This is a genomic window from Limnohabitans lacus (assembly GCF_030053395.1).
GTDB lineage: Bacteria > Pseudomonadota > Gammaproteobacteria > Burkholderiales > Burkholderiaceae_C > Limnohabitans_A > Limnohabitans_A lacus.
Genome location: NZ_JASGBH010000003.1, coordinates 1 through 55,837, shown reverse-complemented (window position 1 = coordinate 55,837; position 55,837 = coordinate 1). Strand labels below are relative to the sequence as shown.

Annotated in this window: 57 protein-coding genes and 2 pseudogenes (1 of these 59 cut by a window edge); 33 read left to right on the top strand and 26 right to left on the bottom strand. The window is 57.8% G+C overall.

Annotated elements, in window-relative coordinates; all coding sequences use genetic code 11:
* Both ettA and QLQ16_RS04810 read right to left on the bottom strand, forming a co-directional pair.
* Positions 1-528 carry the start of an energy-dependent translational throttle protein EttA gene (gene ettA, locus QLQ16_RS04815; protein ID WP_283223560.1) on the bottom strand. It extends 1,134 nt beyond the left edge of the window, so the window shows 528 of its 1,662 coding nt (coding positions 1-528); the start codon lies at positions 526-528; the stop codon falls past the left edge of the window.
* A gap of 199 nt (positions 529-727) precedes the next feature.
* Positions 728-1,411 (bottom strand): YggS family pyridoxal phosphate-dependent enzyme, encoded by a 684-nt coding sequence (locus QLQ16_RS04810; protein ID WP_283223559.1) that lies wholly within the window; start codon positions 1,409-1,411, stop codon positions 728-730.
* Between the two features lie 120 nt (positions 1,412-1,531).
* Between QLQ16_RS04810 and QLQ16_RS04805 the strand changes: the two genes are divergently transcribed.
* Positions 1,532-2,437, top strand: coding sequence for an NAD(P)-dependent oxidoreductase (locus QLQ16_RS04805; RefSeq protein WP_283223558.1), 906 nt, complete (start codon positions 1,532-1,534; stop codon positions 2,435-2,437).
* 75 nt (positions 2,438-2,512) lie between these two features.
* Here QLQ16_RS04805 and QLQ16_RS04800 read toward each other — a convergent pair whose 3' ends face one another.
* The 3 genes from QLQ16_RS04800 to QLQ16_RS04790 all read right to left on the bottom strand — a co-directional run bounded on the left by QLQ16_RS04800 (position 2,513) and on the right by QLQ16_RS04790 (position 4,189).
* Positions 2,513-3,139 carry a BON domain-containing protein gene (locus tag QLQ16_RS04800; protein WP_283223557.1) on the bottom strand — a complete coding sequence of 209 codons (627 nt, stop codon included), beginning with the start codon at positions 3,137-3,139 and terminating at the stop codon, positions 2,513-2,515.
* Positions 3,140-3,724: an SIS domain-containing protein gene (locus QLQ16_RS04795; protein ID WP_283223556.1), complete on the bottom strand. Its 585-nt coding sequence runs from the start codon at positions 3,722-3,724 to the stop codon at positions 3,140-3,142.
* A 75-nt stretch (positions 3,725-3,799) separates the two neighbouring features.
* Complete coding sequence (locus tag QLQ16_RS04790; RefSeq protein WP_283223555.1) at positions 3,800-4,189, bottom strand: YraN family protein; 390 nt, start codon at positions 4,187-4,189, stop codon at positions 3,800-3,802.
* A 14-nt stretch (positions 4,190-4,203) separates the two neighbouring features.
* On the opposite strand from QLQ16_RS04790, the gene rsmI reads away from it, so the two are divergent.
* A complete protein-coding gene (gene rsmI, locus QLQ16_RS04785; protein WP_283223554.1) occupies positions 4,204-5,103 on the top strand; it encodes a 16S rRNA (cytidine(1402)-2'-O)-methyltransferase in 900 nt (299 codons plus the stop codon).
* A gap of 12 nt (positions 5,104-5,115) precedes the next feature.
* On the opposite strand, the gene QLQ16_RS04780 is transcribed toward rsmI, so the two are convergent.
* From QLQ16_RS04780 to hpaR, 13 genes are all read right to left on the bottom strand, one after another.
* Positions 5,116-6,021, bottom strand: coding sequence for a DMT family transporter (locus QLQ16_RS04780; protein ID WP_283223553.1), 906 nt, complete (start codon positions 6,019-6,021; stop codon positions 5,116-5,118).
* Between the two features lie 4 nt (positions 6,022-6,025).
* Complete coding sequence (locus tag QLQ16_RS04775) at positions 6,026-7,027, bottom strand: 2-dehydropantoate 2-reductase (RefSeq protein WP_283223552.1); 1,002 nt, start codon at positions 7,025-7,027, stop codon at positions 6,026-6,028.
* Positions 7,024-7,818: a class II aldolase/adducin family protein gene (locus tag QLQ16_RS04770; protein WP_283223551.1), complete on the bottom strand. Its 795-nt coding sequence runs from the start codon at positions 7,816-7,818 to the stop codon at positions 7,024-7,026. Before QLQ16_RS04770 ends, QLQ16_RS04775 begins: the two co-directional genes overlap by 4 nt.
* Before the next feature lie 28 nt (positions 7,819-7,846).
* The gene (locus tag QLQ16_RS04765) at positions 7,847-8,836 is read right to left on the bottom strand and encodes a Bug family tripartite tricarboxylate transporter substrate binding protein (RefSeq protein WP_283223550.1); all 990 of its coding nucleotides are present in this window, start codon (positions 8,834-8,836) and stop codon (positions 7,847-7,849) included.
* A 56-nt stretch (positions 8,837-8,892) separates the two neighbouring features.
* Positions 8,893-9,705 (bottom strand): HpcH/HpaI aldolase family protein, encoded by an 813-nt coding sequence (locus QLQ16_RS04760; protein ID WP_283223549.1) that lies wholly within the window; start codon positions 9,703-9,705, stop codon positions 8,893-8,895.
* Positions 9,706-9,720: 15 nt separating this feature from the next.
* Positions 9,721-10,536: a 2-oxo-hept-4-ene-1,7-dioate hydratase gene (hpaH, locus tag QLQ16_RS04755; RefSeq protein ID WP_283223548.1), complete on the bottom strand. Its 816-nt coding sequence runs from the start codon at positions 10,534-10,536 to the stop codon at positions 9,721-9,723.
* 78 nt (positions 10,537-10,614) lie between these two features.
* Entirely contained in the window at positions 10,615-11,046 is a 432-nt protein-coding gene (locus QLQ16_RS04750) for a 5-carboxymethyl-2-hydroxymuconate isomerase (RefSeq protein WP_283223547.1), read from the bottom strand.
* A gap of 12 nt (positions 11,047-11,058) precedes the next feature.
* Positions 11,059-11,985, bottom strand: coding sequence for a 3,4-dihydroxyphenylacetate 2,3-dioxygenase (hpaD, locus tag QLQ16_RS04745; RefSeq protein ID WP_283223546.1), 927 nt, complete (start codon positions 11,983-11,985; stop codon positions 11,059-11,061).
* A gap of 26 nt (positions 11,986-12,011) precedes the next feature.
* Positions 12,012-12,443: an MAPEG family protein gene (locus QLQ16_RS04740; protein WP_283223545.1), complete on the bottom strand. Its 432-nt coding sequence runs from the start codon at positions 12,441-12,443 to the stop codon at positions 12,012-12,014.
* 29 nt (positions 12,444-12,472) lie between these two features.
* A complete protein-coding gene (gene hpaE / locus QLQ16_RS04735) occupies positions 12,473-13,942 on the bottom strand; it encodes a 5-carboxymethyl-2-hydroxymuconate semialdehyde dehydrogenase (RefSeq protein WP_283223544.1) in 1,470 nt (489 codons plus the stop codon).
* Positions 13,939-14,709: a fumarylacetoacetate hydrolase family protein gene (locus QLQ16_RS04730; protein ID WP_283223543.1), complete on the bottom strand. Its 771-nt coding sequence runs from the start codon at positions 14,707-14,709 to the stop codon at positions 13,939-13,941. The genes hpaE and QLQ16_RS04730 overlap by 4 nt, the downstream gene beginning before the upstream one ends.
* Positions 14,706-15,350, bottom strand: a complete 645-nt coding sequence (locus QLQ16_RS04725) for a fumarylacetoacetate hydrolase family protein (protein WP_283223542.1) — start codon at positions 15,348-15,350, stop codon at positions 14,706-14,708. Before QLQ16_RS04725 ends, QLQ16_RS04730 begins: the two co-directional genes overlap by 4 nt.
* Positions 15,347-15,838: a homoprotocatechuate degradation operon regulator HpaR gene (gene hpaR, locus QLQ16_RS04720; RefSeq protein ID WP_283223541.1), complete on the bottom strand. Its 492-nt coding sequence runs from the start codon at positions 15,836-15,838 to the stop codon at positions 15,347-15,349. Before hpaR ends, QLQ16_RS04725 begins: the two co-directional genes overlap by 4 nt.
* Before the next feature lie 64 nt (positions 15,839-15,902).
* On the opposite strand from hpaR, the gene QLQ16_RS04715 reads away from it, so the two are divergent.
* From QLQ16_RS04715 to QLQ16_RS04680, 8 genes are all read left to right on the top strand, one after another.
* Complete coding sequence (locus QLQ16_RS04715) at positions 15,903-16,949, top strand: NAD(P)H-dependent flavin oxidoreductase (RefSeq protein WP_283223540.1); 1,047 nt, start codon at positions 15,903-15,905, stop codon at positions 16,947-16,949.
* 39 nt (positions 16,950-16,988) lie between these two features.
* Positions 16,989-18,374 carry a DNA repair protein RadA gene (radA, locus tag QLQ16_RS04710; protein ID WP_283223539.1) on the top strand — a complete coding sequence of 462 codons (1,386 nt, stop codon included), beginning with the start codon at positions 16,989-16,991 and terminating at the stop codon, positions 18,372-18,374.
* A gap of 26 nt (positions 18,375-18,400) precedes the next feature.
* Positions 18,401-18,790, top strand: a complete 390-nt coding sequence (locus QLQ16_RS04705; protein ID WP_283223538.1) for a glycerate kinase — start codon at positions 18,401-18,403, stop codon at positions 18,788-18,790.
* Between the two features lie 71 nt (positions 18,791-18,861).
* A complete protein-coding gene (locus tag QLQ16_RS04700; RefSeq protein ID WP_283223537.1) occupies positions 18,862-19,800 on the top strand; it encodes a branched-chain amino acid transaminase in 939 nt (312 codons plus the stop codon).
* Positions 19,801-19,811: 11 nt separating this feature from the next.
* The gene (locus tag QLQ16_RS04695; protein WP_283223536.1) at positions 19,812-20,015 is read left to right on the top strand and encodes a zinc-finger domain-containing protein; all 204 of its coding nucleotides are present in this window, start codon (positions 19,812-19,814) and stop codon (positions 20,013-20,015) included.
* A gap of 7 nt (positions 20,016-20,022) precedes the next feature.
* A complete protein-coding gene (locus tag QLQ16_RS04690; RefSeq protein WP_283223535.1) occupies positions 20,023-20,880 on the top strand; it encodes a glycosyltransferase in 858 nt (285 codons plus the stop codon).
* The gene (locus QLQ16_RS04685; RefSeq protein WP_283223534.1) at positions 20,880-21,671 is read left to right on the top strand and encodes a glycosyltransferase family 2 protein; all 792 of its coding nucleotides are present in this window, start codon (positions 20,880-20,882) and stop codon (positions 21,669-21,671) included. Before QLQ16_RS04690 ends, QLQ16_RS04685 begins: the two co-directional genes overlap by 1 nt.
* 39 nt (positions 21,672-21,710) lie before the next feature.
* Positions 21,711-22,391 carry a hypothetical protein gene (locus QLQ16_RS04680; RefSeq protein WP_283223533.1) on the top strand — a complete coding sequence of 227 codons (681 nt, stop codon included), beginning with the start codon at positions 21,711-21,713 and terminating at the stop codon, positions 22,389-22,391.
* 61 nt (positions 22,392-22,452) lie between these two features.
* Here QLQ16_RS04680 and QLQ16_RS04675 read toward each other — a convergent pair whose 3' ends face one another.
* From QLQ16_RS04675 to QLQ16_RS04665, 3 genes are read right to left on the bottom strand one after another with little or no spacing between them, the layout of a single operon-like run.
* On the bottom strand, positions 22,453-23,679 hold the full coding sequence (locus QLQ16_RS04675) for a sensor histidine kinase (RefSeq protein WP_283223867.1): 1,227 nt from the start codon (positions 23,677-23,679) through the stop codon (positions 22,453-22,455).
* Positions 23,680-23,682: 3 nt separating this feature from the next.
* Positions 23,683-24,384, bottom strand: coding sequence for a response regulator (locus tag QLQ16_RS04670; protein ID WP_283223532.1), 702 nt, complete (start codon positions 24,382-24,384; stop codon positions 23,683-23,685).
* Positions 24,385-24,443: 59 nt separating this feature from the next.
* Positions 24,444-25,778 (bottom strand): AmpG family muropeptide MFS transporter, encoded by a 1,335-nt coding sequence (locus QLQ16_RS04665; protein ID WP_283223531.1) that lies wholly within the window; start codon positions 25,776-25,778, stop codon positions 24,444-24,446.
* Between the two features lie 54 nt (positions 25,779-25,832).
* Between QLQ16_RS04665 and QLQ16_RS04660 the strand changes: the two genes are divergently transcribed.
* Complete coding sequence (locus QLQ16_RS04660) at positions 25,833-26,696, top strand: M48 family metallopeptidase (RefSeq protein ID WP_283223530.1); 864 nt, start codon at positions 25,833-25,835, stop codon at positions 26,694-26,696.
* Positions 26,697-27,121: 425 nt separating this feature from the next.
* On the opposite strand, the pseudogene QLQ16_RS04655 reads toward QLQ16_RS04660, so the two are convergent.
* Positions 27,122-27,461 (bottom strand): annotated as a pseudogene (locus tag QLQ16_RS04655) (IS3 family transposase); the annotation flags it as partial.
* Between the two features lie 174 nt (positions 27,462-27,635).
* Here QLQ16_RS04655 and QLQ16_RS04650 point away from each other — a divergent pair.
* Entirely contained in the window at positions 27,636-30,083 is a 2,448-nt protein-coding gene (locus tag QLQ16_RS04650; protein ID WP_283223529.1) for an ATP-binding protein, read from the top strand.
* Between the two features lie 187 nt (positions 30,084-30,270).
* On the opposite strand, the gene QLQ16_RS04645 is transcribed toward QLQ16_RS04650, so the two are convergent.
* Positions 30,271-31,680 (bottom strand): sigma-54-dependent transcriptional regulator, encoded by a 1,410-nt coding sequence (locus QLQ16_RS04645; protein WP_283223528.1) that lies wholly within the window; start codon positions 31,678-31,680, stop codon positions 30,271-30,273.
* Between the two features lie 123 nt (positions 31,681-31,803).
* Between QLQ16_RS04645 and QLQ16_RS04640 the strand changes: the two genes are divergently transcribed.
* The 6 genes from QLQ16_RS04640 to QLQ16_RS04615 all read left to right on the top strand — a co-directional run bounded on the left by QLQ16_RS04640 (position 31,804) and on the right by QLQ16_RS04615 (position 38,108).
* Positions 31,804-32,151 carry an Hpt domain-containing protein gene (locus QLQ16_RS04640; protein WP_283223527.1) on the top strand — a complete coding sequence of 116 codons (348 nt, stop codon included), beginning with the start codon at positions 31,804-31,806 and terminating at the stop codon, positions 32,149-32,151.
* Between the two features lie 363 nt (positions 32,152-32,514).
* Positions 32,515-32,982, top strand: coding sequence for a hypothetical protein (locus QLQ16_RS04635; protein WP_283223526.1), 468 nt, complete (start codon positions 32,515-32,517; stop codon positions 32,980-32,982).
* A gap of 98 nt (positions 32,983-33,080) precedes the next feature.
* Positions 33,081-33,806, top strand: a complete 726-nt coding sequence (locus QLQ16_RS04630; RefSeq protein WP_283223525.1) for a fimbrial biogenesis chaperone — start codon at positions 33,081-33,083, stop codon at positions 33,804-33,806.
* 83 nt (positions 33,807-33,889) lie between these two features.
* A complete protein-coding gene (locus tag QLQ16_RS04625) occupies positions 33,890-36,475 on the top strand; it encodes a fimbria/pilus outer membrane usher protein (RefSeq protein ID WP_283223524.1) in 2,586 nt (861 codons plus the stop codon).
* Positions 36,472-37,362, top strand: coding sequence for a hypothetical protein (locus QLQ16_RS04620; RefSeq protein ID WP_283223523.1), 891 nt, complete (start codon positions 36,472-36,474; stop codon positions 37,360-37,362). Before QLQ16_RS04625 ends, QLQ16_RS04620 begins: the two co-directional genes overlap by 4 nt.
* Positions 37,363-37,640: 278 nt before the next feature.
* Positions 37,641-38,108 (top strand): hypothetical protein, encoded by a 468-nt coding sequence (locus tag QLQ16_RS04615; protein ID WP_283223522.1) that lies wholly within the window; start codon positions 37,641-37,643, stop codon positions 38,106-38,108.
* A 123-nt stretch (positions 38,109-38,231) separates the two neighbouring features.
* Here QLQ16_RS04615 and QLQ16_RS04610 read toward each other — a convergent pair whose 3' ends face one another.
* Positions 38,232-40,544, bottom strand: coding sequence for a response regulator (locus QLQ16_RS04610; protein WP_283223521.1), 2,313 nt, complete (start codon positions 40,542-40,544; stop codon positions 38,232-38,234).
* Between the two features lie 275 nt (positions 40,545-40,819).
* Between QLQ16_RS04610 and QLQ16_RS04605 the strand changes: the two genes are divergently transcribed.
* From QLQ16_RS04605 to QLQ16_RS04590, 4 genes are all read left to right on the top strand, one after another.
* Entirely contained in the window at positions 40,820-41,365 is a 546-nt protein-coding gene (locus QLQ16_RS04605) for a heme NO-binding domain-containing protein (RefSeq protein WP_283223520.1), read from the top strand.
* Between the two features lie 3 nt (positions 41,366-41,368).
* Entirely contained in the window at positions 41,369-42,718 is a 1,350-nt protein-coding gene (locus tag QLQ16_RS04600; RefSeq protein ID WP_283223519.1) for an ATP-binding protein, read from the top strand.
* An 80-nt stretch (positions 42,719-42,798) separates the two neighbouring features.
* Positions 42,799-43,413, top strand: a complete 615-nt coding sequence (locus tag QLQ16_RS04595) for a response regulator transcription factor (protein ID WP_283223518.1) — start codon at positions 42,799-42,801, stop codon at positions 43,411-43,413.
* On the top strand, positions 43,406-44,143 hold the full coding sequence (locus QLQ16_RS04590) for a response regulator (RefSeq protein WP_283223517.1): 738 nt from the start codon (positions 43,406-43,408) through the stop codon (positions 44,141-44,143). The genes QLQ16_RS04595 and QLQ16_RS04590 overlap by 8 nt, the downstream gene beginning before the upstream one ends.
* Before the next feature lie 89 nt (positions 44,144-44,232).
* On the opposite strand, the gene QLQ16_RS04585 is transcribed toward QLQ16_RS04590, so the two are convergent.
* Positions 44,233-44,688, bottom strand: a complete 456-nt coding sequence (locus tag QLQ16_RS04585; RefSeq protein ID WP_283223516.1) for a type II secretion system protein N — start codon at positions 44,686-44,688, stop codon at positions 44,233-44,235.
* A gap of 21 nt (positions 44,689-44,709) precedes the next feature.
* On the opposite strand from QLQ16_RS04585, the gene gspG reads away from it, so the two are divergent.
* From gspG to gspF, 11 genes are all read left to right on the top strand, one after another.
* On the top strand, positions 44,710-45,147 hold the full coding sequence (gene gspG / locus QLQ16_RS04580; protein WP_283223515.1) for a type II secretion system major pseudopilin GspG: 438 nt from the start codon (positions 44,710-44,712) through the stop codon (positions 45,145-45,147).
* Positions 45,068-45,598, top strand: a complete 531-nt coding sequence (locus QLQ16_RS04575) for a prepilin-type N-terminal cleavage/methylation domain-containing protein (protein WP_348534168.1) — start codon at positions 45,068-45,070, stop codon at positions 45,596-45,598. Before gspG ends, QLQ16_RS04575 begins: the two co-directional genes overlap by 80 nt.
* Positions 45,595-45,948 (top strand): type II secretion system minor pseudopilin GspI, encoded by a 354-nt coding sequence (gspI, locus tag QLQ16_RS04570; protein ID WP_283223513.1) that lies wholly within the window; start codon positions 45,595-45,597, stop codon positions 45,946-45,948. Before QLQ16_RS04575 ends, gspI begins: the two co-directional genes overlap by 4 nt.
* A 23-nt stretch (positions 45,949-45,971) precedes the next feature.
* The gene (locus QLQ16_RS04565; protein ID WP_283223512.1) at positions 45,972-46,766 is read left to right on the top strand and encodes a PulJ/GspJ family protein; all 795 of its coding nucleotides are present in this window, start codon (positions 45,972-45,974) and stop codon (positions 46,764-46,766) included.
* A complete protein-coding gene (gene gspK, locus QLQ16_RS04560; RefSeq protein ID WP_283223511.1) occupies positions 46,763-47,761 on the top strand; it encodes a type II secretion system minor pseudopilin GspK in 999 nt (332 codons plus the stop codon). Before QLQ16_RS04565 ends, gspK begins: the two co-directional genes overlap by 4 nt.
* A 7-nt stretch (positions 47,762-47,768) precedes the next feature.
* Positions 47,769-49,031 (top strand): type II secretion system protein GspL, encoded by a 1,263-nt coding sequence (gene gspL, locus QLQ16_RS04555; RefSeq protein WP_283223510.1) that lies wholly within the window; start codon positions 47,769-47,771, stop codon positions 49,029-49,031.
* Entirely contained in the window at positions 49,028-49,588 is a 561-nt protein-coding gene (locus QLQ16_RS04550) for a type II secretion system protein M (RefSeq protein WP_283223509.1), read from the top strand. The genes gspL and QLQ16_RS04550 overlap by 4 nt, the downstream gene beginning before the upstream one ends.
* The gene (gspN, locus tag QLQ16_RS04545; RefSeq protein ID WP_283223508.1) at positions 49,585-50,382 is read left to right on the top strand and encodes a type II secretion system protein N; all 798 of its coding nucleotides are present in this window, start codon (positions 49,585-49,587) and stop codon (positions 50,380-50,382) included. The genes QLQ16_RS04550 and gspN overlap by 4 nt, the downstream gene beginning before the upstream one ends.
* Before the next feature lie 234 nt (positions 50,383-50,616).
* The gene (gene gspD / locus QLQ16_RS04540; protein WP_283223507.1) at positions 50,617-52,551 is read left to right on the top strand and encodes a type II secretion system secretin GspD; all 1,935 of its coding nucleotides are present in this window, start codon (positions 50,617-50,619) and stop codon (positions 52,549-52,551) included.
* Between the two features lie 11 nt (positions 52,552-52,562).
* Positions 52,563-53,969, top strand: coding sequence for a GspE/PulE family protein (locus tag QLQ16_RS04535; RefSeq protein WP_283223506.1), 1,407 nt, complete (start codon positions 52,563-52,565; stop codon positions 53,967-53,969).
* Between the two features lie 4 nt (positions 53,970-53,973).
* Entirely contained in the window at positions 53,974-55,206 is a 1,233-nt protein-coding gene (gene gspF / locus QLQ16_RS04530) for a type II secretion system inner membrane protein GspF (protein WP_283223505.1), read from the top strand.
* Positions 55,207-55,262: 56 nt separating this feature from the next.
* Here gspF and QLQ16_RS04525 read toward each other — a convergent pair.
* Positions 55,263-55,709: pseudogene (locus QLQ16_RS04525) on the bottom strand (transposase); the annotation flags it as partial.
* Between the last annotated feature and the right edge of the window lie 128 nt (positions 55,710-55,837).

Sequence of the window (55,837 nt, the reverse complement as noted above, 5' to 3'; positions counted from 1 at the left end):
CAGCAAGCGGCACAGGGCCACGCGGCGTTTTTCACCGCCCGACAGGTTGCCGATCACGGCGTCCCATGGGGGCAGGCGCAGCGCGTCGGCCGCGATTTCAAGTTGGTGGTCAGAAGCATCGCCTGCGGTGGCGATGATCGCTTCGAGCTTGGCCTGCTCGGCGGCCAAGGCGTCAAAGTCGGCGTCTTCTTCGGCGTAGGCGGCATAGACCTCTTCAAGGCGGGCTTGCGCGGCCTTGATCTCGCCCATGCCGTTTTCCACCGACTGGCGCACGGTTTCGGTGGGGTCCAACTGGGGCTCTTGTGGCAGATACCCGATCTTCAGGCCCGACATGGGAATGGCTTCGCCTTCGATCTCCTTGTCGATGCCGGCCATGATCTTGAGCAAAGTGGACTTGCCCGAGCCGTTGGTGCCCAGCACGCCGATCTTGGCGCCAGGAAAGAAGGACAGCGAAATGTCTTTGAGGATCTGACGCTTGGGCGGCACGATCTTGCCGACCCGGTTCATTGAGAAAACGTATTGAGCCATGGTGTAACCTGAGTGAAGTAGCGCGGGCTTGCCTTTGCGGGGTCAAGCGCCAAGTCCGCCGATCTGAACACCAGATCGGGGCTGTGCAACCCGACATTATCCCAGCAGAAGCGCCCAAGCGGCCCACCCCAGCCAAGACAAGGCAGCACGGCCTCAAAATAGGCCCCGAAATCGGCCCCTAAACAGGCCATTCAGACTCTCAACGCTTTCCGAAAATCGCCGTGCCCACCCGCACCATGGTGCTGCCTTCGGCAATGGCGGGGGCCATGTCGGCCGACATGCCCATGGACAAGGTGTCCAGCGCCAGCCCCTCTTGGACCAAGCCTTCCAGCAACAAGCGCGCTTGCCGATGCACTGAGCGGGCAGCCGCCTCGGATTGGGCTGGCTCAGGTATGGTCATCAGGCCGCGCAGCTGCATATGGGGCAATGCGGCCACGGCACGGGCCAATTCGGGCAGGTCCTGAGGCGACACGCCCGATTTGGTCTCACCGCCATCCACATTGACCTGAATGCACACCTGCAAAGGCGGCAAAGTGGCTGGCCGCTGCTCAGACAGGCGCTGGGCGATCTTGAGGCGGTCGATGGTGTGCACCCAGTCGAAGTGCTCGGCCACCAGGCGGGTCTTGTTGCTTTGGATCGGACCGATGCAGTGCCACTCCAGCGGCAGCGCTTTGAGCTCGGTGATCTTGTCCACCGCTTCTTGGATGTAGTTTTCGCCAAAAGCGGTTTGCCCAGCGGCATGGGCCTGGCGCACCGCGTCGGCCCCCCAGGTTTTGGAGACGGCCAACAAGCGAACGCTGGACGCCGGGCGGCCAGCAGCCTGGCAAGCGGCCTGGATTTGCGCATGCACCTGCGCCAAATTCTCTGCAATCGAAGCGTTCATGCCCCTGAGCGTACCAAATGCCTTGTCGCGCAATACACAGACACGCCGCTCGGTTTTGCGGGGGACTGCTAAATTAGCGCCTTCTTTCACCCCTGCCTTCACCCACACAGAGACACCGCCATGAGCCAAATCGCCAGCAAAACCTACGAACCCACCCCCGCCCGCCGCGTGGCCTTTTTGGGCCTGGGGGTGATGGGCTACCCCATGGCCGGCCACCTGGCCCGCGCCGGTCACCACGTCACTGTGTACAACCGCAGCGCCGCCAAAGCCGCTGCTTGGCTGGCCGAGTGCCCTGGCAACGCCAGCGCCCCCACCCCCCGTGAAGCCGCCGCCAACGCCGACATCGTGTTCGCCTGCGTGGGCAACGACGCCGATTTGCGCAGCGTGGTCTTGGGACCTGACGGCGCCTTTGCCGGCATGAAGCCCGGCGCCACGTTTGTGGACCACACCACCGCCTCGGCCGAAGTGGCCCGCGAGTTGTATGCCCAAGCCCAAAAGCTGGGCCTGAACTTTGTGGACGCGCCGGTCTCAGGGGGGCAAGGTGGCGCGCAAAACGGCGTTCTCACCGTCATGTGCGGTGGCGATCAAGCCGCCTTTGACGATGCGCGTCCTGCCGCCATGGCTTTCTCCCGCGCCTTCACTTTGCTCGGCGAATCCGGTGCGGGCCAGTTGGCCAAGATGGTCAACCAGATCTGCATCGCAGGTTTGGTGCAAGGTCTGTCGGAGGCCGTGGCCTTTGGTCAGGCTGCGGGTCTGGACATGCACCAGGTGCTGGACGTGATTGGCAAAGGCGCCGCACAAAGTTGGCAAATGGACAACCGTGGCAAAACCATGGCCGACGATAAGTTCGATTTTGGCTTTGCCGTGGATTGGATGCGCAAGGACCTGGGCTTGGTGCTCGATGAAGCCAAACGCAATGGCGCACGCCTGCCGGTGACCGCTCTGGTGGACCAGTTCTATGCCGATGTGCAAAAAATGGGCGGCGGCCGCTGGGACACCTCCAGCCTGATCCGCCGTTTGCGCTGAACCCTCAGCGCTGATGCGCTTTTAGCCACAAAAAAACCGCTCACATGGAGCGGTTTTTTCATGCCAGGGCCAACATCACTTGGACAAGGGCGGCTGGCTCAGGCGCTGCAATTCAGCTTCCGAAATCTCTTCAAACACACGCACCACCTTGGCTACGCCGCCAACGCCACGGGTGATGTCGGTGGCCCGCTTGGCTTCACGGGCGGTCACGCGGCCCATCAGGTAGACGATGCCGCGCTCGGTCACCACCTTGATGCTGTTGACCTGCAGGTCTTTGGCATCCAGAAATGCCGCTTTGACCTGGCCAGTGATCACCGTGTCTTTGGAGCGCTGCGTGAGGCTGCTGGGCAGCGTCACGGCCAAGTCGTTGACGACCGAGCGGACGTTTTCCTGACTCTGCGCCAATTTTTCAGCGCGCTCTTTCAAGGCCTGGGTGCGGACTTCACCCGTCAGCAAGGCCTGTTTGTTGTAGCTGGTCACGTTCAAATGAACACTGTCGCCCAACTCATTGCGGATGGCACTGCCGACCTTGATCTCAATGCCTTCGTCTTCGACTTGTGAGCCCGTGGTGCGGCGGTCGGTGGCCACCACGCCGGTCATCACCGCGCTGCCCACCAACAAAGGCGCACAAGCCGACAGACTCGACAAAGCGACGACAGCCAAAGTGCTGGTCAAGACCAGCGATTGCAAATTGCGTTTCATTTACACAGGCTCCTGTTCACCCAACAACTGGGTGTCTATTGCATCACACAAACTGTGCAGCACCAGGTGCTGCACCTCTCGAATTCTGGCGGCCCGCTCATGGGGCACGCTCACATGGACATCGGTCTCGCGCAACTGCCGCGCCAGTGCCCCGCCATGTTGGCCGGTCAGGGCCAACACCGACATCTCACGCTCATGCGCCGCCTGAACCGCCTGTACCAAGGCATTGTCTTCACCATCGGCACTGAACAGCACCAACACATCACCCGTTTGACCGAGCGCGCGCACCTGATGTGATAAAGCTTGTCCATCTGGCCAGGCGGTCGCCATCAAGCCCTCGGAGGCCAGGCACAAGGCCGCCAAGCCTGGCCTTTCACGCTCAAAGCCGCCCACCAACAACAACGCCAAGTACTGGGCCAGGGCCGAGGATGCCCCCATGCCCGCCGTCAGCACTTTGCCGCCCCCGGTCACACAGGCCAAGACCATTTGCAAGGCGGCATCCACCGGCTTGGCCAAAGCTTCGGCCACCTGGTAATGCAGGTCTGCACTGTCGATGAAATGCTGTTGAATGCGCTGCTCTAACATGGCGGGGATGATAACCGCCTGCTGAGGCGGCTTCAGGGCATTTCCCTTGTTTTCTTGTGCCTTGGCGTACTTCTTTCATCCCGCATCAAAAGCCGCTGGCAACCACTGAGGTCCTTGGGCCTCAATAATGACCACATCAAAGCGCGTGGGCGGCAAGCGCCGCCAGCGCAAGAGGTAGTGCTGCGCGGCCACCACGATGCGCCTTTGCTTGTGAAAACCCACGCTGGCCGCAGCCCCGCCAAAGTCGCTGCGGCTGCGTTGGCGCACCTCCACGAACACCACCGTGCCTTCTGGCGCTTGCATGATCAAATCGATTTCGCCGCCGCCGCGCCCAGGGGTCCGATAATTGCGCTGCAGCAGGCGCAAACCGCGCTCTTGCAAATAGGCCAGCGCCTCGTCTTCGCCCGCATCCCCTCGGGCTTTGGTCGTGGCTTTGCCGACACCGTCTTTTTTGAGGAATTGCATTGACTCCGTCTCCCATGTCTGCGTCGTTCGCCCCAGCCCTTGCCGCCGCCAACGACGCTGCCGGTCAGCAAAACCACCCGGCCAGCACACTGTATGTCGTGGCCACCCCGATTGGCAACCTGGCCGACATCAGCCTGCGCGCCTTGCATGTGCTGCAAAAAGTGGACGTCATCGCCTGCGAAGACACCCGCCACACCCAGCAGATGCTGCGGGCCTACGGCATCGACCGCCCCGGCAGCCAATTGCTGGCCGTGCACCAGCACAACGAGGCCGAAGCCGCGCAAACTGTGATCACCCGCCTGGCCCAAGGCGAGCGCGTGGCCTATGTCAGCGATGCGGGCACCCCCGCGATCAGCGACCCCGGGGCGCGCCTGGCCGCTGCCGTGCGCCAAGCGGGCTTGCGCGTGCTGCCCTTGCCTGGTGCCAGCAGCGTCATCACCGTGCTCAGCGCCTCGGGCATGACGGGTGAAAACGGTTTTGTCTTCACCGGCTTTTTGCCCAGCAAAGCGGGCGAGCGCCAACACGCCGTGCAGGCGCTGGTGCAAGAAAGCCGCGCGGTGGTCCTGCTGGAGGCCCCCCACCGCATCGAAGCGCTGGCGCAAGCCCTGGGCGTGTTGGGCGAGCGGCGCATCACCGTGGGCAGGGAGCTGACCAAACAGTTTGAACAAATTGAGACGGTGGCCGCCCAAGACTTGGCCGCTTGGCTGGCCGAAAAGCCCGAGCGCCAACGCGGCGAGTTCGCCTTGGTGGTGCACGACAGCCCAGTGGCCGAAACATCGGGCGAAGGCCTGCGGGTGCTGCAGCTGCTGCTGCCCGAGCTGCCCCTGAAAACCGCGGTAAAACTGGCCGCCGAGATCACGGGCGAGTCGAAAAACGTGCTCTACGACCAAGCACTGATGCTCAAAAACGCCTGAAGCGGACTCCGCTCAGCGTTTGCGCAGGCCCAGCCACATGACGGTGGAGACCACCACCAAGGCGCCCAACAGCTGCATGGGTGCGATCGATTGACCCAGCAGCGCCCAGGCCAGCACCAGGGCGAACACGGGCTCGACGTTCATGATGGCCGAATTGCCCACCACGCCCAACTTGGGCAAGACCATGAACATGATGGTGAAGGCCGTGCCGTACAACAAGCTGAGCAGGGCCAAGCCCCACCAACCGGGCTGGGCCGTGGGCAGGTGAAAGCCGCCTTGACTCATGGCGGCGGTGATCGAAAAGAGGGCCACCAAGCCCATGGTCGAGAAGGTTCGCAAGCGGCCATCCAGTCCGCCCGCTTCGTGCTCCATGAGCACCATGGCCAGCCCAAAGGTGGCTGAGGCCGCCAAGGCAAAGGCAATGCCCACACCGATCTGGCTCCAATGCGCCGCCGCACCCAAGCCCGATGCAGCACCGAACACATCGAGGGCCAGCGACAGTCCGATCAACATGAGCGGCATGGCCAAAATCACCGCGCGTTCGGCTTTGTGGCCATACAAAACGCGGGCCCAAAAAGCCGTGGTCAGCGGATAGGTGTTGAAGGCCAGCAAAGCCAGTGCCACCGGCAAGCGCGCCACCGACGAGTACAGGCAAACGCTTTGCACCGCGATCAAGCCGCCAATGGTCAGCAGGAATTTCTTTTGCCGCAGCGTGGTGGTCAAAGAGACTTTTTGCTGCCAGAGCACAAAGCCCACGACCAAGGCCGTGACGCTGCTGCGCGCGCTGACGGCGGTGACCACGTCCACGCCGTTGTTGAAGGCAAATCGGGCCGCCACATGGTTGGCCCCCATCATGAAAGCGATCAAGAGCAGGGTGGCAAAAGCGGTGCCCGTCAGGGCCTTGCGTGTGGCGGTCATGGCTTCATTGTGCGGGGTACAAACCCAGACCCCTGGCATGCAGGCGACTGAGACCCAGCAGCGCATCGGTGAAGGGCGTCGCCACCTGCGTGAGTTGACCCAGCTCGCGCACCGCGCTGACCAGGGCATCGAGCTCCACCGGCTTGCCCGCCTGAACGTCTTGCAGCATCGAAGTCTTGAACGCGCCCAGCTTGCGCGTCATGGCGTGGCGGTCTTCCGGGGCTTGCGCAATCGGAATGCCAATGCGCTCGCCGATCGTTTTGGCCTCCAGCATGACGTTCGAGATGAAGCCGCGCACCAGCTCGTCATCCAGGATGCGGTCGGTGGTCGCGCCGGTGATGGCACTGACCGGGTTGACGGTCATGTTGCCCCAGAGCTTGTACCAAATGTCTTTTTGAATCTGGGGCGATAGCGTCGCATTGAAGCCGGCCTTTTGCAGCAAGGCATGCAGGGCTTGCACGCGGGGCGTGGCTTGGCCCGAAGGCTCGCCCACGATCAGGCCATCGCCAAAGTGGTGGCGGATCACGCCCGGCGCATCGACCGAGCAGCTGGCATGCACCACGCAGCCGATGATGTGCGCGGCAGGCAAGGCACGGGCAATGCTGCCGTCCGGGTCCACCGAGCTGAGCGAGCGGCCTTCAACCGGACCGCCAAAGCCCTGCAAGAACCACCAAGGCACACCGTTCATGGCCGTCAGCACAACGGTGTGCGGACCGATCAACGGTCCCACCTGCGCCGCCACCGAGGCCAGCGCGGGGGCCTTGACCGAGATCACCACCAAATCTTGCACGCCCAGTGCTGCCGCATCCTGACTGGCCTGAACAGGCACGGTGTGAAGTTCGCTGCCTTGGTGCATTTGCAAACCATTTTTTTGCAAGGCTTGCAAAGTGTCGCCTCGCGCCAGCACGCTCACCTGCGCTCCGGCTCGCGCCAAATGCACGCCCATCCAGCCGCCGATGGCGCCAGCGCCCACGATGGCGACTTTGTGAAAGTTGACCGCGCTCATGAACGCCACCCGATGTCGATGCGGTCCACCTGACGCACCAGCGCGTCGAACACGTCTTGGCCCGCGCCATGGTGGGGGTTGAATTGCAGCGCATCGCGTGTGCATTTGGCGGCGATGTCTTCGCTGACCGGAATGGGTTGGCCCATGCTCAGCGTGGCCATCTGGATTTCGCAGGCGCGCTGCAGTGTCCAGAGGATGGCAAAGGTCTGGGGCAGGGTCTGCCCCCAGGTCAGCAAGCCATGGTTTCGCAAGATCACCGCTGGCTTGTTGCCAATGCTTTGCAAGACCCGTGGGCCTTCCTCGGCATGGATGGTGATGCCCTCGAAGTCGTGATAAGCCACCATGTCGTGCAATTGGGCCGAGTAGAAGTTGCTTTGCGAGAGGCCGCCCTTCAGGCAAGCCACCGCCACACCCGCTGTGGTGTGGGTGTGCATCACGCAGTGCGCGCCCTCGATGCCGCCGTGCAGCGTGGCGTGCACCACAAAGCCGGCCGGGTTGACCTTGTGGCTGGAGCCGTCCAGCACCTCGCCTTGCATGTTGATCTTGACCAGGTTGCTGGCCGTGACCTCGCTGTAGTGCAGCCCAAAGGGGTTGATCAAGAAGTGCTTCTCACCCCCCGTGGCACTGTCGGGCAGGCGCAGCGTGATGTGGTTGTAGATCATCTCGGTCCAGCCGAGCATGGCGAACACGCGGTAGCAACTGGCCAGCTGGAGCCGCGCCTGCCATTCATCGGGGTGCATGTGTGCAGGTGCAGGGACATCGGTAGGCACGGGTTTCAAAACGGCATTCATGGCACGAACTCCATACAGGATCAAAAAATCAAGCCTCGGCGGTGAAGCCGATGGTCTTGACGATGGGCGCCCACTTGGCGGTGTCCTTGCGGATCAGCTCCGTCAACTCGGCAGGCGAGCAGGACATGGCCTCCAGACCAAAAGTGGCCAAGCCGTCCACCACGTCTTTGGATGCCAGTGCGGCCTTGACCGCCGCGTTCAGGCGTGACACCACATCGGGCGCAGCCTTGGCGGGCAAGAAGAAGGCAAACCACTCGCTGTGCACCATGTCCTTGAGGCCTTGCTCGGCGTAGGTCGGCACATCGGGCGCGAAACGGTTGCGCTTGGCACCGGACGTGGCCAGGATGCGGATCTTGCCCGTGGGCAGGTGCTGGGTGATGTCGCCGATGGGGCCGCTGACGGCCGCAATTTGGCCACCCAGCAAGTCCAGCATGGCGGGCTGGGTGCCTCGGTAAGCCACGTGTTTGATCTCGACGCCTGCGTGGCGGCCCAGCAAGGCGCCCACAAAGTGCGGTGTCGAGCCTGCGGCGGGCGAGCCAAAGTTGGCCTGGGCCGGGTTGGCCTTGGCCCAAGCCATGAAGTCGTTGATGTTCTTGACGCTCTCAGGCACGGCGGGGCCGACGGCAAAGCCAAAGTCGAACACGCAAGCGAGCGACACAGGGCTCAAATCGGTCGCGGGGTCGTAGCTGAGCTTTTTGTAGATGTGCGGGTAGATCGTCAGCATCGAGGTGGGCGTTTGCAGCATGGTTGCGCCGTCGGCCGGCTGGCTCTTGACGTACTGGATGGCGATCTGGCCGCCCGCGCCGGTTTTGTTTTCGACCACTGCAGCCTTGGCATAGCTGCCCGTCAGGCGCGTGGCCACGCGGCGGCAAGTGGTGTCGGAAGTGCCGCCTGCCGCAAAGCCGGTGACAATCTTCAGGTTCTCAATCTGGGCCTGGGCCATGACCTGCTGGCCCAAGGTGGCCAGCACAGCACCTGCGCTGGCGGATTGAACGAATTGACGACGGGAAATGCTCATGGAAGTCTCCTGGGGTTGGAAAAGAACGAACAAAACGTGTGAAAGAACCGGTGTCTTCAGTAGGTCTGGCCGGAGGTGGCCGCAGGTGCTACCACTTGCTTGAAGTGCGCGGCCAAGTCGGCGGTCTGGCGCATCAGGATTTGCGTGTCCAGACCCACGGCCACAAACACGGCGCCCCACTCTAGGTACTGCGCGGCGAGTTGCCGATCCGGGGTGAGGATGCCAGGGGCCTTGCCCGCTTTGAGGATGCGGGCAATCGCATCGGCAATCGCGGCCTGCACATCGGGGTGAGCCGCATTGCCCACATGGCCCATCGAGGCCGAGAGGTCGGCCGGGCCGATGAACACACCGTCCACACCAGGGGTGGCGACGATCGCGTCCAGGTTTTTGAGGGCTTGGAGTGACTCGACCTGCACGATGAGACACACCTCTTCGTTGGCACGCTTGAAGTAATCGGTGTAGTGGCCCCAGCGCGATGCTCGGGCACCGGCCATGCCGCGCACACCGCCCTGCCCGTCGTCCTGCGGGTAGCGCATGGCCTGCACCAGTTGCGCCGCTTGCTCGGCGGTGTCGACCATGGGCACCAAAATGTTTTGCGCGCCCAAATCGAGGTACTGCTTGATGAGCGCCGTGTCGCCCACCGGCACTCGGGCCACCGCATGGCTGGTTGGGTAAGCGGCAATGGTTTGCAGCTGGGACTGGATGGACTGCAAATCGTTGGGCGCGTGCTCGCCGTCGATCACCAGCCAATCGAACCCGGCCAAGGCGCAGATTTCGGCGGTGTAAGCATTGGCCAGTCCCAGCCAGAGGCCGATCTGGGGTCGCTTGTCTTTGAGGGCTTGTTTGAAAAGATTGCTGGGGGTTTGCATGTCTGCTCCTTGGACTTAAACGAATCGAAATTCCAGTTTGCCCAGTGGGCCGTAGTCCGCATCGAACACATCCCCCACTTTGGCGAGCGCAGGTTTGGTGAAAGAACCTGCCAACACGATCTCACCCGCCTGCAAGTGTTCCCCCCAGGGCGCCAGCTTGTTGGCCAGCCAGGCGATGCCCACGGCCGGGTGCCCTTGCACGCCCGCAGCCAGGCCCGTTTCTTCGACCACGCCGTTTTGGCGCAGCACCGCGCCGCACCACGGCAGGTCGGTGGTCAGCGGGTCAACCCGTTTGGCCCCGAGCACAATGCCTGCGTTGGCCGCGTTGTCGCTGATGGTGTCGTACACCTTGCGCATGACTTTGGTGTGGCGGTCGAACTGTTCGATGCGCGAGTCGATGATCTCAATCGCAGGGGTCACGTAGTCGGTCGCCTCCAGCACCTGCTGCACCGTCACGTGGGGGCCGCGCAGTTCTTTTTTGAGGATGAAGGCCAGCTCCACTTCCACACGGGGCGCGATGAAATCGGTGAAGGGGATGTCCAGCACCTGACCGGGCGTGCAGGTGTAGCGCATGTCATCCAGCAGCGTGCCGTAGTCGGGCTCGTCGATCTGACTGGAGACCTGCATGGCGCGGCTGGTGAGGCCGATCTTGTGGCCGATCATGGTGCGCCCCTCGGCGAACTTGATCTGCATCCAGGCGCGGTTGATGCGGTAGCCGTCTTCGATCGTCATGCCCGGAAAACGCTTGGAAAAGTGCTCGATCTGCAAGCGGGATTTTTCGGACTGGTTGAGCTCGTGGGCGAGCTGCTGGATCAATGCGTCGTCAAACATGGTTTTCTTTTCCCGTAAGAGCCAGCCCTGCTGGCGATCAATTCTTGTGGTTTCTAAAATCGCCAGCAGGGCTGGCTCCTACATCTTGTTGAACAGCGGATGCAGGTTGCTGTGCTTGGCGTCAAACACCTCGGGGCCAACGTCGATCTGCAGGGTGATGCCGATGTGGCGCTGCGCCATGACGGGCGCGAAAAAGGCTTTGGCCACTTCGAGCAAGGTTTGCCCGGCGCGTTGCTGCGTGGCGTCTGTGCGACCACGGCCCATGCGCACGTTCAGGTAAACAAAGGCGTAGTCGCCCGAACCGCCTGCATCAAGACCCGCAGCCCCGCCATCGGCCACCGCGTAGTGCGGTGCAGGGTAGGCCAGCACGCGTGTGCCGCCTGTAGGGAAAACCTGTTTGCCCTCTTCGTCTTTCGCAGTCAGCATGGCGTCGGCCATTTGGCGGCACAGGGTGGTCATGTGGACTTCAGCGTCCAGCTGACCGGTGTAGAGAATCACAAGATGGGGCATGGGTCGCTCTCCTCAAAGGCGGGTGCTGATGGCCGTGTAGCCCTCGGCACGGCTGGCCACGGCGGCGGGCACTTGGCTGCCGTCTTGCGGCGTCACGTCAAAAATCGCATTGAGCTGGCCCGTGCCACTCGCGCCGAAGTACGGCGTCACCATGTCCACGCCGCCGTCGTACCCCGTCCAGCCCAAAGCGCCCATCAGCATGGCGGTGTCGTGCATGAAGCCTTCGCCGTGGCCTTTGCTGGCGTACTCGGGCAGCATCTCGCAAAAGGCTTTCCACTCGCGGTTGCCCCACATCTGCAAAACCTGCTTGTCGAGCTGCTCCAAAAACGGGCTCCAGATCTTGTGCGCGAATTCGGGGGCCAAACCGTTTTGCGCAAAACGGTGTGAGAGCGATCCGCTGGCCAGAAAGGCCACTTTGCCGTCGTAATGCCTTTCCACCGCCTCGCGCATGGCCCAGCCCAGGCGGGCGCTGTCGTTGAGATAATGCACCATGCACAGCGCCGACACCGAGACCACCTTGAAGTGCTGGTCTTCGTTCATGTAGCGCAGTGGCACCAGCGTGCCGTATTCCGGGTCCAGCGTGGTGTTGTCGTGCGCCAGCGTTTCCACGCCGTGCGCGTTGGCCACTTTGGCCAGCAGGTGCCCCAGATCGGGGTTGCCCGGTGACTCAAAAGCCATGTGGTTGATGAAGTGCGGCAGCTCGTTGCTGGTGTAGCTGCCTTTGAAGTGCGGCGCGCAGTTGATGTGGTAATTCGCATTGACCAACCAGTGCGTGTCGAACACCACCAGCGTGTCCACACCCAAAGCGCGGCAGCGGCGGCTGATTTCCTTGTGGCCGTCGATGGCGCTTTGGCGCGTGCCAAAACGAGGGCCAGGAATTTCACTCAGGTACATGCTGGGCACGTGGGTGATTTTGGCGGCGAGGGCAAGTTGTCCCATGGGGTGTCCTTTGAATGGGCTTTGAATCAGATGACGTGCAACAAGGTCAAGCCCCACACCAGCCAAAGCCCGAGCAGCACCAGCATGCTGGCCGCAAAAAATTTGAAGCGCGTGAACACCACATTGCGGCCGCAATGCACCACACTGTGGCCCACTCTCAGCAACACATACACGCAGGCCAACACCAAAGCGCCGATGCTGACCGTTTGCGTGACATAAAGACCGGTACACGCCACATAAAACATGACCGGTGTTTCAAACAAGTTGGAGAAATTGTCGGCACAACGGGTGTCTTTGAGGGTCGCCGCAAACTCGCTGCGCGTGGACACTTTTTGGGGGTGCACTCGCAGCGCCTTGAATTGCCGAACGCGCTCGCGAAACGTCAAGTAGGCCACCACCAGCACCAAAGCCATCATGGCAAATACAGGCGCCCAAATGGCCAATGGGTTCACGGTCATGGTCATCTCCAGTTTGAAAGTCGTTGTACTCAAACGCCCCAATGCGGAATGTGGTGCGAGCCCATCGAGACCGCCACGTTTTTGGGCTCACAGAACACTTCGTAGCTCCAGGTGCCGCCCTCGCGGCCCGTGCCGCTGGCCTTGGTGCCTCCAAAGGGCTGGCGCAGGTCGCGCACGTTTTGGCTGTTGACAAAGCACATGCCCGCTTCCACCGCAGCGGCCACGCGGTGGGCGCGGCCCAGGTTCTCGGTCCAGACATAGCTGGAGAGGCCATATTCGATGTCGTTGGCTTTTTCAATCGCGTCGGCCTCGTCCTTGAACGGAATCAGGCAGGCCACGGGTCCAAAGATTTCTTCTTGTGCGATGCGCATGCGGTTGTCGACGTCGGCAAACACGGTGGGCCAGACGAAGTTGCCGTTCTTCACATGCGCGGTCAGGTCAGCGGCATAGCCGGGTTGTTGAAGTCCGCCACACAGCATGGTTGCACCCTCTTTGGGGCCGAGTTCGATGTAGCTGCGCACCTTCGCCAAGTGGGCCTTAGAGATCATGGGACCGACGATGGTTTTTTCATCGAGCGGATCGCCCACGGTGATGCGTTTGGCGCGCTCGGCAAACTTGGCCGCAAAGTCGGCGTAGATGCTTTGTTGCACCAGGATGCGGCTGCCTGCGGTGCAGCGCTCACCGTTGTTGCTGAAGATCATGAAGATGGCGGCGTCCAGAGCGCGGTCTAAATCAGCGTCTTCAAAAATCACAAACGGACTCTTGCCGCCGAGCTCCATGCTGAACTTCTTGAGCCCCGCGCTTTGTACGATGCGGTTGCCCGTGACGGTGGAGCCGGTGAAGGAAATCGCCCGCACGTCGCGGTGCGAGACCAGCGGCTCGCCCGCTTCTTTGCCGTAACCGTGCACCAGATTGAGCACACCAGCGGGCACGCCGGCTTCCAGCGCCAGCTCGCCCAAACGGGCAGCGGTCATGGGCGAGAGCTCGCTCATCTTGAGCACAGCGGTGTTACCAAAAGCCAGGCACGGCGCGACCTTCCAGGTGGCGGTCATGAAGGGCACGTTCCAGGGGCTGATGAGGGCGCACACGCCCACCGGATGGAACAGGGTGTAGTTCAGGTGCGTGGGCGTGGGGTAGGTGTGGCCGTCCACGCGGGTGCACATCTCGGCAAAGTAGTGGAAGTTGTCGGCCGCACGCGGCACCAATTGCTTGCCGGTCTGGCTGATGGTCTGGCCGCAGTCTTTCGTCTCGGTCTCCGAAATGTCAGGCACATGCTGGGTGATCAGGTCGCCCAATTTGCGCATGATCTTGGCACGCTCGGTGGCGGGCGTGGCGGCCCACTGGGGGAAGGCGGCTTTGGCGGCAGCGACAGCGGCATTGACTTCTGCTTCGCCGCCCGAGGCGACTTCGGCGAGCACCTCTTGTGTGGCGGGGTTGATGCTTTCAAAGTAGTTGCTGCCTGCGACACTCTGGCCGTTGATCAGGTGGTCGATTTTCATGGGGTGGCTTTCACGATGGTGTTGGTCAATGCGCCGATGCCTTCGATCTCGGTGACGATCACGTCGCCGGGTTGGCAATCCACGATGCCGTCGGGCGTGCCCGTCAGGATCAGGTCGCCGGGGTTGAGGGTCATGAAGCTGCTGAAATATTCGATCAGCGTGGGCACATCGAAAATCATGTCGGCGGTGCTGCCGCTTTGGGTGACTTTGTCGTTGACGGTGGTCTGCAGCTTGAGTGCCATCGGGTTGGGTACATCCGCTGCATCGACCAGCCAGGGGCCAATGGGCGTGCAGGTGTCGCGGTTTTTCACCCGCAGATTGGGGCGGTACCAGTTTTCCAAGTAGTCGCGGATGGCGTAGTCGTTGGCCACGGTGTAGCCCGCAATGTAGCCATATGCATCGGCCTTCTTCACCCGGCGGGCGGTGCGGCCCACCACCACGGCCAGCTCGCACTCGTAGTGCATGTAGGCCACTTCCGACGGTCGCTGGGTGAAGGCTTTGTGCCCGATCAACGAGGCTTCGCCCTTCATGAAGGCCAGCGGCTCTTCAGGCGCCTTGAAGGCCAGTTCCTTGGCATGGTCGGCGTAGTTCAAGCCCAGCGCGATCACGGTGCGCGCTTGCGGCACGGGCGCCAACGGCGGCAGCCAGACGACTTCGTCAAAGGCCACACGGCGGCCCTTGTGCGGGCCTTGTGTGATGAGCAACTGCCCATCGGATTCAACAGCTTGCTGGATGGCGCCGGACCAGGCAATGCGTGCGTGCTTCATGCGGCACCTCCCACCGTGGTGACAACAGCATCAAACCCTGGTGCAGAAATCTCCACCCGATCGCCAGCCTTGGCGCGTGGCCGTGAGCCGTCCGCCAGACAATCGGTGCCGACCATCAGCACATCCCCGGGCTGCAGCGTCATGAATTCGCCCACATCGGACAGCAAGGCAGGCAAGTCGCGCATCAACTCGCGCAGGTCCACGGTCTGCACCCAATCGCCGTTGCGGCGCACCGCGATCTGCAGCGCGGCCCAATCCTGCACCTGGCCAGCCGTGACCTGCTCAGGCAAAGCCAGAAAACCATCGCGGCAGCGGAACTTGACCGGCGGACGGTAATAACTGGCGTGCGGCACAGCCCAGTCGTTCAGCAGCGCAGCGCCCGCCACCTGGCCGTCGCGCCCGATCACCAGGCCCAGCGAGGCGCCGATGTCGACTTCCGTGACGCCGTCTTGCAACAACAGGTCTTGCCCAGCCGGGCTGAAGGTGTTGGCCGTCTTGACGTAGAGCACGGGCGCCTTGGGCGCGGCTTTGTGCGGGTCTTGCATCATGCGCGGGGACCACAGGTCCCATTCGCGGCGAAAGTTGAGCAAGGTGCCGTACACCGTGCCCTGAGGCTGCCATGTGGGTGTCCACGGGTTCATCGTTCTTCTTCCTCGGCCAGCGTTTCTGGCGATTCTGTGTCAGGGGTTTCGAGCGCAATCAACTCGTCAAGCAGCACGTACAACTGCCCCAGCTTGGCCTTGCCCAGTTGCTGCTCCATCCAGCTGTAGTGCGCCTCGATCGTTTGGGACAAGGCCTGCACCTTGTCCAGGCCCAGCGCAGTGGCGCGCACCACGGTTCGTCGGGCGTCTTGTGGGCAGCGCGCCCGCTCAATCAGGCCATCGCGCTCCATGCGCGTGAGCACGCCCGTCAAACTGGGCCCGAGCAGGTAAGCCTCTCGGGCTACGCGGCCGGTTTCAGTGCCCGCCGGGTCGGCGGCATGCTCCCCGAGCACCCGCAACACCCGCCACTGCTGGTCTGACAGGCCATGCTCGCGCAAGCTCGGCCGAGTGTGGGCCATGACCGCTTCGCGCGCCTGCAGCAGCAGACGCGGCAAATTGCGGTGAACGAAAGGGGTGGGCTTGCTCATTTATTTAACATGTTAAATGAATGAAGCCTGGGCGACACTCAGGGCAAACCATTACAGTGAAGGCATGGACGCATTTTTTGAAAGTCTGGGGTTGGCGGCCCCCATCATCCAAGCCCCGATGGCCGGCGTGCAAAACCACCGTTTGGTCGCTGCCGTCTGCCTTGCGGGCGGCCTAGGGTCCCTGCCCGCCGCCATGCTCAGTGCCAGTGACTTGCAAGCGCAATTGCAAGCCCTGCGCCAAGCCACGGACAAGCCCTTCAACGTCAACTTCTTTTGCCACGCACAGCCGACACACGATGCCCTGCGCGAGGCCGCCTGGCGAGAAGCCTTGACACCCAGTTACCGTGAGCTGGGCCTGGATGCACAAGCCATCGCCAGCGGCCCCGGCCGCCTGCCCTTCAACCACGAAGCGGCCGATGTGCTGGAGGCCTTTCGCCCAGCGGTGGTGAGCTTTCACTTTGGCTTGCCTTCGGCCGAGCTGGTCCAGCGTGTCAAAAGCTGGGGCTCGCGAATCTTTTCGTCTGCCACCACAGTGGACGAAGCGCTGTGGCTGCAAGCCCACGGTGCCGATGCCGTCATTGCCCAAGGGCTGGAGGCTGGCGGTCACCGGGGCATGTTCCTGTCAGAAGACCTCAGCACCCAAATCGGCACCTTCGCCTTGCTGCCCCAGATCGAGCAGGCGGTGAACATCCCGGTCATTGCTGCAGGGGGCATCGCCAGTGCAGCGGGCGTTCGCGCGGCCAAGGCTTTGGGCGCTGCAGCGGTGCAAATCGGCACCGCTTATTTGTGCAGCGACGAAGCCAGCACCAGCGCCTTGCACCGCGCCGCCTTGCAGTCGAGCGCTGCGAGGCACACCGCCTTGACCAATGTGTTCACCGGCCGGCCCGCGCGGGGCATCGTCAACCGCGTCATGCGCGAACAGGGCCCCATCAGCCCCCTGGCGCCCGCATTCCCCTTGGCCACGGCGGCCATGGCCCCTTTGCGCGCAGTGGCCGAAGCCCAGGGCTGCAGCGATTTCACGCCTCTTTGGGCAGGCCAAAACACAGCGCACATCCAGTCACGCCCGGCCGGTGACATCACGCAAGACTTCATCGCTGCGTGGCGGGCTTGATCAGGCACACTACAGCGCTCACCCGTTTGCACCCGACCCATGGCCAAAGACAAATCGATATTCACCTGCACCGAATGCGGTGGCACCAGTGCCCGCTGGATGGGCAAATGCCCCAGCTGCAACGCCTGGAACACCCTGATCGAAGGCTCTGCCGAACCGGCAGCGGGCAAAAACCGCTTTGGATCGGTGCATGCCTCTCTGGCCCCCACATCCGATGTGCTGCCGCTGTCGCAAATTGAGGCGGCTGATTTTGAACGCCACCCCACGGGCATCGACGAGCTGGACCGCGTGCTGGGCGGCGGCATGGTCGAGGGCGGCGTGGTGCTGATCGGCGGCGACCCGGGCATTGGCAAATCGACCCTGCTGCTGCAGGCGGTGGACGCCTTGCAACGCAGCGGCATGAACACGCTGTATGTGACAGGCGAAGAAAGCGGCGCGCAGGTGGCCATGCGTTCGCGGCGTCTGGGCTTGCCTGATTCGCAAGTCCCAGTGTTGCCCGAAATCCAGCTCGAAAAAATCCTGCACACCCTGCAGTCGCGCCAGCCGGGCATCGCCATCATCGACTCGATCCAGACGGTGTACTCAGACCAATTGACCAGCGCGCCCGGCTCGGTGGCGCAGGTGCGCGAGTGCGCCGCGCACCTCACGCGCACCGCCAAATCCACCGGCACCACCATCGTGCTGGTCGGCCATGTGACCAAAGAAGGCGCCCTGGCTGGCCCCCGAGTACTGGAGCACATGGTGGACACGGTGCTCTACTTTGAAGGCGACACGCATTCGAACTTCCGCCTGATCCGCGCCATCAAGAACCGTTTTGGCGCGGTGAACGAAATCGGCGTTTTTGCCATGACCGAAAAAGGCCTCAAAGGCGTGAGCAACCCCAGCGCGATTTTCTTGAGCCAACACGCCGAGCCCGTGCCAGGCAGCTGCGTGATGGTCACGCTCGAAGGCACACGCCCGCTGTTGGTGGAGATTCAGGCCCTGGTAGACAGTGGCGGCCCATCACCCCGTCGCTTGAGCGTGGGCCTGGACCGCGACCGCCTGGCCATGCTTCTGGCCGTGCTGCACCGCCATGCGGGCGTGGCCTGCATGGACCAAGACGTGTTTGTGAACGCCGTGGGCGGCGTGCGCATCAGCGAGCCCGCAGCCGACCTGGCGGTGATGCTGGCCATCACCAGCAGCCTGCGTGGCAAGCCGCTGCCCAAAGGCTTCATCGCCTTTGGCGAAGTGGGCCTGGCCGGCGAAGTGCGCCCTGCCCCGCGCGGCCAAGACCGCCTCAAAGAAGCCGCCAAGCTGGGCTTCAAAGTGGCCGTGGTGCCCAAAGCCAATACCCCCAAGAAAAACGACAAGGCATTCGAGGGCCTGACGATTTACCCGGTGGACAGGATAGAAGAAGCGATGCAGGTGGTGCGGGGCTTGGACTGAATCTGCGCAAGGCACAATCCCACCCCATGAATTTCTCGAAAATCTTGGCCCCTGTGGCCATCATCGTTTTGACCATCGGCGCCTGGAACCAATTTGGCTGGGCCGGTATCGCGCTGGCCGGTGGCGGCGTGGTCATGTGGATCTTGCTGCACTTCACGCGCTTACTGACCATCCTCAAAAAAGCCGCAGACCGGCCGATTGGCCATGTGGCCAGCGCCGTCATGCTCAACGCCAAGCTCAAAAAAGGCGTCAGCCTGATGCATGTGATTGCCATGACCCGTTCGCTGGGCAGCCTGCAAAGCCCCAAAGACGAGCAACCCGAAGTCTTCACCTGGACCGATGCCGGTCAATCCTGCGTCACCTGCACCTTTGTGGGCGGCAAATTGGCCGAATGGTCTCTGCACAGGCCAGCCTGAATCGGCCTTCTCAGCCCGTAAAATGCTTCCTTTTGCAATCTGCAAATCACTTTTTTTAATCAGGACCCAAGATGAGCGTTGTGATCCCCTCCATGTCTGACCGCGACGGCAAAATCTGGATGGACGGCCAGATGGTCGATTGGCGCGATGCCAAGATCCACGTGCTGAGCCACACCTTGCACTACGGCTGCGGCGCTTTTGAAGGCGTGCGCGCCTACAAGACCGAGCAAGGCACTGCCATCTTCCGCCTGCAAGAGCACACCGACCGCCTGTTCAACAGCGCCAAGATCTTGCGCATGGCCATCCCCTTCACCAAAGACCAAGTCAACCAAGCGCAACGCGATGTGGTCCGTGAAAACAACTTGGAAAGCGGCTACATCCGCCCCTTGACCTGGATCGGCGACAAGAAGCTGGGCGTGAGCCCCAAGGGCAACACCATCCATCTGATGGTCGCGGCCTGGACCTGGGGTGCGTACCTCGGCGAAGACGGCATGAAACGCGGCATCCGCGTGAAGACTTCGAGCTACACCCGCCACCACGTCAACATCACCATGACGCAGGCCAAGGCAGTGAGCAACTACACCAACTCGATCTTGGCCAATATGGAAGTGACCGACGAAGGTTACGACGAAGCCCTGTTGCTCGACACCTCGGGCTTTGTGTCGGAAGGCGCTGGCGAAAACATCTTTGTGGTCAAAGACGGCGTCATCTACACGCCCGACTTGTCGGCTGGCGCCTTGAACGGCATCACCCGCAACACGGTGTTCCACATCGCTAAAGATCTGGGCCTGGAGATCGTGCAAAAGCGCATCACCCGCGACGAGATCTACATCGCCGACGAAGCCTTCTTCACCGGCACGGCTGCAGAAGTGACACCGATCCGTGAACTGGACCGCATCCAGCTGGGCGCTGGCAGCCGAGGCCCCATCACCGAAAAAATCCAATCCGCGTTCTTTGACATCGTCAACGGCCGCAACCCCAAGTACGCCCACTGGCTGACTTTGGTTTAAGGACATCAACCATGAGCAACACCATTGAACTTCTGGCATCGGATCTGAACCCCCAAGGCGGCGTGTTCTGCCCCAGCCCCAAAGCCGACATGAAACTGTGGAACAGCCACCCCAAGGTCTACCTGGACGTGGCCAAAACCGGCCAGGCCAAGTGCCCTTATTGCGGCACTGAATACAAACTCAAGGCCGGTGAGGTTGTGAGCCACGGGCACTGAACGCCAGATGGTCAGCACCGAAGTCATTGTCACCACCTTCAACAACCCGACAGCGCTTCACTTCGCACTGTTGGGCTTGAAGGGGCAAAGCACCCAAAATTTCCGAGTGTGCATCGCTGACGATGGCTCCGGTCCCGATACCCAAAATGTCGTAGATTCTTGGCGCATGCGTTTGGGTGAAGATCGTTTTCGCCATGTGTGGCATCCCGACAACGGCTTTGCCAAAAACGAAATACTCAACAAAGCCATTGCATCCTCCGGTGCCGATTACCTGATCTTCATTGACGGTGATTGCGTAGCGTCCCCTGGCTACATCCAGCGCCACTTCGACCTGCGCCAACCGAGCCTTTTTGTCAGTGGCAGCCTGATCCGCATGCCCTTGACGGTCAACTCTTTGTTGACCGATGAACTGATCACTTCCAAGCGCATCTTTCAGCTCGACTGGCTCAAAGCCAACGGATGCGTCACTCGTCTAGGAACATGGCTAAAAACGGCGTCTCTCCCCTTGGTATTTGCCAATTTTTTGGAACGCATTTCCCCGGTCAAGAAAGTCTGGAACGGCTGCAACAGCGCAGGTTGGCGAGCCGATTTGCTCAAAGTCAATGGCTTTGACGAGGCTATGAAGTACGGTGCAGAAGACGTGGAAATGGGTGTTCGAATGAACAACGCGGGTATCCGTGGAAGACACAACCGGTACACAGCCCCGCTGCTGCACATTGAACATGCGCGTGGCTATGCAGACCCTGTCGTGGCAGCTGCAAACAAGCGCTACATGAAGTCGGTTCGCCGATCAGGACGCGCATGGACCGCCCAAGGCATCGTCAAATCCGAAGGACCCTCCTTCCTCACCCACGGTGGATCTTGATGAACAACAAGCCCTTGCCAAGCCTTGCGATTGGCATCCTGACCAAAAACGAATCCCGTCTGATTGGGCGCTGCATTGAGAGCGCCCTTTTTGCAGATGAAGTGATCGTGCTTGACAGTGGCAGCACCGACAACACTCTGGACATTGCCCAAAAATTGGGCGCCAAGACCTTTACCAGCGCCGATTGGCAAGGCTTCGCCGTTCAGCGCAACCGATTGCTCGAAAAGGTCGGCAGCGACTACATCTTTTTTCTAGACGCGGATGAGGTCATCACACCTGAGCTGAGAACAGAACTCCAAAGCATCGTTCAATCGGGTGCTTCGGGCGTCTGGAAAGTGCGCTGGACCGTTGTGGCCTACGGCCATGTGCTCAAGCACTTCAAGTCCAATGCCAGTATGGAACGCTTATTCCCCAGAGCATTGATCGATCACTACAAAGGCGTGGTCCACGAAGAAGCGGTGCTAAGCGTCAACAGTCAAATCCAGCGCAGCGTGATGAAGCACCGACTGCTACACCATTCAAGGCAAAGCATCCGCGCCAGCCTTGAGAAACTCACCCAATACGCCATGCTGGGTGCGGCCAAAAGGCATTCAGCGGGCAAACGCGGCGGCATTGGACGAGGCACCTTGTCTGCCTTGTCTTCGTTCTTGAAGACCTATATTTTGCAAGGCGGTTTTCTCGACGGCGGCCCCGGCTTTCTCTACTGCTACTTCGTCGCTTTGGAATGCTTCTTCAGATACGTGGCACTGGAATACGACCGTGATCTGTTGACTGAAAACGTCAGTCGTTAAACGCCTTTCATCAGCACCCAACTGCCTTCAAAGGTTTTCATGCCACACGAAATCACCTTGTGTCTGACCATAGGGAATCGACCCGAACCTTTGGAAAAAACACTGCTGAGCTTGCTGCCCAAAATTGAGTTCCAGCACATCATCGCCATCAACGATTTCAGAGACGCGCCAACCAATGAGATGTTCCTAAAAATGTGTCCTCAAGGCACATTGATCAATCTACACAAGCAGGTTGGACATCACCAAGCCGTTGATGCAATGTACAAACTGGTGAAAACCAAGTACGTTTTCCATTGCGAAGACGATTGGTTGTTCGAGGGGGACATTCCCGTCCAATCCGTATTGAACTTACTGCAATCCAAGCCAGAAATCAGTGAAGTTTGCTTGCGCAAGGTCGAAGACATCCCCATGAATGAGGAGGAAGCATCAAAAATTTTGACCTGCGAAGGATCGGGACTGACCTACAAACGACTGGATCCCATGCATGAACAATGGCACGGATACACATTCAACCCACACATTGCATCGCTGGACAATTGGAATCGCTTGGGTGGCTTTCATCAGTTCAAAAAAGAACGCCATGTTTCCAGGCACATGCGCTCATGGGGTCAGCACGTCGCCTATCTGACACCTGGCTACTGCAGCCATATTGGAGATGGGATCAGCGTCAGCATCCAGCCCAGTCGAATTGATCGCTTGAAAAAATGGTTCAGCAATTGATCGGGCTGTGCATCATTCCTTTCGAACGAAACCGCATTGTTTAATTTGAAACTCCACCAAGCTAATTCACGGCTGGCAAAGTTAACTTCACCTCAAAACAAGCCCCACACCCCTCCCGCGCCGTGCAGCGCACCACCCCTTGGTGACGCTCCACAATCGATTTGACAAGCGCCAGCCCCAGGCCCACACCGCCCACACGTTCGCTGGCGCCGGGCAGTCTGAAGAAGGGCTCAAAGATGCGTTCTCGGTATTCAGATGGCACACCGGGGCCGTTGTCGCACACGGTCAACAGCACTTGCTGGTTTTCTGAGCGCAGGGACAGCGCGATGCCTTCGCCCTCTGCCGTCAAGGCGCCATAGCGGCGTGCGTTCTCCAGCAGGTTGCGCACCATGCGGCGCAGCAATTTGGCCACGCCCTGCACTTCGAGGGTGTGCATGCCTTCGGGCACGTCGAGCCAAGCGCCCACGCGTGCGCACTCCTCGGCGCACAGGCCCACCAAGTCCACCGCTTCCACGGTGCCCATATCGGCTTCCTTGGCGTCCAATCGGCTGGCCAGCAAAATCTCATCGATCAATTGGTCCAGCTCGGCCATGTTGCGCAAAATTTCCTGACGGGTGCGCTGGTGCAAGGCTGCCTCGCTGCTCACCTCCATCAGTTCCAGCCCCATGCGAATGCGTGCCATGGGCGAGCGCAGCTCATGCGAGGCATTGGCCAACAAAGACTTTTGCGAAGCCATCAAGCCCTCGATGCGCTCGGCGGCTTGGTTAAAGCGCTGCGACAAATCGGCCACTTCATCGTCGCCTTGCACCGGTACTCGGGCCGACAAATCGCCCTCGCCCCAGCGCTGCACCCCGCGCTGCAAGCCTTCCAGACGCTGCGTCAAGCGGCGCACCACCGGGTACAAACCCAGTGCCACAGCCAGACCGATCAAGCCCAGCATCCAAAAAAAACCATAAGGCGGTGCCGCCCACCAAGGCGGCTCGCGGTGCATGCGCGGCGGTGGACGGCCATCCTCCCACTTGCGCTGGATCTGCAATTGCATCTCGCGCCCATCGGGCATGACGAACTCAAAATTCAATGGCATGCCGGGGCGGTGGCGCGGTGCCGATGTGCCCAACACATCGCCGCCAGGGGTCATGATCACCCAGTCCCGCGGCATGGGCGGCGGCGTGTTGTGCTCCACACTGGCGCGCCAAAACCAGCCCACCACCAACATCAGCACCGCCACGCCGGCCACCACAGCCAGCCAGATGCGCAGGTACAAATGCCGAGACAAGCCTTTGAACATCACTCAAGCCTGCTGACGTGCAAACACATATCCGACACCCCGCACCGTCAAGATGCGCTGCGGCGCTTTCGGGTCAGCCTCAATGGCCGCGCGAATGCGCCCCATGTGCACATCGATCGAACGGTCAAACGCTTCCAGCTCTCGACCGCGCACCGCTTCCATGATCTGGTCACGCGTCAGCACACGCCCTGCACGCTCAGCCAGCGCCACCAGCAGGTCAAATTGATACGAGGTCAATTCACAAGGATGGCCTTTGACCAATACTCGGCGGGCATCGCGGTCAATTTCCAAAGAGCCGAAATTCATGGTTTGTGTGGGACTTGGGGAGTCTGTGCCTTTGCGGCGCAAGATGGCCTTGATACGGGCCAGCAGTTCCCTGGGCTCAAACGGTTTGGGCAGGTAGTCGTCTGCGCCCATCTCCAGGCCAATGATGCGGTCCATCGGATCCCCCTTGGCTGTGAGCATGAGCACCGGCACCTGGCCCAATGCGCTGGGTAAGGCCCGGATGCGCTGGCAAACCTGCAAGCCATCCATGTCGGGCAGCATCAGGTCCAGGATCACGAGGTCCACACCTGCCGATTGCAGGCGGGTCAAGCCGGTCTTCGCATCTGGGGCATGGCTGACCAAAAACCCAGAAGCGCCCAGGTATTCCGACACCATGCCCGCCAGGCGGACATCGTCTTCGATCATCAAAAGTTGTTGCATGGGCACATCTTCGCCTGCAGGTACAAGAACGGCGTATCGGCTTTGTAAAGCTGGGTAAATCAGTACTGATCTGCGCGGGCATGCACCCGGGAAGCCAAGGCCACCAGGATCAGCACCGGCAAGCCCATCCAGGCGGTGGCGTGGAAGAAGCTGGCGTAGCCGTAGGCGTTCACAAAGTCGCCAGAAAACCCTGCGATGAATTTGGGCAGCAGCAGCATCATTGAGCTCAGCAGCGCGTATTGCGTCGCCGAATAGCTGATGTTGGTCAGTGAAGACAAATAGGCGATGAACGCTGCCGACGCGATGCCGCTGGCCAGGTTGTCCGCTGACACCACCCAAATCAGCGCCGTCACGTCGTGACCCACACCGCTCAGCCATGCAAACAGCAAATTGGTGGCCGCGCTCAGGATGGCGCCCAGCATCAAGATGCGCATCACGCCCCAGCGTGCAGACAGCACGCCACCGACAAAGGCACCCACCAAGGTCATCACCACGCCATAGACCTTGGTCACAGCGGCCACCTCATCCTTGGTGTAGCCCATGTCCACATAAAACGGGTTGGCCATGATGCCCATGACCACATCGCTGATGCGGTACACCGCGATCAGAGACAAGACCAGCACCGCCTGCCAGCGGTAGCGGCGCCAAAAGTCGGCAAACGGGTCGATCACAGCGCCTTGCAACCATTCGGCCGCATTGCGGGCAGGCTTCATGGGCGCTGGCACCGGCTCGGGCGAACCCAACACCATCAACATGCCCGGCAACAGGCTCAGGGCCATCACCAAATAAGCGGCTTGCCAGGCTGCTTGCACATAGCCGGTTTCGGTGCCTTGCGCACGGGCGGCAATCCAAAGCACGCCCGCACCTGCCCAGATCATGGCCAGGCGGTAACCCGTCTGGTAAGTGGCCGCCAATGCCGCTTGCGCATTGGCTTCGGCCGATTCGATGCGGTAAGCGTCCAACGCAATGTCTTGTGTGGCCGATGCAAACGCCACCGCCAAGGCACACGCCACCAAGGGACCCAACAGCTGCGAGGGATCGTTCAAGGCCATGCCCACCAAGCCGGCCATGATGACCACTTGCGAGAGCAGCAACCAGCTGCGGCGGCGGCCCAGACGCGCTGTCAAAAAAGGAATCGGCAATCGGTCCACCAGCGGGGCCCACATCCACTTGACGCCATAGGCCAGCCCCACCCAGCTCAGGTAGCCAATCGTGCTGCGGTCAATGCCCGCCTCACGCAGGCGAAAGCTCAAGGTGCCCAGCACCAGCAAGAGCGGCAAGCCCGCCGAAAACCCCAGCAGCAGCATGCGCAAACTGGCCGGCTGCAAATACAAGCTCAGGGATTCGCGCCAGCTGCGCACAGGGGCTGCCAAGGGACTGTTGTTTTCCGTCATGCTCGAATTATCAGGCCAGGCTCCATGACAACTTCTTGGTTATCATTTGTCACCATGTGTTGGCTCTGCGACCTCAAAACCCCCTCCACCACCTCGACCGCGCCCAGCGAACACCGCTGGAACGCCCGCCGGGGCTTCTTGTTGGCCGCGGGCACAACAGCAGCGGGTACGGCCCTGGCGCAAGTGGACGTGGGCTCCGCGTCCAGCATGCGCAACTTGGTGCCTGCCGAGACGCTTGAAAACTCTGCTCGTCAGCAGTATGCGCAAGTCATTGCCGATGCCCGGTCCAAAAACGTACTGGCTCCCGAAGGCCACCCCCAATTGCAGCGCCTGCACGAGATCGCCAAACGGCTGATCCCCTTCACCACGCAGTGGAACCCACGCGCCAAAGAATGGAAGTGGCAAGTCAACCTGATCGGCAGCAAACAGCTCAACGCCTGGTGCATGCCCGGCGGCAAGATCGCCTTCTACACAGGCATCCTGGATCAGTTGCAGCTGACCGACGACGAAGCCGCCATGATCATGGGCCACGAAATGGCCCACGCCTTGCGCGAACACGCCCGCGAACGCATGGCCAAAAGCAAGGTGACCGGCATGGGTCTATCGATTGCTTCGCAACTGCTGGGCCTGGGCCAGCTGGGCGACGTGGCCGCGAACATGGGCACACAATTGCTCACCCTCAAATACAGCCGCGACGACGAAACCGAGGCCGATCTGGTAGGTCTGGAAATCGCCGTGCGCGCCGGCTACAAACCCGAAGCCAGTGTCGCCCTGTGGAAAAAAATGCAGGCCGCATCTGGCAGCAACAACAACGCTTCATTCCTGTCCACCCACCCCAGCGGCGCCAACCGCATTCAAGAGCTGGAAGCCAATCTGCCCAAGGTCAAGCACCTTTACGAGCAAGCCACGCAACGCTGAGGCAACCTGCTGCTGTTTGCTGCGATTGCCACAGCGAAATCGAAAGGACTTCGCCTTGTGACCATTGCCCATGGCGTGTGGCGCCCCTAGCGGCAGGTCAGAATGAAAAAAGCCACTGACCGAAATCAGTGGCTTTTCCATTTTTTGGTAGCGGGCGGCTGGCCAATGACCAACCTCCTATTCACGCTCAATCATGCTGGGTAGCGCTAGAGAGTGAATGAGCGGTGATTATCGTAGCCACCGCTTTGGCTGGTCTACTCATCATCCGGACCACCATCCCTCGTTGGCTTCAGATATTTCAAACCATAGGTACTTATTATTAAATACCGACGTTTTGAAACAAAACTGCCAAGAAAGCCGCTCCCCTAGGGCGTTCGCACCTCTACTTGGCGCAGTAAGGACTAGTGTGTCACATCATGAGCGTGAACGGTTTGGATAAACTGCTTGACGGTGACGCTCTGCCAGTCGGGTGGAAGAACACTTCAGTCTTCAACTTCCCAAAGAATCCTTCACACTCGACGTTGTCAGGCGAACACCCTTGCGTGACAGAGACCAAACCAAATTTGCATCATTCATGCGAAAGAGCCATCCGCTCCAGAGATTGTGATCGCCACTATCCTAATAAACAACAGGCCTGCCCTCACGAACCGTAGCTGTTTTGATGGCCGCATCCAACTTAGTGTTGACCAGCACGGCATCAGGTCGATTGCCAATCGTCCACCTTACCGCTAGACCGTAGAAACAATCGAATATGGCCGAGAGGTAGGTGTAATTTTTTCTAAAAACCAGCTCATACATGATTTATTTTATTGATTTTTCACAAAAAAGAGAAAAGATTTCCGCTATTGTTTTGCGGAAAAATCAAATAGAACAATAAGCAATCATAATTTTCACGAAACCATTAATTAATCATGAAAAACAAAAATTATCGGAATCGATGTGATCGACAAACATAAACGCACACAAACAAATTCCGATCCGGCTTGGGCGCAAATTCGCCGCAAATTTATTTGGGGCAGCTGGGCCGTCCTGGTCATCCTGTTGGGTGGTATTTCGTTGCTCTATGCCGTAAGCCTGCGCGACCAGCTCACCAAAAGCGCCTGGAATGAAGCACAAGCAGCCACACGCATGCTCCAATGGCGCATGCAAGGTCAGATCCAGCATCTTGACGACGTCCTGTTACACACTTGTGAATCATTCGAGCGATTAGGTGTTTCACTCACCGAAAAAGATGCCTTCTTCAAAGGCCGATTGCAAGGGCCCGGCTCGCCTTATGAGCACCTTTTTATCTTAGGCCCGCAAGGGGAAACCATGCTGTCTTTGCCCGCCAAAAACATGCCATGGACCGCAGAAGTCCTGTTACAAGAAGCACGCCGACACGGGATGGGTGACATTTTCACCCTATCGAACTCCACGTCCACAGAAACAGCAGTGGCTCGTGTATTGCCTGTTTGGGACGCGCAAGGACAGTTCCAAGGGGTTGTGGCCGGCGTTTTGCCGACAGCAAGTTGGGCGCACTGGGTCAACACGACAGCAGAAACCTATGGTCTGGATTTATCGCTGACACATGGACAAAAGTCGCTGTACAAATACCCCGACAAACATGATCCATTAGAAAACACAACGACCTGGCGCGAACAAGTGTCCCTGAAAGATGTGGGCCTGGTCATCGACATGAGCTTGCGTTCCGCCCCATTGAATGCGCGCTGGTCAACTGCTTGGGAGCTGCTGCTTCTCATGCTGATCGCCACACTTGTGGCCATGACAGCGGGTGCAATGTGGCTGTCTCGAATCTTGACTCGTCAAGTGAGCGCAGCTACCCAGTTGCGCACAGAACGCGAATCAGCACACCTGCGCGCCAGATTCCTGGCCAACATGAGCCATGAATTAAGAACACCATTGATGGGCGTTCTTGGCGCGACAGAACTGCTCGAGCAGACCTCTTCACCAAATGAACAGCAGCGTTACGTCCAGATGATTCAGAACTCTGGGCAACATTTACTTGGCTTGTTGAACAACGTTCTTGATTTCTCACGTCTTGAGGCCAACGCGCTGCCTCTTGACGCCCAACCTACCCATCCCCTGCAGGTGCTCGAAGACATCGCTCAGACCTTCACTCCGCAGGTGCAGTTAGGACAGGTCGACTTTTATTGCACACTGGATCTGCCCCCACAGTTGCAAATCAAGCTCGATGGATTCAGGTTGGGCCAAGTGGTCTCCAACCTGCTCGGCAATGCTTTCAAGTTCACCCAACAAGGTTGGGTCCGATTGCACGCAGAACTGCAGACCCAGGCTGAGCACAGCCTACTCAAACTCAAGATCACCGACACGGGCATCGGTATCTCTGAATCAGCCCAACAGGCCTTGTTCCAGCCATTCCAGCAAGCCGACGCCAGCAGCAGTCGCCGCTATGGAGGCACCGGCCTAGGTCTGGTGATTGTCAAGCAGTTGGTCGAGTTGATGAATGGGCAATTGGTGATGCGCAGTACAGAGGGACTGGGCACCGAAATTGAAATCACCTTGCCCGTCGAAGTCATCCAGCAGGCGCCAGAACCACGCCTGCACCCAACGCCATGGCACTTGAGCATCAAAGATGACTTGCTCAGAGTCAGCGTGTGCACCCATCTGCGATTGCTGGGCGTTCCGTTTTGCACAGAACCGTTATCTCAGGGCGATTTTTCTGTTCAGGTGTGTGATGAAAGCACATGGCTGCAAGAACAATCGACAACAAACGATATTTGCAAAATCAGGGTTGGCTCACTCAGGCAAGCGCAAAACTCAATGGATACTTTCGATTCGCTGACCATCCATGAACCCGCAAGACATGCCACCTGGGCAACAACCGTAGAGCGCTGCCTTGAGCGCAGCCAACCTGCGCCCCCCACCCTATCCACTGAACTTGCGTCCGCATCCGAGCATCACATACGGCTGCTGGTCGCAGAAGACAACTTACTCACCAGCGAAATCCTGAAGCAATTTTTAAAGGATGCCAACATCCCCGCCGACTTTGCCTCCAATGGTGCAATTGCCATGGACTACTGGCGCAAAAACAAATACGACCTGGTGATACTGGATTGCCACATGCCAGTGATGGACGGCTTTGAAGTGGCGCGCGCCATCCGTGCCGAAGAACCACTTAATGCCCGTCAACCTCTGATTGCGCTGACCGCAGCCACTTTTGACGAAGACATTACCAGTTGCCTGCAATCTGGCATGGACGCTGTTTGGTCTAAACCGGTATCACGCCAAACATTCATTCAAAACATCATGGACCTCTTGCCTGGTCATAAGATTTTGGAATGGGATGAAGTAGTCATGGCGGCACACTCACCGCAACGCCCATCAGCCAGATTTGAAGCGCATGCGCAAGCGCCAATGGGTGTTTGAGGCCGCGAGAAAGACTAGATCCTGAGCTCTAGAGCTAAACAGTCATAAGTCAGTTGACAGAAAAAGTTTGTTCGAGAACAAATGAACAATCTGGACGAGGTGTGAGTAAGCCACAGAAAGTGGTATTGACTGGCAATGGCAAAGAATTTGGCGGCCTTAAAAATTCAATTTAGGACAAGCACATACATCAAATCCGATTTGAATCGAAGTTCATGGATTTCAACTTTCGGTGCAAAGTGGAAGGATGGATACCCAATGCCTGAGATGCATTCAAAATATTTTTATTGAAATAATTCAATGCGCGAGATATTTCCAAACGCTCTAATTCAGCCAACGGGGTAATCCGTATATCATTTTCAGAAACTTTATTTGCGGGATTGGCTGTTGCCCAATCGATCTCATTTTTAACTCTGGATGGCAACATGGCCAAATCAACCAAATCACCTGAATTCAATGCCACCACAGCTCGCACCGTATTAATTAACTCGCGCACATTACCGGGCCATGGGTGTCGCAGCAAAACGGACTGAGCTTCAGGTGTGAATCCCTCTAACTGCTTGCCTTCTTGCTTGGCATACAACTTCAAAAAATGGTGCGCTAGCAGCAAAATATCCTGGCCACGTTCACGCAATGGCGGCAAGGTCAGTGGAATAACATGCAGCCGATAAAAAAGATCTTCACGGAATGTTCCGTTTCGGACACACGCATGCAAATCACGGTGGGACGCGCAAACTACACGCACATTCACAATTTTGGTTCGACTGTCTCCCAAGCGCCGCAACTCACCCGTTTGCAATACACGCAAAAGTTTGGCCTGCACCTGAATGTCCAACTCGGCAATTTCGTCTAAAAAAAGTGTCCCGCCATCAGCCAAGACAAACGCGCCATCTCGGTCTGCATGAGCGCCAGTGAATGCACCACGCACGTGGCCAAAAAGCTCACTTTCAATCAAATCTAGAGGGATAGAGGCGCAATTGACGGGCACAAACGGTCTTTGAGCGCGTTCGCTGGTTTGATGTATGGCATCAGCAGCCAACTCCTTCCCGGCACCCGATTCACCATACACGAACACAGGAGCATGGCTCTTCGCAATCGTCTGGATGGTCAAGTAAATCGATTGCATCACCTCACTGCGTCCGATAAAACCATAAAAACGGTCGCTTTTTTGGGTTGTCCAGCCCTTGAGCTGCCGACTCATCGATGCCGTTTGCAAGGCATTGCGCAACGTGATGATCAATCGTTCGGGTTGAAATGGTTTTTGCAGGAAATCCAATGCCCCCGCGTGCGCCGCTTGCACCGCCAAATCCATGGACTCCAACCCACTGATCACCACTACTGCACACTCAGGCCAGCGAGCGAGTAACCGCTGCATGACCTCAAAACCCGAACCATCCGGCAAGCCGATATCGATCAACGCAAGATCCCACGGCCCCAAATCCAATTGGGTCAGGGCCTCGGCCACATCAGAGGCCACAACGGGAGATGCCACGCCCAAAGTTTGCAGATGGATACGGTACTGCGTCACCAGCGTCAATGCATCTTCGACCACTAAAACGCGGGCCGTAGAAAATAATGAAAAATTACTCAACATGTTCATGACTTGCTATCATGATCATGATCCGAAGTCCGAAAACTTATGATCTCGCAAGTAAAGGAATAATATTCCTAAATATATCGAAAAATGACCATGGTGGAAATGGATGTCTGATCAAGATACAGCATGCTCATCTTGAACACACATACGCTAAAAAAGCTATTCAGCTGCTTAAAACCTGCCGATCAACTTGAAATTTTGCAAGTCCTTTTGCAGGAGTTACCCAAGGACGAACAACAACTTCAGTTTGCAATCTCCCAGGGCGACTTGCATCAAATCCAAAAACAAGCTCACCGAATCAAAGGCGCCTATAGCAATTTAGGGTGTGATGCTTTGTGCAGCACCATGCGAGCGCTCGAGGACATGCCCCAATCCATACAGCATGACGCCGATCTGAAAACCAGCATCACCGAACAATTCCAGCAAACGCGAGAGGCAATCCATGTTTACGTGTCAATGGTCGCCGAGGCATAAGCAATTGGAAGCATCTGCCCGCGTGGATCGCTACTTCGTTCCTCCTCGCGATGACGGATTTGTCATGGCGAGTGAAGCGTGGCCATCCATGCCCCAGTGGATCGCCACGTCGTTCCTCCTCGCGATGACAGAAGCGTGGCCATCCATGTCTGTTTATGCTGCCGCAATTTGCAAATTAATCGCAAATTGCAACGCAAAGTACATCAATTGAACTCTGAATTTCTACCTCGCTTCAAGCACAAATCCAGTAAGCCATTGATTTCATTGATGAATTTAGATTTTCCAAAAGCTGGCACACCGCTTGCAATAAGGATTGCATCTGAAAACCTTCAGATGTTTTATCCACTCACTCAAGGACTCATCATGAAATTCGTTACCTCTTCCATCCTCTTGGCCGCTTTGGCTGCTTCTTCCATCGCTCACGCCGCTGGCGAGACCGCTCAAGTTCAAGTCAGCGGCGCTGTCGCCGTCAACTGCACTTTGGCCGTGACACCCACTGCCAAAGCTTCCAGCCTGAGCATCTTGGCCGGTGAATCCGCCGCCGTCGTGGGCACCGTCACAGAAAACTGCAACTCCGGCACCGGCTACACCGTCACTTTGACTTCGGCCAACGCGGGCAGCTTGCTGTCCACTGCCGCAGGCGCTGTGCCCACCACTTACCAAGCCACTTATGACGACGGCGCAGGCGCCATCGCCAGCCAAATCGTGGCCACTCGCAACAACGCTCAGTTCGGCCGTCAAGGCGACCTGAAAGTCAGCTTCGCTGGCAACAGCCAAGCCGTCGCTGGTCAGTACAACGACACCCTGAACCTGATCATCGCGGCCAAGTAAGCCATCGACGATCCGCTCACAAAGGCCCTTTGATGGGCCTTTGCCCTGCCAGTCAACCCTCTTCGAGTTGGCTGGCTTCATACACATGAAGGCAAAGTATGCAAAAACACACACATCAACGCATTCTCCGATGGGTACTAGCCCCCCTCTTGCTGGTCACCACTGCCAGCGCATGGGCACTGTCCTTCACACCCATTGAAATGGACTTCACCCCATCGGGCCGGGGTACCACGCAAATTTACCGCATTGAGAACACCAATGCTGAAACTGCCGCGGTCGAGATTTCCATCAAAAACCGGAAAATGCAACTCAACGGCGAAGACCAGCTGAGCGACGCTGACGATGACTTCAGCATCTTCCCTGCCCAAGTGGTGCTGCAACCCGGGCAAACGCAAACTGTTCGAGTTCAATACACCGGCCCCGCCAGTTTGACCTCTGAAAAAGCCTACCGCTTGATTGCAGAGCAGCTGCCAATTGACATCGGACAAGGCCCGCAAAACGGCGGGCGAATGAGGCTTCTCGTGAAATATGTCGCCTCGGTGTACATCGTCCCCGCAGGTGCTCGGCCCAAACTGAAATTGGCAGAAACCAAGCTCACCACCGAAGAAGGCAAAGCCTGGCTTGAATTGCTCATTCACAACGAAGGCAGTTCCCGAAAAATCTTAAAAGACGCACAGGTTCAAATCGCTGGACAAAAAATCCAAGGCGAAGAACTCAAAGGGCTGGAAGGAGAAAACCTACTTGCACAAACCCAGCGTTGGTTCCGGATACCCGCCCCCAAAGGTGTGACCTCGGCCCAGAACGTGCAATTCACCGTGCCGTGAGGCACTGAACCCTAGGCGATTTCTCCCTCGATGAAAGCCCGCCATTGAGACAAGGCAAGTCCCGAACTCACAGGCACCGGGCCTTGTCGCCAATCGCCATCACCATCGCAAGCTCGATGGTGATGGCGATGCCTTTGTGGGCTCAAGCCCCCGAAGGCGCAGGCACGCCCCAAACTTTTGAGCAAATTTTTGGGCAACGCAAAGCACGGACCGTCAAAAAGCTCGCCATCCCCTTGTGGCTGGACAACCAAGAAAAAAACCTCATCGACGCCGAGCTCACCGGCCAAGACGTTCGCATAGGGCGCAAAGCCTTGCAAGACGCACTCTCGGACATCTTGGCCTCGGAAGTGCAAGAAAAGTTGAGTGCCATCACTGCACAGTGGCTCACACCGGGAGACCTCAAACCACTTGAATTGACCGCCACTTACGATCCGGGGCGTATCGCCGTGCTGATCGAGATCCCGATGTCTCTGAGGCGCACCGTCGACCTCAGCCTCAACCGCCGGCGACAAAGCACGCCCGAAACAAGGCGTGAAACCGTGTACACCCCGCTGCCCTGGAGCTGGATCATCAACACCCGCTGGACCCACAGCCAAAGCCAAAGCACGCTCAACACCCCCGCCACCGACGATGTTTTATTTGCAGACAGCGCCGTTTACATGCCAGTCACGACAGGTGCTTGGGTTGGGGAACACACCGGATATCAACGATTTACCAAACAAAACCTCTCGGGACAGGACGGGGGCTGGGTAGCCCAATCCACACGCCTGCTGCGTGACTGGCCTGCTCAACAAATTCGTCTGAACATAGGCGACCTGAGCACATCAGCCGCCTACGGCATGAACCCGCAAGAGCTGACAGGCATCAGCATCACCAGGCAATGGTCCTTGAACCCTCGCAACCCGGTACAAGCCCTGCCCACACACAGCCTGAGCCTGCCCGCTGGTGCCGCCATTGATGTCGAAGTCAATGGATTCATCACATCCTCCGTGCGTCTGGGTCCGGGCAACTACAAAATCTCGGACATCCCCCTGTTCAGCGGTGCCAATGATGTCGTGCTGCGCATCGTAGAGCCCGGAGGCAAAACACAACTCTACGATCTGAAGTATTTTTTTGATGCGGCTCTCCTCAAACCCGGCCTCACAGACTGGAACCTGGCCCTGGGCGAGCTCCACACACTCAACACCACCAGCACCCCACCACTCATTGCCAGCGGCATGCTGACCCGGGGCCTTACCGACACACTGACCGCGGGCATGGGTTTTCAGCTCCAAACGCGAAGCCCCCGCCCCGCCCTTCTGTGGCAAATACACGGCACCTGGGCCAGCCCCTGGGGCACCTGGTCGCAGCGTTGGTCACAAAGCCAGCACCCCTGGGGAAGCGCCTGGGCCAACACCCTTCAATGGGGGTGGTCACCACAAGCTGGCAAAAGCAGCAACCAGGGACTGGCCGGTTCTGTTCAATGGACACAAGCTCAAAAAGGCTACGCCCCCTTGGACGCACAGACCTCTCCACCCGCTCGCCAAGAAATAGGCGCACGGGTGAACTTTCAGCTGCCCCAAAAATGGAGTGGCACCTGGAGTTGGCTGCACAACCGTCAAAACAAGCAAACCCAACAAGTCATGGGGTGGGCCACGCGCAAACAACTCAGCCAGACCTGGGCGTTGGACATGTCGCTACAGCAGCAAAAAATCCCCGCTGAAGTAGCCCAGAATGCCCAAATCCCAAGCCGCTCGTATAACTTCTACATCGGCCTGCGCTACCGCGCCCCCACCCCACCCAACGCCACCATCCAATGGCAAGCCAAAAGCCAAATCACACAAACCAGCGGGCAAGACAGCCGATGGCAACAAGACTGGACAGGCCAAGGCACCACCCACTGGACAGGCGGTGACGCCCAATGGCAAGCACACGCCCAATACACCCAACAAGGCCCCCAAAAGCAAACCATGCTCCAAGGAGAAATGCTCACCGGGCGTTATCACCTGGGCACCAGCTACAGCCAAGCCAGCCGAGCAGGTCCCACGATGGACAGCCCCCAGCGCGAATCCACTTACTGGGAATCCACACTCAGCTCCGCCTTCATCTTCAGTCCCCATGGGATGCACATCTCAGCGCCCATTGCAGACGCAGCGGCTTTGTTCATTCCACGCAAAGGTTATGAAAACCTCAAGCTGTATGTAGACCCCCAACAACAAACCAGCGCAGCCAGTGCAGACCGCTGGGGCATGCCCGTGCTTGCCAACTTGATGAGCTACAACCCACGTCAACTGCAACTCGACATCGATCCACTGCCTCCAGGCCTGCAAATTGGCAACGCAGTGCCCTTGGTCGACCCCGGCTACCGATCCGTGGTCGCCATCCCCATCGGCACGGATGCCAACACCCAGATCAAAGGCAGTTTAAAAACCAAAGACGGACAGGCCATGGGCCTGACCGCCATTCGGGTGCTGCGCCTGGCCAACGACGACGGCGACAACACCATCGAACTGTTCACCAACCGCAAAGGCCAATTCACCAGCCCACCCCTGCGCCCTGGCAACTACACCATGGTGATTCCCGGCGAAAACGCCATCCTGCACCGCTGGCACATCGCGCCCGATGAATCCGGCATCAAAGACCTGGGCACCGTGCAATGGCTCAACGCCCCCCCCACCACCGCACCATGACACCAACACACAAACACACACCATGGATCGGCCTCATCGCGCTCATCTGGCTCAGCTGCACCAGCATCGGCAGCCAAGCCTGCACACTCGACGCCCCCAGTGAATGGACTTTGCCCGACTACGACCCCCAACAACTGCAAGCCACCATCAGCACCAAAATTCTGCAAGTGCGTGCGCAATACCCCCAAACCTGCCAGGCCCAACTCCTGATCGAAATGCAAAACGGGCAAGCCCCCCAATTGCACGGCGACCAACAGCCCCCCCTGAACTTCGAGCTCAGCAGCCAATCCAACTACGCAGCCCCCATGGCGTTGGCCCCCAACGCCGCGGCACACATACAACTGATCCCTGCCAGCACAGGCATCAGCGCCACACAAGCACTGCCCCTGTGGCTACGTGTCCCACCCGGTCAATGGGTCAAAGCCGGCGTCTACCAACAACGCCTCAGGCTCAGCCTCATTGACGCCGTTGGACGCACCCTCACCGAAAGAATACTGACCATTTTGCAACCCGTGCGCCCCAAAGTCAGCTTGCAATTTGCGCAAACCGGCAGCACCCAAGCCGACCTCGACTTCGGACAACTCGAAAAAGGCAAAACACGCCAAGCCGACATCCAAGTCAAGCACAACACCCCCTACCTGCTCCAACTCAGCAGCCAAAACGCAGGCGTGCTGCGCAACCCACAACACCCCCAATCGACCATCGCCTACCGCCTGCTACTGGACGGCCGCCACATCGATCTGCAAAACACGCTGCAAATTCCTGGCAACGCCACCAGCAGCACCGCCACAACACAACACCAACTGCGCATCGAAATCCAAGAGGTGGAACGCGTGCGGGCAGGCACCTACCAAGACAACCTCAACCTCACCATCCAGGCGCAATAAAAGGCAAATCCATAGATCGCCACGTCGCACCTCCTCGCGATGACAGCAGCGTGGCCATCCATGTCTGTTTATGCTGTCGCAATTTGCAAATTAATCGCAAATTGCAACGCAAAGTACATCAATTGAACTCTGAATTTCTACCTCGCTTCAAACACAAATCCAGTAAGCCATTGATTTCATTGATGAATTTAGATTTTCCAAAAGCTGGCACACCGCTTGCAATAAGGATTGCATCTGAAAACCTTCAGATGTTTTATCCACTCTCTCAAGGACTCATCATGAAATTCGTTACCTCTTCCATCCTCTTGGCCGCTTTGGCTGCTTCTTCCATCGCTCACGCCGCTGGCGAGTCCGCTCAAGTGCAAGTCAGCGGCGCTGTCGCCGTCAACTGCACTTTGGCCGTGACCCCCACTGCCAAAGCCTCCAGCCTGAGCATCTTGGCCGGTGAATCCGCCGCCGTCGTGGGCACCGTCACAGAAAATTGCAACTCCGGCACCGGCTACACCGTCACTTTGACTTCGGCCAACGCGGGCAGCTTGCTGTCCACTGCCGCAGGCGCTGTGCCTACCACTTACCAAGCCACTTATGACGACGGCGCAGGCGCCATCGCCAGCCAAATCGTGGCCACCCGCAACAACGCTCAGTTCGGCCGTCAAGGTGACCTCAAAGTCAGCTTCGCTGGCAACAGCCAAGCCGTCGCCGGTCAGTACAACGACACCCTGAACCTGATCATCGCTGCCAAGTAAGCCATCGACGATCCGCTCACAAAGGCCCTTTGATGGGCCGGACATCACCAAACAACCTGCTTCGCCGGTTGTTTGGCTTTTTCTCAAAAGAGCGAAAAAAACAAAAAAACATGGATTTAGATTTCAAGTCGACTCCAACCATCTTCGCATTTCTCGCGCCAACACATCCCGCGAAATGGGCTTGGACACATAGCCATCAGCGCCTACGGCCATGAAGCGTTCGGCATCCCCCGACATGGCGTGTGCCGTCACAAACAACACAGGCATGCGCCGACCATCTCCTCTCAAACGCTCCTCTTCGCGCAATTGCCGAACTGCCGTCAAACCGTCCATGACGGGCATCATCACATCCATCAAAACCAGATCAAAAACCCCATCACGCAACTGTGCCAGCGCCTGTTCACCATCTTGCACACTCACATAGTCACATCCCATTTGCTGAGCCAACACCTCCAACAACCGCAAATTGATGACGTGATCGTCCACCAACAACAAGCGCCAACGCCGCTCACCCAGATCAAGCTCTCTGGGCGTGTCGATCGCAAGGCTCACTTCCTCGCGGGCGACGCACGCATCTACGGGCAAGCGCACCTCAAACACAGCCCCTTGGCCGGGTTGACTGCGTGCATCGATTTGCCCCCCCATCAAGCCCACCAAACGGTGGCAAATGGCCAGGCCCAAACCGGTCCCCCCAAAAGAGCGGGTGATCGAGCCATCCGCTTGCACAAACGGATTGAAAAGCAAATCCTTTTTAGCCAAATCAAACCCGATACCAGAATCTTCTACGCGCAGCACCAGCACCGCCCGCCCTGCATCCACCAACAAATCACCGGGCTCCACCACGGCAGAGACCACCACCCCACCTTGCTGTGTGAACTTCAAGGCATTGCCTAGCAAATTGGTCAACACCTGCCGCACCCGCACCGGATCAAACGACACACAGGCCGGCAAATCCGGGTCCAGACGGATCGTCCAGCTCAAACCCTTGGCCTGAGCCAGCGGCGCAAACGACTGCGCTGTTTGCCACACCAACTGCCCAGGATCGACAGGTTCTTGGTGCAACTCCAACGCCCCTGCCTCCATTTTTGAAAAATCCAAGATGTCATCAATGATGTGCAGCAGGTGCTTGGCCGAATCCCGCGCTAAACCCAAAAATTCCCGTTGCCGAGCTGCCTCACCAGAGTCCAGCGACAAATCGATCATGCCCAAAATGCCATTCATGGGGGTTCGGATTTCGTGGCTCATATTAGCCAAAAATTCGCCACGCAAACGGTTGGCCTGCTCCGCTTTGTCTTTGGCCAAGACCAACAAGGCCTGAGACTCCTGAACCGAGGTGTAGTCCTGCATCACCCCAATGAACAAGCGCGTATCGCCCACCCGTGTTTCGCTGATGGTCAAGCGAATCGGAAACAAGCGGCCATTCTGGTGCCGCGCCTGCATCAAGCGAGGCTTGTTCAACAAACGCGCCACCCCAGTCTCTATATATGCCCCCATGTAATCATCATGAGCCTGTCTGTCGGTCAGGTTCATCAACACACCGATGTTGTGGCCCAACAAAGCCTCGGTCGCAAAACCAAACGTTTCGGTCGTGGCCCGGTTGCATTGAACAATCAGCCCCCGCGCATCCACCACCACCACGGACTCGGGCACAGAATCAAAAATACTGTTGAGCTTGCTCTCACTCCACTGCAAAGCCTCAATCGCCTCTTGCCGCTCGGCAGACAACAAGCGCGTCTTGCGCAACAACGCGCGTAAACGCCGAAACGACAACCAAATCAACACCAAGCCCACAAACAACAAGCTCAAAAAAACCGCCAAGGCCTGGTTGAGCACCTGCGTGCTGGAAGACTTCCATTGCGTCACTGGCAAGATCACCTCCAAAGCCCCTCGCACATCGCCCACACGCCAATCGGTGCGCGGCGACCCCGCATATTGGTTGTGACACGCCACGCACTGCGGCAGCATGCGATCAGCCTGCGCATAACGCAACACCTTGGTGCCATTCAAAACATCTTCACGCACAAAGGGCTTGTCCGGGGTTTTTTCTAAATGAGCCAAGGCGTCGACCTGAAACTCATCCAAGACCCGCCCCTGCTCCCGCCAAGGAAACGGTTGTTGGCTGTACAAACGCACTTGCGTCCCATGGCTCTCACGCGACAAATACCGGCCCAACTCAATCGTCAAAGTGGCTGGCAAAGGCAAACTGTTGCGCTCGCCCAAATCGTGTGTCAAAGACATGCCTGCCTCAACCGCACGAGGAGCCAACTCCTTGGCATAAAAGTTACGGAAATGCGTCACGGCCTCTGCCTGAGCCCTGGCCGTGTCGGTGGCATGGCGCAGCACCATCGCCTCCACCACCCGATAACTGTAAAAAGCCACCAACACACACACGGCCAGCAACACACCACCCAGCCAATGCAAAGGCCAGTCGGACACGCGCAACACCCGTTGCCAACCCCTTAACTTATGGATCACCGTATTCACTCCCAAACACCAAGCAGGTGCACAAGTACACCAAGTGCAAACCACGCACTATCCGCCCCACCCTTCATCACCCCCTAGGCACCCCCCGCAGTTGCAGGCAATCACTTCCTACTTTTGACGATGACCGCAAGACAAGTTCTTGGCTGTCAGAAATACCATTCTTTGACTGCCATTGACGTGGCTAGGCCGGCTATCAAACACCCACAGTGACCCCAAGGAAAGTACACATGAAAGGCATCGTTTTCACAGAATTTCTGGAATTGCTTGAACAGCGCTACTCCTTCGAACTGGTCGATGACATCCTGATCGATGCCCGTCCGCCCTCGGGAGGGGCCTACACCGCCGTGGGCACCTACCCGCACAGCGAAATGGTGGCACTGATCAGCGCCCTGTGCACCCGAAAAAACCTGGCGCTACCCGATGTTTTGAACGACTTTGGACGCTACCTGTTTGGCCGATTTGCCCACAGCCACCCCACATTTCTGCAAGGGCAACACGACGCCTTCGAGTTTTTGTCTGGCATTGAGCGGGTGATCCATGCCGAAGTCCTCAAGCTCTACCCAGATGCCGAATTGCCCCGTTTCGAAGTCGAAATGCATACCCCCGAGCAACTGGTCTTGGTTTACGAATCTGCGCGGCAAATGCAAGACCTCGCCGATGGCCTCATTCACGGCTGCCTGAGCCACTTTGCGTGTGATGCCACCGTGCACAGGCAAACCCTGCACACCCACACTGGCCCTCGCGAGCGCTTCACCCTCACCCGCAAAATCTGATTCATGTCTGCTTGGCAACCCCGTTTCGAACGCGAACGCGCAGCACGCAAAGAAGCCGAACGCCTGCTCGAAGACAAAAGCCTCATGCTCTACAGTGCCAACTGCGCACTGCAAACGCTGGCCGACAACCTCGAACAACAAGTGCGTGACCGCACCCTGGACTTACAAGTTGCATTGGACAACGCCAACCGGGCCACACACGCCAAAAGCGAATTTTTGGCCGTCATGAGCCATGAAATACGCACCCCTTTACACGGCATATTGGGTATGACGGAATTGCTGGGGTTTTCTGCACTCAGCCCCGAACAACACCAACAACTGAACGTCATTCGAAGCAGTGGTGACGTGCTTTTGGCACTCATCAACGACATCCTTGACCTCTCCAAGATTGAAGCAGGCCAACTTGAACTCGAAACACGCGACTTCGACCTGCACCAAACCCTGCAGCAAGTGGTTGACCTGTACCTGCCCTCAGCACACAAAAAGAACCTGCAACTGAGCCTGAACATCGCTACCCAAGTGCCCAACTGTGTCAACGGTGACAGCAAACACCTGCGCCAAATTGTGTCCAACCTGGTCGCTAACGCCATTAAATTCACCGAGCACGGGCAAATCCACGTCAAGATCAATGCCACCCCGCGCCCCCACGGTGAACTGCAACTGCACATCGAAGTTCGTGACACGGGCATCGGCATCCCACCACAGCGACAAAACCGCCTGTTCAAAGCCTTCAGCCAAGCTGACACATCCACCACCCGCCAATACGGCGGCACCGGCTTGGGCCTGGCCATCTGCGCCGCACTGTGCCAAGCCATGCGAGGGCACATCCACGTCTCCAGCATCCCTGGCCAGGGCTCGGTGTTTTCTGTTGATGTGCGACTGAGCACGACGGCGCCTCAATACTGCCACCCAGCCATACACGAAACTCCAACCCCATCAACACCCAGCACCTCTCCCACGCGACAAGGCCTGTTGGCGCTTGTGGTCGACGACCACCACATCAACCGCCAAGTGGCCCAACTATTGCTTCAACGCACCGGTATGACCGTCCACACGGCGGTGGATGGCACCCAAGCGCTCAGCCAAATACAAACCCAAGCCTATGACCTCATCCTCATGGACTTGCACATGCCCCAAATGGATGGCCTAGAGGCCACACGGCGCATACGGCAAATGACCCTGGCGCAACAACCTCGCATCATCGCCCTGACTGCCAGCGCCTTTGAAGCCGACCGCCAAGCATGTCTGACAGCGGGCATGAACAGCTTCATGAGCAAACCCTTCAACTATGAAGAACTTACCCAAACCCTCATACAGCTGTTTCCGGCCCCAGCACACCGCCCATTTTCGTGATGCCATACATGGCAGAAAAAACTTCCGACTGATTGCAAATAGAGCCACAAAAATTCAGCAAAAACACATAAATTAAATTAATGCATATTTTTGTTTTAGATCATCACCCATTAATGAGTGAAATGCTGGTCATGCTCCTACACCGCATCCACGCACAAGCCCATGTCGTGACAGCGCACACATTCAAACAACTCAATGCATTGATTGACAAATACGAAGAAGCCGATGTCGTCATCATGGAGCCACAATCTATCGGTTGTTTAGGCCCCTTAAGCGTCGCACACATCGCCGAACGCCTGCCCCACAGCAAGATCATTGTCATTACAGACGCCAATCTGGATGAAACAAACAACCGCTATTTGCAAAATGGTGCTCATCATGTGATTTCCAAAAAAGACAAGATCAACAAAATCACAACGACATTGCAGGAAATCCTCCACCCCCAATCACTCAATGTAAATTCATCTTTAATCAAAGTTGATATTTTAAAGATATCAAAACGCCACAGACAACTGATCAACATGCTGGGGCAAGGCTACAGCAACAGTCAAATTGCGGAACGATTGGACATCAGCGAACACACGGTAAAAGTTCACTTTTACAGGCTTTACAAAATATTAGGCGTCAGTAGCAGACTCCAAGCCCTGAACTTTGCCAAAAGCAACGGCTGGCTGGTGGACCCCATGAATGCGTGAACCCACAAAAACACAGTCATTTAATCTTCGCGACCTGGACCCGTTCGCCAATTTAACCCTCAAAAGTAAAAAAATGCCAACTCTTGAAACCCAACGGACCAAGCGTCGAATCAAAGCGTTCACAGACAACACATCCCATGACATTGAAAGCCATTTTGGCACCAGTAAAGCAGCCAAAATGTTGGGCTTATCTGTTGGAACCATCCAAAAATTAGTGGATCAAGATATTCTGCAGAGCTGGAAAACCCAAGGAGGGCATCGCAGAATAGCCAGCACATCCATCCAGGAATACCAACGTAAATTCGACATAACACCCATTCAAACTCAAGCCAGCGAACAGCGACTACGCGTCTTGCTGGTCGAAGACGATCCCGTGACACGGCAAATGGTGCTCGACTATTGCAACAATGCCGCCCTGCCCATTGAGTGCACGGCCATGACCTCAGGCATGGAAGCCTTGATTCATATCGCCAACATCAATCCTCACCTATTGATCACCGACTTGGACATGCCCGGAATCGATGGTTTTGAACTGCTCCGCTTGCTGCGTCAAAACCCACAATTTGACCAAATGTCCGTGCTGGTTTTGACCGCCTTGACTGAAACAGAAATTCTGGCCCGAGGCGAATTGCCACCAGACAGTATCCGCGTGGAAAAACCTGTCAAAGCATCATGGTTTAACGGATTTTTTACAGGGATTGTTTTGGGTCGAACTCAAAGCACAAAATAACCAACCTAGTCGTTACTGAACGTGCGTGATGCCATGCCTGCGCTGTGTGGTTTGAAGCTAAGACATATTGTCCATCATCAGTCACAAATTCACGGCTGTTCTACAGCAACGAGTTCAAGCAACACACTTGATCCAGCCCGCTTCAACTTGGCTTGCCTTGCAAACACAGACTCAAGCGCCAGTCCATCATGAATTTCTTCGCCAACCCGGTAGGCCTTAGGAGATTGCCCGTCCACTGAAATCAAAGCACCTCCATGACCAGAAGCACTGGCAATCACTCCGATCAATTGGTATGAACTGCCGGACTGAACAGTGGAATGTGCTTCCTGGACAACAGGTTGCCCCAATGCTCTGGCCATAGAGTCAAACATTTCAGGCGCATTTGGGTTTAAGGAATCAGCTAACAAGACTTGAGTGGCAACCTCAGATTTTGGCCCATGTAGCAACCAAAAAACAAGGCTAGCAGCGGTTAGGAACCACACAGCAAAAGTAGCGATGGACTGCTTTTTAAACCCAACGAATTGCGTCGATAGAAACAGTTTCATCTTTGAATTTTGATGTTGTAAATGAAAACCAAATTAAACAATAAATTACGCCATCAAGTTGGCTTCACCTTAATCGAATTGATGGTCGTTTTGGCCATCATTGGCGTTTTGGCAGCCCTGATCGTCCCCAATGTGCTTGGTCGCGCTGATGATGCCCGCGTCATGGCCGCCCGCACCGATGTAGGCAACCTGATGCAAGCCCTCAAACTCTACAGACTTGACAACCAACGCTATCCAACCTTGGAACAAGGGCTAAATGCCCTGCTGTTAAAACCCACAACAGAACCGGTACCCGTCAACTGGAAACCTTACCTCGACAAATTACCCCAAGACCCTTGGGGCCGTCCTTACCTGTACATGAATCCTGGCATCAAAGCTGATGTCGAGGTGCTGTCTTTTGGTGCGGACGGTACGGCCGGCGGTGAAGGCAACAATGCAGACATTGGCAGCTGGCAATAACTTCGGCAGGGCTAGCGGATTCACATTGCTTGAACTGCTGATTGTGCTTGCCTTGATCGGCATCACTACAGCCGGTGTCGGTTGGTCGGTGCGAGACACTGCCGACAGCGCTTTGGACCGCGATGCACAAAGATTGGCAAGCCTCTTGGAAGTAGCTCGCGCTCAAGCCAGAGCCAATGGTTCCCCTGCAGTCTGGCGATCCCAAAACCAAAACGAAGTTCATGGTTTTGTTTTTGAAGGTTTACCAGCACATCGTCTGCCACGCTTTTGGCTGTCCGACAGCACTCGCACTGCGTCCGACAGCATCATCCTATTGGGGCCAGAACCCTTGATTGGCCCTCAAACCGTAGCACTCTCCAACACCATGCGGCCTGATCGGCAGGTATGGGTGGTCACGGATGGATTGAGCGCCTTCAGAGTGCAACACTCATCGCAACGGGGCCGACCATGAGCCAACGCGGTTTTACGTTGATTGAAGTACTGGTGGCACTCGGCATCACTGCCATTGCCCTGATGGCAGGACTCCAAGCAACAGGGTCACTCAGCCATAACGCAGAACGCCAAACCATCAGCATGCTGGGGCAAATTTGCGCAGAAAACGAACTCATCGCTCTGCGACTACGCAGACAACTGCCAGACATCGGCAATCGCAGCGTCGACTGCATGCAAGCGGGTCGATTGCTCCAAATTAAAACGTCAGTGAACCCTACACCCAACCCCAACTTCAGACGCATCGATGCTCGGGTGCTGAACCAGGGGCAATACGTGCTGCAGGTCTCCACGCTTATGGGGCGCAATTGATCCCAACTCACACACAACAGGCGATGGGCACCAGTCTGAGCACACGAAAGGTGGTCGCTCACCCGTCTGAGCGACCACTCCCCCCCACATCCACGGACAAAACCCCAGCACAAAGCCGTGGTTTCACGCTCATTGAAGTGTTGGTCGTGATCAGCATCATGGCTCTGATGACCCTGATGGCATGGCGTGGTATTGATACCATGTCACGCACGCAAGGACAACTTCAATCACGCGCAAACGACACGCACACCTTACAAGCCGGTTTGGCCCAATGGCAAGCTGATCTGGATCAACTGGCTCAATTGCCCGGAACACCCAGCTGGAACTGGGACGGACAGGTGCTTCGCCTTACGCGTCAAAGCCCAACCACACTCGCTTCACGAACTGGCAGCCAGTCCAGTGTGATGGTGGTTGCCTGGACCTGGCGACGTGATCCCAGTCAACCCAACAGCGGCAATTGGCAACGTTGGCAATCCCCCCCTTTATCCCAAAGACAAGCCTGGCAGTCAGCCTGGAAATTGGCGCAACAGTGGGGCCAAGCAGCCGAAGCCAACACACAAACCGGACAAGTGCAAATTCACCCCCTGTCTGGCTGGCATTTGTTTGTGCATCTGGGTGGCAACTGGGCTAATCCATTGTCAAACGATACAGTGACACCGGGTAACCCGTCTGACGCCTCCACGCCCAACACCAACGTTCTTCAGGGCACCGTACCCGATGGTGTGCGCCTGGTCCTGCAGCTTCCACCTGGTCCTATCGGGTCAGGCACCTTGATCATGGACTGGATCCGTCCCACTTTGTCAGGGCAGCACTCATGAAGCCGTGCCCAACTTCTGTACAGGCTAAACGCCAGCGAGGAGCAGCTTTACTCATGGCCATGCTCACGGTAACCCTGGTCGCAACTTTGGCCAGTGCAGCACAGTGGCAACAATGGCAACAGGTCAACATCGAAGCATCTGAACGCAACCGCCGTCAAATTCATTGGTTGATGACCGGCGCACTCGACTGGTCGCGACTGATCTTGCGTGAAGATGCCTTTGCAACCCCAAACAACGGGGTAGATCATTTGGGTGAGCCATGGGCACTGCCCATACAAGAGTCCAAGCTCTCTACATTTTTATCGCAAGACCAAAAATGGCGTGAAGGCGATGCAGAAGTCTATTTATCTGGACGGATCACCGATGCGCAATCTCGCATGAATGTGATGAACCTGATCGAAAACAACAGCGTGTCATCTCAATCACTGAATCAATTTGCAGCCCTGTTTGATCGCCTCCAACTTCCCCAGCATGAGCTGCACACTCTGTCCACACAACTACTTGCAAGCATTCAAGCGAATACAAGAGTCAGTGCGCAATCGGTTGCCAATCGCTCCGACACATCGCTCATGCCGCATCGCACGGAACAACTTGTGTGGCTAGGACTGAGTCCATCCACGTTGGATGCACTTAAAGAACACATCACTTTGTTGCCAGAGGCCACCCCCGTCAACCTCAACACCGCTTCAGCCGAAGTGTTGTCGGCCATCTTGCCCGGACTCAATCTGGCCGCTGCTCGCCAAGCCATTGCAAAACGACAACGCGGACATTGGCGCAGCCTTCAAACGGCCAGTCAAGCCTTGGGGGTACTCAGCGCGCCACTCAACGAACAAAGCCACAGCGTACAAAGTCGCTACTTTGAAGTGCAAGGGCGCATACGCATCGACAACGTTGCCCAAGAAGAACGCATCCTGGTGCACCGCAGTGGCAAGCAGGTCAACACGCTCTGGCGCATCAAAACCTCACCACAACTTCCAAACACTCTGACGCCCTGAGCCCTGCATGCGCACCCTGATTATTCAATTGCCAACTGACATGCCCAATGTCCACACGCAATACCCTCACACAGCATTTCAAAGCGGCACAGAAAAGTCGTCCATTTCTATAAAGTGGGCCACACCCGACCTGTTGCCCTCGATAGATAGGCAAACCGAAGTGGTGGCTCTGCTGCCTGCAACAGCGACATCCTGGCACAAAGTGACCTTACCCCCAGGTCTTCATCAACAACCAGCCCGTTGTCTGCAAGCGCTGCAAGGACTACTGGAAGACCGATTATTGAGCGACCCCACGCATCTGCACTTCGCCTTGCAAACCGGATGGAAAAAAATCCCTCATCCGTGGGTGGCCGTGTGCGACCGGGCTTGGCTTGAAGCACACCTTCACGCGCTCGAAAAAGCAAACCTGACTGTGCACCGCATCGTGCCCGAGCTCAGTCCCAGCTCCACCCCTAAAGTGAGCCACCACTGCAAAATCACCACCCTGGGTGAGGGCGACACTGGCTGGCTGTGGGTCACCCACTCCGATCAAGGTGTATGGGGCTATCCAATGCGTTCTTTGCTTGCACAGCCCAAAGCATTGGGTTTTTCACAAGAAGATTTGCAAAACATTGAAATACAAGCCGAACCCGGTGTTGTTGAGTTGACAGTTCAAATTTTGAATGCAACTCCACAGCTGATTCCACCCGGCCAGCATTGGAAAACTGCAGTAGACGGTAACTGGGACTTGGCTCAATTTGATCTCCGTGCAACCACACTCACGCGTCAAGTCAAAACCTTGCAACGCGCAATCAGTAACTTCAGGCATGGTCCGTCCTGGCGGCCGGTGCGTTGGGGTGTGTTTGCTCTATTGGCTTGCCAATTGATCGGCTTTAACGCCTGGGCTTGGAAGACTCGTTCAAATTGGCAGACCCAGCAAAAAAATTTGTCACAGCTGTTGCGCGAAACTTTTCCGAAAACCAGCGTTGTGATAGATGCCCCTATGCAAATGGCACGGGAAGTCGATCAGTTGCGTCAAGCATCGGGGCAACTCAGCTCAACTGACCTAGAGGCCATGCTTTCAGCACTGGGAAAAGCCATGCCCGACGGCATACCGTCACCGCGTCAATGGCACTACCAACCCGGCCAATTGCGCTTAAAAAATTTCAAACCCAACCAAACGGAGCAACAGGCCCTGCAAAAGTCCCTACAAGTCCATGGCTACAAATGGACAGCGCAAGGTGATGACTGGCTCATGTCAATCGGTTCAAGTGAGCAAGCTAAACCATGAACGTCACGCCATTGACTCAAGCCTTTCGAAACGCCGCTAAAAATGCTTGGACACAACGTCAACCACGAGAAAAAATGATTCTGCGCATGGGTGCGGCGGTAGTCATGGCCAGTGCCCTCTGGTTGGTGGGTTTTGCTCCAGCATGGCGAACCTGGCAAGAAGCACCCACGCGACAAGCCCATCTAGACGCACAGACGCAATCCATGCGGCAATTACAGGCACAAGCTCACAACCTTCAAAAAATGAACACCATCTCCTCCAGTGAAGCCAAACAGTGGCTGGAGCAAAACCTCGCAGACCTGGGTCCTGAGGCCAAAATCATCTTTCAAGATAGTCAGTGCACGCTCAGCGTCATCGCAGCACCCGCAGAAGGCCTGGCTCGCTGGATCAGCCAGGCACGTGAGAATGCCATGGCTCTGCCTGTGCTAGCCGACTTGCACAGCGCCCACCCAGCTCTCACCCACACTTCTGATCCGCACTTGATGGGCAATCCCAGCCCAAACAACGTTGCCCCGCCACCTCTGTTACGTGGCACATTGGTTCTCAGACTGCCATGACCACACACACTTCACGCGCAAGTTGGCGCTCAGCATTATGGGGATGCCTGTTTGGTTCGTGCTTGGCCACGCTCATTTGGGCACCTTCACAATGGCTGGCCTGGGTTATCAATGAAACCACACAAGGTCGGCTGCAATGGCACAACATGCGCGGAACAGTTTGGACAGGATCAGCTCAGTGGAGCTTGGGTGAAGGGCACGGCCACCCCTCTGCGCAGGTTTTGCCTGGACGAGTGGCATGGACACTCAAGCCCATGTGGGCAGGCATGCAAATCAACATTCATGCGCCTTGCTGCACCAGTCAACCATTTCAAGTGCAAGCCACATTGACAGACTGGTCCAGCTGGCGCATACACATCCAAGACCACACATCCACATGGCCGACCGCCATGTTGAGCGGGCTGGGTGCGCCCTGGAACACCTTGCAACTCTCGGGAAAACTGAATCTCAAGACCCATGGTCTACAGCTGCATTGGTTACAAGGTCGCGCTCAATTCAAAGGCAATGCCCAGTTGGAAGTAGAAAACTTATCTTCTCGCCTGAGCCCCATTAACCCGATGGGCAGTTACCGATTGCTTTTGGTTGGAAGCACACAAGGCGCTCCATCGCCAACTCTGGTGTTGAGCACCCAACAAGGGCCTTTATTGCTCAGTGGCCAAGGCCAATGGGCCGGTACACGGCTTCGCTTTGAAGGCGAGGCCAGTGCACAAGAGGAACACGAAGCGTCTTTCCAATATTTACTCAACCTCCTGGGCCGACGACAAGGCGCACGCAGTCTCATTTCTTTGGGGTGATTTCACCCAACCTGAACTTCAATAACCGTACTGACCATGAACACCACACCGCCTATTCGCACTGCAATTACCCCTCTGTCAACTTCAAAGCCATGGCCACTACTCGCATGGACTGTCATCTGCCTGTTTCAAGTGACTGCACACGCACAGGTCCCTGGCCCCAGTGCGACGCAAACAACAGCCCAGCAGCAGCCCGCCAAAGCAAACTCAAAAGAACCGGTCACCCTCAATTTCATGAATGCCGAAATCGATGCCATAGCACGCACCTTGGCCACTTTGTCAGGCTACAACGTGGTAGTAGACCCCAGAGTCAAAGGCACGATGTCGCTGTCGAGCAATCTGCCTGTGCCCCCGTCCCAGGCACTGCGCCTGTTTGCAGCGCAATTGCGCACGCAAGGGTTTGCCTTGATCGAGACTTCGGGCTTGTACACCGTGCTGCCCGAAGCCGAAGCCAAACTGCTGAGCGGTGCCGTTTCGACCGGGGTGATACCTGCAGGAACGGGGCAAATCGTGACGCAAATCTTTCGGCTCAACCACGAAAACGCCAACAACCTGGTGCCCGTGCTACGCCCCTTGATCAGCCCCAACAACACCATCAACGTGAATCCCGGCACCAATGCCTTGGTGATCACGGACTACAGCGACAACCTTCAACGCTTGGCCCGCATCATCGCGGCGCTGGATGTGGCGAACGCCACCGGGGTCGAGATCATTCGCCTCAAACACGGCATTGCTGGGGACTTGGCTCTCATGCTACAACGCTTAATTGACTCAGGTGCCTCTGCCGGAACGGCTGGACAAGCTGACTCCTTGTTCAAGACCACTGTTTTAGCCGAAACCCGGACCAACTCATTGATTGTGCGTGCTGCCAACCCCACGCGTTTGGCGTTGACGCGCGCGCTGGCTGAAAAACTTGACCAGCCCAGCGCCACAGGTGCGAGTGCGGCCAGCGGCAACATCCATGTGGTGTACCTCAAAAATGCAGACGCCACCAAACTGGCCACGACCTTACGGGCCGCCATCAGCAGCACAGGCAACACAAATGGTGTGAACTCAATGGCTTCACCAGCCCTCCCGACCAACAGCAACAGTGCCCTCAATAGCACGACAGCCCAATCGTCCACTGGCGGTCAGATTCAAGCCGATCCGGCCACCAACGCACTCATCATCACCGCCCCAGAGCCTCAATACCGCCAACTGCGCAGTGTGATCGACATGCTAGACCAGCGCCGCGCCCAAGTGTATGTGGAAAGCCTGATCGCCGAAGTCAGTGCCGACAAGGTCGCCGAATTCGGCGTTCAATGGATGAGCGGGACGGGAAGCAACGGCAACACGGTAGGGATGTTGGGCACGAATTTTTCTGTTGGCGGCACCAACTTACTGGCTTTGGCAGCGGGCGCCCAAACCGGCAACTACCCTGCCGCAACGGGCTTGAACGTGGCTATTGGCCAACAACGCAACGGGGCTTTAGCCCTAGGCGGTTTGGCCCGGTTTTTGCAATCGAGCGGGGAAGCCAACGTCCTGTCAACACCCAATTTACTGACGCTTGACAACGAAGAAGCCAAGATCGTGATCGGGCAGAACGTGCCCTTTGTGACTGGCCAATTCACGTCAAACAACAGTAGCAATGGTGCTGTCAATCCTTTCCAAACAATCGAACGCAAAGATGTAGGCCTGACACTGCGTGTCAAACCGCAAATCAGTGAGAACGGGACGGTGAAAATGCAGATTTTTCAAGAGGTCAGCAGCATTGACAGCAAAAGCTCCTCGACTGCGGGTTTGATCACCAACAAACGCTCTATTGAATCCAGTGTGCTGGTGGAAGATGGCGCCATCGTCGTGTTGGGTGGCTTGCTGCAGGACGACACCACCAACAGCCAAGAAAAAGTACCTGGACTGGGTGACCTGCCCCTGTTTGGCAACCTGTTCAAGTCTGAAGCCCGCAGCCGCAAGAAAACCAACCTGATGGTGTTTTTACGGCCCGTGGTGGTTCGCGACGGTGCAGCCACAGAAGCCCTTTCCATGGGTCGGTATGAACAAATGCGCTTGCACCAACAGAATTTTCAACCCACCGCAACGGGCCCCTTGCCTGTCAGCGGATCAGCGGTGATGCCTCCGCTGAACAAAGCCCCATCCGCGCCTTCAGAACCCCCCTCACGCCAGCCCTGAGCTGTCAAACCATGCGCCACCCACTGCCTTACGCCTTTGCCAAAACCAGCCGACTGCTGCTGGAAGACGACGGTCACACCCACACCCTGACCTGGTGCCATGAGAGTGACCGCTCTGCATTGTCCGAGGTGACCCGCAAATTCGGCGGGATCAATTTTCAGATGCAACACAGCAGCCTTGACGACCTGCTGCAACGCATCAACCAAGCCTATTCGGGCGGGCAAGCCAACAGCTCGTCCACCGCAGCCGCCGTGGTCAGCGAAGTCGAGTCCGAAGCCGACCTGTCTCGCATGATGCAAGAGCTGCCCGCGGTCGAAGACCTGCTGGAAGCCAGTGATGATGCGCCCATCATCCGCATGCTCAACGCCTTGCTCACCCAGGCCGCACGGGACGGGGCCAGCGACATCCACATTGAGCCTTATGAACGCCACAGCAGCGTGCGCTTTCGGGTGGACGGCACACTGCGCGAGGTGGTGCAGCCCAACCGAGCGCTGCATGCTGCACTGATTTCACGCTTGAAGATCATGGCCGAGCTCGACATTGCCGAAAAGCGTCTGCCCCAAGACGGGCGCATCAGCCTGCGCCTGGGCACGCGTGCGGTCGATGTGCGGGTGTCGACCTTGCCCAGCGCCCATGGCGAACGCGCGGTGCTGCGCCTGCTGGACAAAAGCGAGGCCCGCCTGACGCTCGAAGCGGTGGGCATGCAAGGCCGTGTGCTCGCGCAAGTTGACCATCTGATCGCACAGCCACATGGCATTTTGTTGGTCACAGGCCCCACGGGTTCTGGCAAAACGACCAGCCTGTATGCCGCGCTGCAGCGGCTGGACGCCACGCGCAACAACATCATGACGGTGGAAGACCCGATCGAATACGAACTGCCTGGCGTGGGCCAAACACAGGTCAACGCCAAGATCGACCTGAGCTTTGCCAAGGCCCTTCGCGCCATCTTGCGGCAAGATCCGGACGTGATCATGATCGGTGAAATTCGCGACTTCGAGACCGCGCAAATCGCCATCCAAGCCTCACTCACGGGCCACTTGGTGTTGGCCACGCTGCACACCAACGACGCCGCCAGCGCCGTGAACCGATTGATCGACATGGGCGTGGAGCCGTTTTTACTCAGCTCATCTTTGCTGGGTGTGCTGGCCCAGCGTCTGGTGCGCAAACGCTGCAACGCTTGCCAAGGTGCAGGTTGCGAGGCTTGCGGCCACACCGGCTACAGCGGGCGCACCGGTATTTTTGAAATGTTGGTGGCCAGTGACGAGATCCGAGCCCAGATCCACAACCGTGCCGCCGAAGCCGAGTTGCGCACCATGGCCTTGCAACAAGGCATGCTCCTGATGCGCGACGACGGACAGCGCTTGGTGGACGCTGGCATCACCAGCGCCGAAGAACTTCTGCGCGTGACGCGAGACTGACGGCATGCCCGCCTACCGTTTTGAAGCTCTGCAAGCCGATGGCGCGACGCGCAAAGGCATCGTCGAAGCCGACAGCCTGAAATCAGCCCGCACCCAACTGCGCGCACAAGCCTTGGTGCCTTTGTCGGTGGACCTCATCGCCTCTGGCGCGGCAGACAGCAGCGACACAGCGCTGCCCTGGTGGCAACGCAGCGTGGGCAACAGCCGCGCCTTCAGCGCCACCCAGCGTGCGGTATGGACACGGCAATTGGCCGGTCTAGTGGGCAGCGGATTACCCATTGAACGCGCACTCTCCGCCTTGGCCGAAGAATCCGAACACGACAAACAACGCCATCTGATGGCCGCGATACGGGCCGAAGTCAACTCTGGCAGCAGTTTGGGCCGCGCACTGGGCCTGCACCCGCGCGAGTTTCCGGCCATTGACCGCGCTGTGATCTCTGCTGGCGAAGAAAGCGGCCACCTCGGCGATGTGCTCAACCAATTGGCCAACGACTTGGAGGATCAGCAGGTACTTCGCTCGAAACTGCTGTCGGCCTCGCTGTACCCGGCCATCGTGAGCTTGGTGGCGCTGGCCATTGTGATTTTTTTGGTCGCTTCTGTGGTGCCGCAGGTGGCGGGGGTATTTGCAGGCACCAAGCGCCAGTTGCCAGGCCTGACGGTGGCCATGCTGGCCATCAGCGGCTTTGTGCGTGCTTGGGGTTGGGTGCTGCTGCTGGCTGCGGTGGGAGGCGCACTCTCACTCCAGATGGCCTTGAAACAAACCGCATTTCGCTTGAAATTTGACGCCGCTTGGCTGCGCCTGCCCCTGATCGGGCGGCTGGCACGGGGCTACAACAGCGCCCGCTTTGCCTCCACGCTGGCCATGCTCACCGCCGCTGGCGTGCCCATTCTCAAAGCCCTCCAAGCTGCGGCCGATACGCTGTCCAACCAAGCTTTGCGTGCGGACGCACTTGAAGCCCTGGTTCGGGTGCGCGAAGGGGCGCCTTTGGGTACGGCATTGGCACAAAACGCGCGCTTTCCAGGCCTGCTGTCCATGTTTGCCCGGCTGGGCGAACAAACCGGCCAATTGCCCGTGATGCTGCAACGCGCTGCCACCCAGCTGTCTTCAGAAGTTCAACGCCGCGCCATGGCCCTGGCCACTGTGCTGGAACCACTGCTCATCGTCGCCATGGGCGGCATGGTCATGCTGATCGTGCTCGCGGTGCTGATGCCGATCATGGAGTTGAATCAGTGGTGAAACAAACCATCAAACAGCTTTTAGTTGACTACATCATCGTCCCTGCAAAATTCATTTCAAGTCAGCGCCCAGCGTTGATCTGAGCCCTGCAGTCGTTTGAGGCCGAAGATTTCGGCCAATTTCACCAACAAGCCCGCCAATCCGCTCGCCTGCAACAGACACAACAAAAGGCCCAGGCCTCCTTTGACGATCATCCGCAGCAGCCAGCGGATGTTGTAGCCCGCAGCGCACAGCACCGCGTGCAGCGCATCACCCTCTGAGCCCTTGAGATGGCAGCGGTTCATCCGGTGATCGGCCTTCAGGTGCCCGATGATGGGTTCGATGGCTTGCCGTCTTTTGAGCAGCCTGCGCTCTTCATCGGTCAGCCGCTTGTCCTTGCCTCGGTGTTTGATCTCAATGTCCGGGTTGTCCTTGTCCACACCCCGGTAGCCCAGGTCGGCGTACACGACCTCGGGCTTGACCCCCAAGCCTTGCATCAGGATGGCGCTTTGCTCCACTTGCTCGTGCACCCTGATGGTCAGTCCAAATTCCCCCACCCGTGGCCACCCCAAATTCCCCCAGGCAGCGCCCTCAGATTATGACGCGTCAGCTTGGATGACCAAGCGCGCCGCCGCCTCCTTGAGCCTATAGC

What these genes read in the sequence shown, in the direction of transcription:
- QLQ16_RS04550 (WP_283223509.1), top strand. Translation starts at nt 49,028, where the DNA reads ATGAACGTCACGCCATTGACTCAAGCCTTTCGAAACGCCGCTAAAAAT.
- QLQ16_RS04730 (WP_283223543.1), bottom strand. Translation starts at nt 14,709, where the DNA reads ATGAAGCACGCACGCATTGCCTGGTCCGGCGCCATCCAGCAAGCTGTT.
- QLQ16_RS04725 (WP_283223542.1), bottom strand. Translation starts at nt 15,350, where the DNA reads ATGAACCCGTGGACACCCACATGGCAGCCTCAGGGCACGGTGTACGGC.
- gspN (WP_283223508.1), top strand. Translation starts at nt 49,585, where the DNA reads ATGACCACACACACTTCACGCGCAAGTTGGCGCTCAGCATTATGGGGA.
- radA (WP_283223539.1), top strand. Translation starts at nt 16,989, where the DNA reads ATGGCCAAAGACAAATCGATATTCACCTGCACCGAATGCGGTGGCACC.
- QLQ16_RS04775 (WP_283223552.1), bottom strand. Translation starts at nt 7,027, where the DNA reads ATGAGCGCGGTCAACTTTCACAAAGTCGCCATCGTGGGCGCTGGCGCC.
- QLQ16_RS04585 (WP_283223516.1), bottom strand. Translation starts at nt 44,688, where the DNA reads ATGAAACTGTTTCTATCGACGCAATTCGTTGGGTTTAAAAAGCAGTCC.
- QLQ16_RS04600 (WP_283223519.1), top strand. Translation starts at nt 41,369, where the DNA reads ATGTCTGCTTGGCAACCCCGTTTCGAACGCGAACGCGCAGCACGCAAA.
- hpaD (WP_283223546.1), bottom strand. Translation starts at nt 11,985, where the DNA reads ATGGGACAACTTGCCCTCGCCGCCAAAATCACCCACGTGCCCAGCATG.
- QLQ16_RS04595 (WP_283223518.1), top strand. Translation starts at nt 42,799, where the DNA reads ATGCATATTTTTGTTTTAGATCATCACCCATTAATGAGTGAAATGCTG.
- QLQ16_RS04795 (WP_283223556.1), bottom strand. Translation starts at nt 3,724, where the DNA reads ATGTTAGAGCAGCGCATTCAACAGCATTTCATCGACAGTGCAGACCTG.
- QLQ16_RS04665 (WP_283223531.1), bottom strand. Translation starts at nt 25,778, where the DNA reads ATGACGGAAAACAACAGTCCCTTGGCAGCCCCTGTGCGCAGCTGGCGC.
- QLQ16_RS04660 (WP_283223530.1), top strand. Translation starts at nt 25,833, where the DNA reads ATGTGTTGGCTCTGCGACCTCAAAACCCCCTCCACCACCTCGACCGCG.
- gspF (WP_283223505.1), top strand. Translation starts at nt 53,974, where the DNA reads ATGCCCGCCTACCGTTTTGAAGCTCTGCAAGCCGATGGCGCGACGCGC.
- hpaR (WP_283223541.1), bottom strand. Translation starts at nt 15,838, where the DNA reads ATGAGCAAGCCCACCCCTTTCGTTCACCGCAATTTGCCGCGTCTGCTG.
- QLQ16_RS04740 (WP_283223545.1), bottom strand. Translation starts at nt 12,443, where the DNA reads ATGACCGTGAACCCATTGGCCATTTGGGCGCCTGTATTTGCCATGATG.
- QLQ16_RS04565 (WP_283223512.1), top strand. Translation starts at nt 45,972, where the DNA reads ATGGGCACCAGTCTGAGCACACGAAAGGTGGTCGCTCACCCGTCTGAG.
- QLQ16_RS04760 (WP_283223549.1), bottom strand. Translation starts at nt 9,705, where the DNA reads ATGCAAACCCCCAGCAATCTTTTCAAACAAGCCCTCAAAGACAAGCGA.
- QLQ16_RS04640 (WP_283223527.1), top strand. Translation starts at nt 31,804, where the DNA reads ATGCTCATCTTGAACACACATACGCTAAAAAAGCTATTCAGCTGCTTA.
- QLQ16_RS04630 (WP_283223525.1), top strand. Translation starts at nt 33,081, where the DNA reads ATGCAAAAACACACACATCAACGCATTCTCCGATGGGTACTAGCCCCC.
- QLQ16_RS04690 (WP_283223535.1), top strand. Translation starts at nt 20,023, where the DNA reads ATGGTCAGCACCGAAGTCATTGTCACCACCTTCAACAACCCGACAGCG.
- QLQ16_RS04605 (WP_283223520.1), top strand. Translation starts at nt 40,820, where the DNA reads ATGAAAGGCATCGTTTTCACAGAATTTCTGGAATTGCTTGAACAGCGC.
- QLQ16_RS04715 (WP_283223540.1), top strand. Translation starts at nt 15,903, where the DNA reads ATGGACGCATTTTTTGAAAGTCTGGGGTTGGCGGCCCCCATCATCCAA.
- gspD (WP_283223507.1), top strand. Translation starts at nt 50,617, where the DNA reads ATGAATGCCGAAATCGATGCCATAGCACGCACCTTGGCCACTTTGTCA.
- QLQ16_RS04670 (WP_283223532.1), bottom strand. Translation starts at nt 24,384, where the DNA reads ATGCAACAACTTTTGATGATCGAAGACGATGTCCGCCTGGCGGGCATG.
- gspG (WP_283223515.1), top strand. Translation starts at nt 44,710, where the DNA reads ATGAAAACCAAATTAAACAATAAATTACGCCATCAAGTTGGCTTCACC.
- QLQ16_RS04705 (WP_283223538.1), top strand. Translation starts at nt 18,401, where the DNA reads ATGAATTTCTCGAAAATCTTGGCCCCTGTGGCCATCATCGTTTTGACC.
- QLQ16_RS04695 (WP_283223536.1), top strand. Translation starts at nt 19,812, where the DNA reads ATGAGCAACACCATTGAACTTCTGGCATCGGATCTGAACCCCCAAGGC.
- QLQ16_RS04645 (WP_283223528.1), bottom strand. Translation starts at nt 31,680, where the DNA reads ATGAACATGTTGAGTAATTTTTCATTATTTTCTACGGCCCGCGTTTTA.
- QLQ16_RS04765 (WP_283223550.1), bottom strand. Translation starts at nt 8,836, where the DNA reads ATGAGCATTTCCCGTCGTCAATTCGTTCAATCCGCCAGCGCAGGTGCT.
- QLQ16_RS04770 (WP_283223551.1), bottom strand. Translation starts at nt 7,818, where the DNA reads ATGAATGCCGTTTTGAAACCCGTGCCTACCGATGTCCCTGCACCTGCA.
- rsmI (WP_283223554.1), top strand. Translation starts at nt 4,204, where the DNA reads ATGTCTGCGTCGTTCGCCCCAGCCCTTGCCGCCGCCAACGACGCTGCC.
- QLQ16_RS04685 (WP_283223534.1), top strand. Translation starts at nt 20,880, where the DNA reads ATGAACAACAAGCCCTTGCCAAGCCTTGCGATTGGCATCCTGACCAAA.
- QLQ16_RS04575 (WP_348534168.1), top strand. Translation starts at nt 45,068, where the DNA reads ATGTCGAGGTGCTGTCTTTTGGTGCGGACGGTACGGCCGGCGGTGAAG.
- QLQ16_RS04810 (WP_283223559.1), bottom strand. Translation starts at nt 1,411, where the DNA reads ATGAACGCTTCGATTGCAGAGAATTTGGCGCAGGTGCATGCGCAAATC.
- QLQ16_RS04800 (WP_283223557.1), bottom strand. Translation starts at nt 3,139, where the DNA reads ATGAAACGCAATTTGCAATCGCTGGTCTTGACCAGCACTTTGGCTGTC.
- gspL (WP_283223510.1), top strand. Translation starts at nt 47,769, where the DNA reads ATGCGCACCCTGATTATTCAATTGCCAACTGACATGCCCAATGTCCAC.
- QLQ16_RS04620 (WP_283223523.1), top strand. Translation starts at nt 36,472, where the DNA reads ATGACACCAACACACAAACACACACCATGGATCGGCCTCATCGCGCTC.
- QLQ16_RS04675 (WP_283223867.1), bottom strand. Translation starts at nt 23,679, where the DNA reads ATGTTCAAAGGCTTGTCTCGGCATTTGTACCTGCGCATCTGGCTGGCT.
- QLQ16_RS04750 (WP_283223547.1), bottom strand. Translation starts at nt 11,046, where the DNA reads ATGCCCCATCTTGTGATTCTCTACACCGGTCAGCTGGACGCTGAAGTC.
- QLQ16_RS04615 (WP_283223522.1), top strand. Translation starts at nt 37,641, where the DNA reads ATGAAATTCGTTACCTCTTCCATCCTCTTGGCCGCTTTGGCTGCTTCT.
- QLQ16_RS04790 (WP_283223555.1), bottom strand. Translation starts at nt 4,189, where the DNA reads ATGCAATTCCTCAAAAAAGACGGTGTCGGCAAAGCCACGACCAAAGCC.
- gspI (WP_283223513.1), top strand. Translation starts at nt 45,595, where the DNA reads ATGAGCCAACGCGGTTTTACGTTGATTGAAGTACTGGTGGCACTCGGC.
- QLQ16_RS04780 (WP_283223553.1), bottom strand. Translation starts at nt 6,021, where the DNA reads ATGACCGCCACACGCAAGGCCCTGACGGGCACCGCTTTTGCCACCCTG.
- QLQ16_RS04700 (WP_283223537.1), top strand. Translation starts at nt 18,862, where the DNA reads ATGAGCGTTGTGATCCCCTCCATGTCTGACCGCGACGGCAAAATCTGG.
- gspK (WP_283223511.1), top strand. Translation starts at nt 46,763, where the DNA reads ATGAAGCCGTGCCCAACTTCTGTACAGGCTAAACGCCAGCGAGGAGCA.
- hpaH (WP_283223548.1), bottom strand. Translation starts at nt 10,536, where the DNA reads ATGTTTGACGACGCATTGATCCAGCAGCTCGCCCACGAGCTCAACCAG.
- QLQ16_RS04680 (WP_283223533.1), top strand. Translation starts at nt 21,711, where the DNA reads ATGCCACACGAAATCACCTTGTGTCTGACCATAGGGAATCGACCCGAA.
- QLQ16_RS04805 (WP_283223558.1), top strand. Translation starts at nt 1,532, where the DNA reads ATGAGCCAAATCGCCAGCAAAACCTACGAACCCACCCCCGCCCGCCGC.
- QLQ16_RS04535 (WP_283223506.1), top strand. Translation starts at nt 52,563, where the DNA reads ATGCGCCACCCACTGCCTTACGCCTTTGCCAAAACCAGCCGACTGCTG.
- QLQ16_RS04635 (WP_283223526.1), top strand. Translation starts at nt 32,515, where the DNA reads ATGAAATTCGTTACCTCTTCCATCCTCTTGGCCGCTTTGGCTGCTTCT.
- hpaE (WP_283223544.1), bottom strand. Translation starts at nt 13,942, where the DNA reads ATGAAAATCGACCACCTGATCAACGGCCAGAGTGTCGCAGGCAGCAAC.
- QLQ16_RS04590 (WP_283223517.1), top strand. Translation starts at nt 43,406, where the DNA reads ATGCGTGAACCCACAAAAACACAGTCATTTAATCTTCGCGACCTGGAC.